A 44,172-nucleotide genomic window follows, 5' to 3' on the forward strand; every position below is an offset into this window, starting at 1 on the left:
TGTACTCGGCCGTCACGTTGGTGACAGTCGGCTGATCGGTGGGAGGCCTCCGAGGGCGCTGTGGCGTCGTCGAGTGTTGTAGTGCTCGAGCCAGGGGGCAAGGGCGGCGGTACGTTCGGCGTTGCTGGTGAAGACCTGCCGGTAGGCCCACTCGGTCTGCAGGGTGCGGTTCAGGCGCTCCACCTTGCCGTTCTGCCAGGGGCAGTGCGGCCGGATGAAGACCTGCTTCGCCCCGAGGTCCGCAGCGACGGCACGCAACGACCACCGGTAGGCCCACGCGTTGTCCGTCATGATGCGCTCGATCCTGGTGATGCCGTGCTCGGCGAAGTAAGCCGCGGCGCGGCTCACGAACTCGGCGCAGGTGGGCCCCTTCTCGTCGGTCAGAACCTCGGAGTACGCGAGGCGGGAGTGGTCGTCGACCATCGAGTGCACGTAGTCGAAGCCCACTGGTGTGTCCCGGTGCCGCTCGGCGGCGTCGCGGCCCAGAGCACGCCAGCCGCCGCCGTCGGGGATCCGGCCGAGCTTCTTGACGTCAACGTGGACCAGCTCGCCGGGCCGGTCGCGTTCGTAGCGGACCGCGGTCGTCTTGCTCGACCGGATCACCTGCCCGGTCAACGGGTCCAGGTCGCGCAGCAGTGGCATCCCGCGTCGGCGCAGCACGCGGGTGATCGTGCGCGCCGGCACCCCGAGGTCGGCCCCGAGCACGTCTGGGCCCGACCGATGGTGTGTGCGTGCGGCACAGATCGCTTCTTCGACCGCCCACGGAGTGCGGGTGGGGCTCGACCGCGGCCGCGACGACCGGTCCACCAGCCCGATCGACCCTTCGGTGCGCCACCTGCGCACCCAGCGGTAGGCGGTCTGCCGGGAGATCCCCAGCTCGTGGGCGACATGGGCGACCGGGCGCCCCTGGTGCACAACGCGATCGATCAGGAGTTGGCGGCCGTTGTGGTTGAGCTTGGCGTTAGCGTGAGGCACGAGAACCTCCGGGTGGGAGTGGGCCTTCGACAAGCCACAGCCCAACCGGAGGTTCTCCTCACGTCAACGGCCAACCACGTCACCAACGTCCTGGCCGAGTACACCTAGTCGCCGGCGATGACCTTCGCCTTGGCCTCGGCGTACTCGACGTCGTCGAGGTGCCCGTCGTGGTGCAGCCGGCTCAGCCGCTCCAGGCGGCTCGTCACGTCCTCGACGGGAGGCTCCGGGACCACGAAGGACGCCGTGGCCTGAGCCTGACGTGTCCGCTGGAACGCCTCGGTGCCGTCCTTGGCGGCCGTCACCGCGCCCTTGCCCGCCTCGACGGCACCCTTGGCCAGCGCCACGGTGGTCTCCCCGACGACGACCACCGCCGTGGCGCTCGTCGACGTCAGCGAGCTCTTCCGCTCCTCGCTCACCGGCAGCCGGCCGATGCCCGCCGCCATCGCGCGCTGCAGGTCCTTCGCCATGCCGAGGCGCCGGAGGCGCTCGTCGATGGGTGCCTTGGGATCAGTGCGGTCGTCCGTGGTCACAGGTACCTCCGTGCTCGTCGGAGCGGCGATTCTCCCCCGTCGGTCGGACGACCGCCACCGTCGGCATCACCTGCCCACGAGCCAGCCGTGCAGCCAGCGGTCGAACCCGTCGTCGGTGACCTCTCCCTGGAGCAGGGCGAGCTCGACGACCGCTCCCGTCGTCACGTCCGTGCGGACCACCCGCTGCCGCCCTGCCTTGCCGTGACCGACGTAGCAGCCGTTGAGGTCGGTGACGACGGCGCCCCCGCCGAAGTGCACGCCGTACGCGTGGTCGAACGGCCCCCACTGGCCGGTGAGCGGGGTGACCGCCCCGTCGGCGAGCACGGCGGGGTCGCCGCCGACGTTGCACGGGGCCTCCTGCGTGAGGATCCCGACGCCCACGCGCCCGTCCCCGAGCAGTGTCGCGTCGACGACCGTGTGCTCGGACGTCCCGACCTGGCGCGGCGGCGACGACGGCTTCGTCGCGTCGATCCCCAGGAGGTCGGCCGGGACCCCGCAGGAGAGCAGCAGCTCGTGCGGGCCGGACCAGCCGCCGACGGTGCAGGCACGGTCCGCGGGCGCCGACGTCACCGGCTCGCGGGCGCCGGAGCGCAGGTCGACCAGCAGCAGCGCCCCGTCGGGCGTGGTTGTCGAGACCCACGTCCCGTCCGGGCTCACGGAGGTCTCCTCCCGGGAGTCGCCGATCGGGCCGAGGTCGCGCTGCGTGCCGTCCGCCGCCCGCACCAGGAGATGGGCCTCGGGAGCACCCTCGAGGGGGGTCGTGAACCCCTCCGGGTAGTCGCTGTCCGCCCACAGGCGCAGCGAGGACCACACCGTCGACTCGTCGCGCCCCGCGCCGATCCACGAGGCGGAGGTGGGGACGTCGGGCCAGGGGGTGAGGTCGCCCGTGCGCAGGTCGAGGAGACCGACGGTGGGTTGCGAGTTCTTCACCGAGGCGTCCGAGGTGGTCGCGACGACCAGCGGCTGGCCGGCGGTCCACGAGTAGGTCCCGACCCCGACCCGGTCGCTCACGATCTCGAGCAGGGGGTGCCGCTCGCCGGTGGGGGAGACCAGCACGAGCCACGTGCGGTAGTCGTCGTCCGTGGCCTTGTACGGGTCGACGCCGGCCCGCACCTGGAAGTCGTTGGCGAGCATCCACCCGGCGGTGGCGGACTCGATCAGGCCGGCGGGCACGGGCAACGGCGTGGCCACGTGGACGGCGGGCACCGCGGGGGCGACAGCGGTGGGTGTCGGGGTGCTGCTCGCGGTCGGCAGGATGGTGCTGGCCGGGGCCGGGGGGCTCGTCGGGTGCGTGGTGAGCCACGCGGTCGCACCGAGCACGCCGACCAGGGCGACGCCGGCCACCGACTCGGCCGAGTGCCGGACGGCGCGGCGCCGGCGCACGCGCCGCAGGGTCCCGGTCAGGGCGTCGGGCGGCGGTGCCGCGTCGGTCCGGGCGCGGGCCACGGCCGTCTCCGTGGCGGCCAGCAGCTGTCCGAGGTCGGTCATGACCGGTCCCCCTTCGTCGTCGGGCGCCCGTCGACGAGCTGCACGGTCGGTCGTTCGTGGTCGTCGGACCCGGGGTCCGTGGTGGTGCCGAGCCAGCGCTGCAGCGCGGCGGCGGCGTCCGAGGTGTAGCGCTTGACGCTGCCCTGGCTGAGTCCGAGCTGTTCGGCGGTCTGCGCCACCGACAGGTCCTCGACGTGCCGCAGCACGACGCACGCGCGCTGCCGTGGGGTCAGCCGCGCGAGGGCCGCCAGGACGTCGACCTCCAGCCCGGGCAGCGTCGTCTCGACCGGCAGCCCCGGCCGGCCCGCGACCCGGTCGGTCGCGCTCCGCTCGCTGGCCGCGCTGCGCGCCCGGTCGATGGAGCGCGTCGCGATGGCCCGGCGCACGTACGTCTCCGCCTGGGCCAGGGAGGTGAACCTGGCCCGGCTGGAGAACGTGGCGACGAGCGCGTCCTGGACCAGGTCCTCCGCGTCGGACGGCGTGGCGGCCAGGAGCGTGGCTCGCGCCAGCAGCGTCGACCACCGCTCCTGGACCAGCTGTTCGAGGAGGCCCTCCCACCGCGCGCTCATCGGCCCCCTGCCCGCGTCTGTCGTGTGCTCACACCAGAAGAACGGAGCCTGGCAGAGATCGGTTGGTGTGCCCGGACGGGCGCTGGACGAACCGCGCTGGATGGTAGTGTCCCGTGAGGACGACTTGACCATTACATGACCTTCGTTGATGACCATTGAGGACGCGGGCGAACCGCCCTCTGCGCCGAGCTGGACGTGAAGGACGACGATGACCGACGCAGCCCCCCTGCAGCCCCCCGCACCGCAGTCGGTGTTCGCCCTGGAGGCGCCCGCCCCGGTCGCGCCCGTGGCCACGACGGCCGCCCCGGCGATGGCCCCGCAGATCCCCGAGGCCGCCCTGCCGGGGCTGGACGCGAAGGTCAACGCCTACGTCGACGGGCTGAGGGCGGCGCAGATCGGCTCCCCGGAGATGGCCGGCAAGGCCGACGACATCCGCCTCATGGGCGACGCCGACATCCGCGCCGCCGCCGACACGTCCAACCGCCTGCTCCAGATGCCGGTCAAGGAGCTGCGCGAGGGCGGCGTGTCCGGCACGTCGCAGGTGAGCAAGTCGCTGCTGGACCTGCGCAAGACGGTCGAGAGCCTGGACCCCAGCGAGGCCACGATCGGCAAGAAGCTGCTCGGGATCATCCCGTTCGGGGACTCGATCACCGACTACTTCCGCCGCTACGAGAGCTCGCAGAAGCAGATCGACGCCATCGTCCGCGCGCTCTACAACGGGCAGGACGAGCTGCGCAAGGACAACGCCGCGCTCAACCTGGAGAAGCAGCACCTCTGGGACACGATGGCCCGCCTGCACCAGTACATCTACGTCGCGGAGTCGCTGGACACGCGCCTGTCGACGACGGTCGCCGAGCTGGATGCGACGGACCCCGCGCGGGCCAAGGCGCTGCGCGAGGACGTCCTGTTCTACGTGCGCCAGAAGCACCAGGACCTGCTCACGCAGCTGGCCGTCTCGATCCAGGGCTACCTCGCGATCGACATCATCATCAAGAACAACATCGAGCTCATCAAGGGCGTCGACCGGGCCACCACCACCACCGTCGCCGCGCTGCGCACCGCGGTCATCGTGGCCCAGGCGCTGAACAACCAGCGGCTCGTCCTCGACCAGATCACCGCCCTGAACACCACGACGACCGGCCTCATCGCGTCGACGGCCAAGATGCTCAAGGAGCAGTCGGCGGGGATCCAGGAGCAGGCCGCGCAGGCCACCGTCGGCCTGCCGCAGCTGCAGCAGGCGTTCTCGGACATCTACGCGACCATGGACTCGATCGACACGTTCAAGGTCAAGGCGCTCGACTCGATGGCGACCACCATCGGCGTGCTCGAGACCGAGACGACGAAGGCACGCACCTACCTCGACCGGGTCAAGCGCGCGGACACCACGGACGTGGCCAGCGGGTCGCTCGACCTCGGCACGAGCTGAGCGGCCTGGGTGAGCAGAGGCTCGGGTAGGCGCCACAGATGAGCTGGATCGCACGCCTGCTGGGGCGGCGTGAGGAGCCCGAGGTCCCGCCGGCACCTCCCGCGCCGACGACTGCCGAGATCCTCGCGTCCGCGCACCAGGTCGAGCAGCAGATCGCGGGCAGGGTGCCCGCCGCGGTGACCGCGCGCGTCCTGCGCATCACCCGGACCGTCGACGACATGGCGCCACGCCTGGACCGGCTCGGTGCGGGCAGCCAGCAGGCGCACACCGTCGTCGCGACCGCCACCAGCTACCTGCCCGAGGCCGTCGGTGGCTACCTGCGGCTGCCGCGGGACTTCGCCGACCGCCGGGTGGTGTCCAAGGGGAAGACGTCGCTGATGGTGCTGTGCGACCAGCTCGACCTGCTCGGGGTCACGCTGGACAAGATCTCCGACGCCGTCTCCCGCGAGGACGCCAACGCCCTCGTGGCGCACGGCGCGTTCCTCGCCGAGAAGTTCGGCGGCTCGTCCCTCGCGCTGGCCCCCGAGGCCGGCCTCGACACCCCGCAGGTGGAACGACCGTGACAGCGCCCCCGACCCTGACCGCAGCGCTTGACGCCCTCGCGACGGTCGGTGCCGCCGCCGGGCTGGAGGACGCCGCCGTCCGCGACGAGGGCGCACGGCTCGCGGCCGCCGTCGCGGAGTCGGTCCCCGGGGCGGCCACCGGGTGGCTCGCGGCCGTCGGTGCACCCGACGCGACGTTCGGGGCGTTCTTCGCGGCCGCGTCCAGCGCGCGCCGCTGGCGCTCGGCGCCCACCGACCTGCTGACCGGGCTCGTCGGCACCCCGCACGCCGAGCCGTACGCGGTGGCGCTCGCGGACGTGGTCTCCGCGGCGTGCGACCTCGGGCCGGCGCCGATCGACGTGATCGCGCGCGCCTCCGCGACCGCCGCCGTCCAGCGTGCCGCGGTCCACGGCACGGTCGCGACGACGTCCACCGAGCCGCCGTCCGCGTTCGACCTGCCTCGCGTCGACCCCGCGGCGTTCGACCTGTCCGCGCTCGCCCTGCCGCCGCTGCCCGGGACGGGGGACGCGGGTCTGGTGCCCGTCCACGGGGGCGCTGCCGCCACGACGTCCCAGCCCGAGGCGACTCCGGGGACCGAGGAGAAGCCCGCCAGGACGCTGGAGGAGCTCCTCGCCGAGCTCGACGCGCTCGTCGGCCTGAACCGCGTGAAGGCCGAGATCCGGCAGCAGACGCAGCTGCTGCGGGTCGAGCGCCTGCGCACCGAGGCCGGGCTGACCGCGCCGACCCTGACCCGGCACCTCGTGTTCCTGGGCAACCCGGGGACCGGCAAGACGACGGTCGCGCGCCTGGTCGCGGGGATCTACCGCGCCCTCGGGCTGCTCAGCAAGGGGCACCTGGTCGAGGTCGACCGGTCCGAGCTCGTCGCCGGGTACCTGGGGCAGACGGCCGTCAAGACGTCCGAGGTGGTCGCGACCGCGCTGGGCGGCGTCCTGTTCGTCGACGAGGCCTACGGGCTGGCCGAGGACCAGTACGGCGCGGAGGCCGTGAACACGCTGGTCAAGGACATGGAGGACCACCGCGACGACCTCGTGGTGATCGTCGCGGGCTACCCCGGGCCGATGGCGACGTTCCTGGCCACCAACCCCGGGCTGGAGAGCCGGTTCTCGACGACCGTCGAGTTCGACGACTACACGGACACCGAGCTGCGCGAGATCTTCGCCCGCGCCGCCACCAAGGCCGACTTCGAGCCGACCCCGGAGTGCCTGGCGCGGTTCGAGGAGCTGGCCTCGCTGCAGATCCGTGACGAGGGCTTCGGCAACGGCCGCTACGCCCGCAACGTGCTGGACCAGGCGATCACCAGGCACGCCTGGCGGCTGCGGGACGTTGAGCAACCGACGGTGGACCAGCTGCGGCTGATCCTCCCGGAGGACCTGGTCCCGGAGGCCGACGAGCCCGAGGGGGCCGACGACCCCGAACGGGCCGACGAACCTGAGCAGGCAGCCGAACCTGGGCAGGTTGCCGAGCCCGAGCGGGCCGACGAACCCGAGCAGGCTGCCGAGCCCGACCACATCGAGGAGTCCGCGTGACGCAGACCATCGCCCCGCCGCCGGCGCCGCCGTCCCCGGCGCGCCGCGCCTGGACGCCCAACGCGCTGACCCGGTCGCCGGAACGCCTGCGCATCGCGGGGGTCGTCGCCGTGATCGCCGCCGCCGTGGTGGGCATCGTCGGCCTGAACGCCGGCCTCGCGCAGTCGCAGGCGCTGTCCGACGCCGACGCGGACACGGCCCAGCTGGTCGGCATCCAGGACGTCCGCAACGACCTGGTGGTCGCCGACGCCACCGCGACGAACGCGTTCCTCGTCGGCGGCCTGGAGCCGGCGGAGCAGCGTGCCCGGTACGACGAGGCCGTCGCGTCCGCCGCGAACGGGCTCGCGCGGCTGGCGGGCTCCAACGCCGCCGACGCCGAGCTGCTGGGTGAGGCGACCGCTGGGCTGACGACGTACACCGGGCTGGTCGAGCAGGCGCGCGCCAACAACCGGCAGGGCTTCCCCGTGGGCGCCGCCTACCTCGACCAGGCGTCCGCGGTCCTGCGCAGCGACGTGATCCCGCACCTCGACGAGCTGGTGCAGGTCAACAGCGACCGGGTGGACGCGTCGTTCGACTCCGTCGGCTCGGTGCCGTGGCTGCTGACGCTGTGCATCCTCGCGCTCGCCGTGCTGGTCGTCGTGCAGGTGTGGCTGGCCAAGCGCACGCACCGCCGGCTGAACGCCGGTCTGTTCTGGGCGACGGTCCTCGCGCTCGGCGCGGGCGTCGCGGGAGCCTTCGTGCTGGGAACCACGGCGCAGCGCGCGACGGACGTCCGCAACGGCCCGTACGACGAGACGGTGTCGGTGTCCAGCGCGTACTCGCTGGCCAACAACGCGAAGTCGATGGAGTCGTTCACGCTGATCAAGCGCGGTTCCGGTGCGGCGTACGAGGAGCAGTTCGTCGCCGAGACGACCGAGGCGGCGGACCTGCTGGCCCGGGGGACCGTCGACCCTGCGCTCGCGTCCCTGTTCGACGACTGGCTCGCGGCGCACGCCGAGATCCGGGCGCTCGACGACGGCGGCGACTGGGACGGCGCGGTCGCCCTCGCGATCAGCGACGAGCCGGGTGCGCCCAACGACGTGTTCGAGACGTTCTCGACGGCCGCGGAGAGCAGCCTCGACGCGAGCGCGCAGCAGACGAACACGGGCCTGTCCGGCGCCGGCGGAGCCGTGGTGCGGGTCGGCTGGCTGATGCTCGTCGTCGGGCTGCTGGCGGCGGTCCTGTCCTGGCGAGGGATCTCGAAGCGAGTGGAGGAGTACCGGTGACCACGACACGTTCCCGCACCGCCGTCGGGGCGGCGATCGCCTCGCTCGCCCTGCTCGCCGGCTGCGCGGGAGCACCTGCTGCCGCCCCGGCGGCCCAGCAGCAGGCGGCGGCCTCCGTCGCGCTGCCCGCCGCGACGGTGTGCGACGACGCCAACGAGTCCACGATGTCCTACGCGCCGGGACCCGGCGGAGCGAGCGTGGACGCCATCCGGGCGCGCGGCGCCCTGCACGTCGGCGTCTCGGCCGACACCCTGCTGATGGGCTCGCGCAACCCGCTGTCCGGGCAGATCGAGGGCTTCGACATCGACATGCTGAAGGCCGTGTCCGCCGCGATCTTCGGTGATGCGAGACCCCTGCAGATCCGCGTGATCACGTCGGCCCAGCGGCTGGAGGTGCTGGAGAACCACGAGGTCGACCTGGTGGCCCGCACGTTCACCATGAACTGCGAGCGCTGGGAGACCATCGCGTTCTCCGCGGAGTACCTGACCGCCGGTCAGAAGGTCCTGGTCACGCGCGACTCGGAGGCGACGAGCATCGAGGACCTCGAAGCCCTCGGCGACCAGCGCGTCTGCGCCCCGGAGGGGACCACGACCCTGGAGCGGCTCCAGGAGACGTACCCCGGGGTCGAGGCCGTCAGCGCGCCGACGCACACCGGGTGCCTGGTCCTCTTCCAGCAGGGCAAGGTCGAGGCCATCACGGGCGACGACACGATCCTGGCCGGCTTCGTGGCGCAGGACCCGTACGCGAAGGTCGTCGGTGAGCCGTTCAGCGCCGAGCCGTACGGCATCGGTGCCGCCGCGGACCAGGTCGACCTGGTGCAGCTCGTCAACGGCGTGCTCGACCAGGCGAAGGCGGACGGCTCCTGGGCGGCCTCCTACTCGACGTGGCTCGGCGACCTCGGCGCTGCCCCCGTCCCGCCGGTGTCGGTGTACGGGCGGGTCGGCAGCCCGTGAGCGGACCCGACGCGCCCGAGGCGCCCGGCAGGCTCGGGGAGCCCATCCCCGCGCCCCAGCTGCTCCGGTACCTCAGCGGGCTCGAGGCGTGGCTGGCGCACCGCCGCGCGGAGCTGGACCGCCTGGACCAGGCCGCGCAGGCGTCGCCCGCCTCCGAGAGCTACACCGACGACGTCCTGCTCGCCCTGACCATGTGGCAGGCGATCCGGTCCCGCACGGACGAGCTGGTCGCCGTGTGGGACTCGGGCCGGGCCGACGCGGTGGGCCGGGAGAAGATGTCGCAGCTGGTCTGGGGGCGGCTGGACTCGGGTCTGGGTGCGGCGCTGGTGTCCCTGGTCGAGGCCGTGACGCTGTGCGACGCGATGATCTCCCAGGTCCGGGCGCGCCTGTCGTTCGACCCGGACACGGCCGACCAGGCCGCGCGGCTGCGTGGTCTGCGCGCCGGGCTGGTCCGGGCCGAGGACCTCGCGGGCCTCGACACGGCTGCGCGCGAGCTCGTCGCGACCCTGCGCACGCGGGAGCAGAAGCTGGTCGCGCAGGCGGCCCGCGGCGCCGACATCTCGGGACCGCTCGCGGAGCTCGAGGCGCGCGCGGCGCTCGCGGAGCGCGACCTCATCGTGCAGGTGTCCCAGCGGCGCACGCTGGAGAAGGGCCGCACCGACGCGCGCGCCGCGATGGCGGCCCTGGAGCTGCGGGAGCCGACGCTGCACCAGCTGGCGGACCGGTGCCGTCGCGAGATCGCGCACCCGCCCAGGCTCGCCGTGCCGGACGTGTCCCGGCTGGGCGAGGTGCCGGAGACACGGACGGAGCTCGACGCGTTCGTGGACCGGCTCGCGGCGGTCGGGCGGGCGTTCGACGCCGTGGCCGACGCCTACAGCGCCCCCCTGCGCGAGCGGGCGGAGCTGCGCTACCGGCTCGAGGGCGCGCGCGCCGCGGCCGACGCGAACGGCCGCAGCTCCTCCCCGACGGTCCGGTCCGGGTACGACGAGGCCCGCGCCGTCGTCGCCGCGACACCCTGTGACATCACCCTGACCCGCTTCCTCGTGGAGCAGTACGAGTACCTCACCCGAGACCTGCCCACGGTGGGTCAGGAGGGACGACGATGATCGCCTGCACGGAACCGGGCTGCACCGGCACCTACGAGGACGGCTACTGCAACGTCTGCGGCTCGCCGCAGGCCGCCGGCGCCGGGGGAGCCGCGCCCGCGTCCGCGACGTCGCTGCTGGGCACCGGGGTCGCGCAGGCGAGCCCCGACCGCTCCGCGGCCGCCGCCGACCCCGACACCGAACGGTCCACCCGCACGGGCCGGACCAGCTCCAGCCGGCTGGCGACCGCCGCGCTCGGGTCCGCCCGCACCGCAGCGACCGGAGGCTCGCGGCCCACCCGTCGCGTCGGCACGTCCTCGACCCGGCTGCGCGGCGCGCGGCTCGGCGCCGGTCTGACGACCGTGCCGGCCGCCCCGGTCCAGGACCCGCTGCAGGCGGTCATGGCCGTCGCCGAGGTGCCCGAGCGCAAGCGCTTCTGCCCGGCGTGCGGCGCCGAGGTCGGCCGCTCGCGCGACGGGGTGCCCGGCCGGACCGCCGGCTTCTGCCCCAAGTGCGGCAACCACTTCGACTTCACGCCCGCGCTGAACCCGGGTGACGTGGTCGGCGGCCAGTACGAGGTCGTCGGCTGCCTGGCGCACGGTGGTCTGGGCTGGATCTACCTGGCGCGCGACCGCAACGTGTCGGGGCGCTGGGTGGTGCTCAAGGGCCTGCTGAACTCGGGGGACCCGGACGCGTACGCGGCGGCGATCTCCGAGCGCCAGTTCCTGGCCGAGGTCGAGCACCCGTTGATCGTCGAGATCTACAACTTCGCCATGCACGAGGGCGCCGGCTACACCGTCATGGAGTTCGTCGGCGGACGGTCGCTCAAGCAGATCCTGCAGGACCGCCGGGACGCCGCCGCGGGCGTGAACACCCCGCTGCCGGTGGACCAGGCGCTCGCGTTCGTCCTGGAGATCCTGCCCGCGTTCGCGTACCTGCACGACGTCGGGCTGCTGTTCTGCGACTTCAAGCCGGACAACGTGATCCAGCAGGGTGACGCCGTCAAGCTCATCGACCTCGGCGGCGTGCGCCGGATCGACGACCTGGACTCGGCGATCTTCGGCACCGTCGGCTACCAGGCGCCCGAGGTCGCGGAGGTCGGGCCGTCCGTGGCGTCCGACATCTACACGATCGGCCGCACCCTGGCGACGCTGGTGCTCGACTTCCGCGGCAACACGAGCACCTACGTGGCGTCCCTGCCCTCGGTCGCGGACACCCCGGTGTTCCAGACGTACGACTCGTTCTACCGGCTGCTGGCCAAGGCGTGCGCGCTCGACCCGTCGGACCGGTTCGCCACGGTCGACGAGCTCCGCGCGCAGGTCCTCGGTGTCCTGCGCGAGGTCGTCGCCACCGATCGGGGTCCGGGCAGCCCCGCGCTGCACTCGGCCGCCTCCGTCCTGTTCGAGGCGCCGACGTCCGACGAGGCCGGTCACCCGCTGGCCTGGGACCAGCTGCCCGCGCTCAAGGTCGACGCGAGCGACCCGGCGGCGAGCTGGCTGGCGGGCGTCAACGTGAGCGACCCGCAGCAGCGCATCGCCGCCCTGGCCGACGCGCCGCAGGAGACGGTCGAGGTCCGGCTGCGCCGGACCACCGCGGCGATCGAGGCGGGCGAGCAGCAGCTGGTCGACCAGACGATCGCCCAGATCCTCGAGGACGACCCGTGGGAGTGGCGTGCCGCCTGGCTGGGCGGGCTCGCCCAGCTGAGCACCGGCGACCCCGTCGCGGCCCGTGCCTCGTTCAACGCGGTCTACGGCCAGGTGCCCGGCGAGCTGGCGCCGAAGCTCGCGCTGGCCACGTCCTGCGAGCTGAGCGGCGAGCCGGACATCGCAGAGTCGCTCTACATCATCTGCGCGCGCTCCGACGCCAACTACACGGCTCCGGCCGCGTTCGGGCTGGCCCGCATCCGCCGCGCGCGGGGGGACCTGAAGGGTGCGCTCGCGGCGCTCGACCTGGTGACCGCCACCCGCAGCTCCTACGTCGACGCCCGGATGATGCGGGCGCAGATCCTGGCGACGTCGAGCGGGGACCTGACGGCGCTGTCCGACGCGCTGGCCAGCGTGCAGACCGTCTCGATCGAGCCGCGGGTGCGCGCCGCGCTGCGGGTCGACGTGCTCGGGTCGGCGCTCGCGGCGGTGCTGAAGGCCGGTCCGCGCAACGTCGAGGTGGGCGGCGTGCCCGCCAAGGAGCCGGAGCTGCGCGACGCCCTCGAGGCGGCGCTGCGGGAGTCGGCCGTGCTGAACGACAGCCACGACGAGCGCATCGCGCTGGTCGACCAGGCCAACGCGGTCCGTCGGTKGACCACGTGGTGACCTGTGCCGCGTGCGGCACGATCGCTGAGGACGGCTCGAGGTTCTGCGAGCAGTGCGGCGCGCCCCTCGGCGCCGTCGACCCGGCACCGGCGGTCGCCGAGATCGTCCCGGACCAGCCCGCGACGGCTCCGGTCTGCCGCGCGTGCGGCGGCACCATCGCCGACGACGGGTACTGCGAGAGCTGCGGCGAGAAGGCCGTCAGCGAGCGTGACCACTGGAGCGAGCTCCCGTCCGCGCTGGTCGGCGGTGTCAGCGACCGCGGCCGGCGCAAGTCCCGCAACGAGGACGCGATGGCGCTCGGGGTCAGCGGTCCCACGGCCGTCCTCGTCGTCTGCGACGGGGTGTCGAACGTGCCGGACTCCGACATCGCGAGCCTCACCTCGGCGCGCGCCGCACGGGACGTCCTGGTCACGGGCCCGGCGGGCAGCACCGTCGGCGCGTGGTCGGCCCTCCTGGTCACCGCCGCGGCCGCGGCCGACCAGGCCATCACCGACGCCGTCGGGGACACGACCGGGCGAGTCGAGCCGCCGTCGTGCACGTTCGTCGCCGCCGTCGTCGACGGACCGACGGTCGTCGCGGGCTGGCTCGGGGACTCGCGGGTGTACTGGCTGCCGGACGAGGGGGCGGCCCTGCAGGTCAGCGTCGACGACTCCGCGGCGAACGAGATGATCGCGCGCGGCATGTCGCGCGCGAAGGCCGAGGCGTCGCGCGAGGGGCACGCCATCACGCGGTGGCTCGGTCCCGACGCCGAGACCGTGGTGCCCGGCACCGGCACGACCCGGGCTCAGGGGCCGGGCTGGGTGCTCGCGTGCTCCGACGGCCTCTGGAACTACTGCTCCGAGGCCGCCGACGTCGCGGACCTGCTGCACCGCACCGTCGCGCAGGTCGGGACGAGCCCCGACGTCATCGCCGCCGAGCTCGTCCGCTGGGCGAACGAGCAGGGCGGGCACGACAACATCACCGCGGCGCTGGCCCGCGTCGCGGCACCCGTCGATACTGTCCACACCGACGAGGCCGTACTGGCCGACGCGGCACCGCCCGCACGCTGATCGAGGAGCCACAGTGGCCGACTTCCGTACCGAGGTGTTCCAGAACGAGTTCCTCTCCGACGGCGCCACGGACGTGCACGCGATCGTCACGGTGACCAGCTCCGGGGCGGGCACGGCCGCCACGAGCAGCGGCGGCGTCGCGGAGATCGTCATCATCGACACGTCCGGCTCGATGAGCGGACCGAACATCGACGCCGCCAAGTACGCGGCGCAGGTGGCCGTCGACCAGATCGCCGACGGCACCTGGTTCGCGGTCATCGGCGGCAGCCACGTGGCCAACCGCGCCTTCCCGTACCCGAACGCGCCCGTCGCGATCGTGCAGATGGAGCCGGGCGCCCGCGAGGAGGCCAAGCGCGCCATCTCGTACATGCGCCCGTCGGGCGGGACCGCGATGAGCACGTGGCTGCGGCTGGCCGACGCGATCTTCGCCGAGGTGCCGCAGGTCGCGCAGAAGCACGCGATCCTGCTGACCGACGGCCGCAACGAGTCGGAGCCGCGCGCCGAGCTCTCGAGCGCKATCTACGACGTGACCGGGCACTTCCAGTGCGACGCGCGCGGCGTCGGCTCCAGCTGGGAGGTCGCCGAGCTGCGCGAGATYGCCACCGCGCTGCTGGGCACCGTCGACCTGATCCGCAACCCGGCGGACATCGCGGCGGACTTCAAGGCGCTGGTCAACGAGTCCATGTCGAAGGGCGTGGCCGACGCGGAGCTGCGGGTGTGGGCGCCGCAGGGTGCGCAGGTCCTGTTCGTCCGCCGGGTCGCCCCGACCGTCGAGGACCTCACCGCGCGGCGCACCGAGGTGAACGCCCTGACCGGTGCGTACCCGACCGGGGCGTGGGGCGACGAGTCCCGCGACTACCACGTGGCGGTCCGGGTGGCGTCGAAGCCTGTGGGCTCCGAGCAGCTGGCGGCGCGCGTGCAGATCGCGGTCGGCGGTGACGTGCTGGCCTCCGGGCTGGTCAAGGCGCGCTGGTCCGACGACAGCTCGCTGACCGCGCGCATCAACCCCGAGGTCGCGCACTACACGGGCCAGGCCGAGCTGGCGTCGGTCATCCAGGAGGGGCTGGCCGCGAAGGCGTCCGGCGACGAGGCCACCGCGACCGTGAAGCTGGGCCGCGCGGTCCAGCTGGCCGCCGAGACGGGCAACGAGGAGGCCACCTCCCGCCTGCGGCGCGTGGTCGAGATCGACGACGAGGAACAGGGCACCGTGCGGCTCAAGCGCAACACCGACAAGCTCGACGAGATGGCGCTCGACACGGCCTCGACCAAGACCACCCGGGTCCGCCGGTGAGCACCGTCACCTGCCCCAACGGCCACCCGTCCACCTCCACCGACTACTGCGACGTCTGCGGCTCGCCCATCGAGGCGGCCGTCGTGGTCGAGGCCCCGGCACCCGCTGCCTCGGCGGGGACGGCGACGACGTGCCCGCACTGCGGGGCGCCCGCCTCCTCGCTCGCCCTGTTCTGCGAGGTGTGCGGCTACGACTTCACGACGGGCACCGCTCCAGCGCCGMTGACCCCGCCGGCGCCGATCGCCCGGCCCGCCCCGGCCACGCCGCCCGCGGGCGACGACGGGCCTGCGCCCCTCTCGGCACCCGTGCCCGTGGCCACCCCCGCGCCGCAGTCCGGCTCCGGCACGACGGACCCCTCCTCCGCGGCCCTCCCGACCCCCGCCCCGGACGGCGAGGACTCCTGGGTCGCCGAGATCTGGGTCGACCCCGACTGGTACGCGGTGCAGAAGGCCGAGGACCCGATGCCGTCGGCCGGCCTGCCCGGGCTGGTGCCGCTGCGAGAGCGCAGCGTGCTCGTCGGGCGCCCGTCGGCGTCCCGGAACATCCACCCCGCGGTCGACTGCGGCTCGGACTCGGGCGTCTCCCGCCGGCACTGCCAGCTGAACACCGACGGTCAGCGCTGGTGGGTGGAGGACCTGCAGTCCGCCAACGGCACGTACGTCAGCCGCGCGGGCGACCCGCTGCCGACCACCCCGATCCCCGCCGGCCAGCGCCGGGAGATCGAGGACGGCGACCGGCTCTACCTCGGGGCGTGGACGCGCATCGTGATCCGGACGGCACTCCCCGGGGAGGTCTGAGCAGGCCTGCTCAGGCTCGCGCGGCCCGGCGGTGGTCCGCAGCGACGGCGCGGGCCGCGACGAGGGCGAGCAGGAGACCGATGGTCAGCGCGCTCGCGTGGCCGGCGTCGGTGAACGTGCGGTTGATCGCGCCGGGCAGCAGCCAGTAGACCGCCGTCGCGCCCAGGTACCACCAGCGCCAGCGCGGTGGCACGGCGAGCACCAGGAACCCCATCGCCGCGGCCATCACGTAGCTCACGCCGACGTCGGTCGTCGAGGCGACGCTCTCGTCGACGAACCCGTGGAAGATCCCGGTGGCCAGCCCGGCGGCGACCACGAGCCCGGCGCCGACGTGACCGGCCAGCCCGACGACCAGCGACGCGAGCCGGCCCACGAACCGCTGCAGGTACGCCAGCACCACCAGCAGCTGCACGACGAGCGCGAGACCCCAGATGCTCTCGACGACGAACGCGCTGCCCAGCATCGACAGGACCGGCTCGGCGCGCAGGTTGTCCAGGTTGCCGCTGACCCGGGCGAGGATCTCGGCGGTGCGCTCCTCGGGCTGGAGCATGACCAGCAGGGTCACCACGGTCACCGTGGCGCAGTACGCGATGGCGAGGTCGGCGTGCGCGACGGTGCGGCCGACGTCCCGCAGCACGGCCCGCGCGACAGGTCCGACGGCGCCGCCGCTGCCTCGTCCGCTCGGTGCGGGCCGCCCGTCGGTCATGCGGTCACGCTACCGGCGTGCCCGGCAGGCCGACGCGTGCGGGTCGGCACGGAGCCGGTGACGCCGGATCAGGGCCGAAGGTCCCGGGTGGTGCTCTCGAGCACCTGGTAACTTCCGAAGGACACCAGGTCCGCGCGACGACGCCGGACCGAGCTCGGGGGGTCTCATGGTGGAGCAGGCCGACAGCAGGACCGCCGTGCGGGTGCTGGTCGTCTCGACGATCGGGTTCCTGGTCAACTTCTGGGCGTGGGCGCTGATCAGCCCGCTCGGTGGCTCCTACGGCAAGGCGCTCGGTCTGACCGGGGTCCAGCAGTCGGTGCTGGTCGCGGTGCCGGTGATCGTGGGGTCGTTGGGCCGGATCCCCGTGGGCGCCCTGACGGACCGGATCGGTGCCCGGAAGATGTTCCCCGCGGTGACGCTGCTGACCATCCTGCCGGTGCTGTTCATCGGGTTCGTGGCGGACACCTACCCGGCGATGCTGGTGGGCGGGTTCTTCCTCGGGCTCGGCGGCACGACGTTCGCCATCGGGGTGCCGGCCGTGAACGCGTGGTTCGCGCCAGAGCGACGGGGGACGGCGCTCGGCATCTTCGGGCTCGGCATGGGCGGCACCGCGATCTCCGCCTTCACCACCGTGTGGATCACGGACACGTACGGTGCCGAGGCGCCGTTCGTGCTGGTCGCGTGCGTGCTGGCGGTGTACGCGGTGGTCGCCGCGTTGCTGCTGCGGGACAAGCCGGGCCGACCGGCACCGCAGGGCTCGTTCCTGGCCCGGACGTGGGCGACGGCACGCATCCCCGCGACGGGCCAGCTCTCGCTGCTGTACGCGCTGGGCTTCGGCGGCTTCGTGGCGTTCAGCGTGTACCTGCCGACGTACCTGGTGAACGCCTACGACCTGTCGGCGAGCGACGCCGCAGCCCGCACCGCCGGGTTCGTCGTGCTCGCCGTCGTGATGCGACCGGTCGGCGGGACGCTGTCCGACCGGGTCGGCCCGGTCCCGGTGCTCATGGTGTCGTTCGTCGCAGCGGCGGTCCTGGCGCTGGTCGCCGCGCTCGAGCTCCCCCTCGTCCCCGGCGCGACGATCGCGTTCCTCGGCCTGGCCGCGGCGCTCGGCGCGTCCTCCGGGGCGGTGTTCGCCCTGGTCGCGCAGGTTGCGCCCGCGGACAAGGTCGGCGCGGTGACCGGCATCGTCGGCGCCGCCGGCGGCCTGGGCGGCTTCTTCCCGCCGCTCGTCATGGGGGCGGTCTACGACCAGGTGGGCGACTACAGCCTCGGGTACGTCCTGCTCGCCGTGAGCGCGTTCGGCGTCGCCTGGTTCACCTGGGGTCCGGTCCGCCGGGCCGCCAGAGCACGTGCCGCCGAGGTCACCACCGCCTGAGGAGCCGACATGACGATCGAGCAGGGACGCCGGCCTGGCCTGGACGAGGGGGTCGTCGAGGCGCTGCTGCGGACGCGGCGGTTCCTGCGGAAGAACGAGGTGTCGGCGGACCTGCGCACGCTGCACCAGATCGGCGGTCGGGACGCGGACACGTTCTACCGGGACCGCTGGAGCCACGACAAGGTGGTGCGGTCCACGCACGGCGTGAACTGCACGGGGTCCTGCTCGTGGAAGGTGTTCGTCAAGGACGGCATCATCACGTGGGAGGCGCAGCAGACGGACTACCCGTCGACGGGCCCGGACCGGCCGGAGTACGAGCCCCGCGGCTGTCCTCGGGGCGCCGCGTTCTCCTGGTACACGTACTCGCCGACGCGCGTCCGGTACCCGTACGTCCGCGGCGTCCTGCTGGAGATGTTCCGTGAGGCGAAGGCGCGGCTGGGCGACCCCGTGCTGGCGTGGGCGGACGTGGTCGGCGACCCGGTGCGGGCGGCGCGGTACAAGGCGGCGCGCGGCAAGGGTGGGCTGGTGCGCGCGTCGTGGGCCGAGGCGGTCGAGATGGTCGCCGCCGCGCACGTGCACACGATCAAGGAGCACGGCCCGGACCGGATCGCGGGTTTCTCACCGATCCCGGCGATGTCGATGGTGTCGCACGGGGTCGGTGCCCGGTTCTACGCCCTGCTGGGCGCGCCGATGCTGTCGTTCTACGACTGGTACGCGGACCTGCCGGTCGCGTCCCCGCAGGTGTTCGGGGACCAGACGGACGTGCCGGAGTCGGGGGACTGGTGGGACGCCGGGTACCTGGTCATGTGGGGCTCGAACGTGCCGGTGACGCGGACGCCGGACGCGCACTGGATGGTCGAGGCGCGGTACCGGGGGCAGAAGGTCGTCGCGGTGTCGCCCGACTACGCGGACAACGTGAAGTTCGCGGACGAGTGGCTGGCGCCGGCCCCGGGCACCGACGGCGCCCTCGCGATGGCGATGGGGCACGTGATCCTGCGGGAGTTCTTCGTGCAGCGGACCACGCCGTACTTCGACCGGTACGTGAAGCAGTACACGGACCTGCCGTTCCTGGTCGCGCTGGAGCCGGACCAGGAAGGGCAGGCCGGGTTCGTCCCCGGCAAGTTCGTCACCGCCGCCGACCTGGGGGAGACGTCGGAGAACGCGCAGTTCAAGACGGTCCTGCTCGACGAGACGACGGGGGAGCCGGTGGTCCCCAACGGCTCGCTGGGGTTCCGGTTCGGGGCCGAGGGCGAGGGCCGCTGGAACCTCGACCTCGCGTCGGTGTCCCCGCAGCTCAGCGCCGCGGGCGACGGTTCCGGGACGGCGGCCGTCACGCTCCCGCGGTTCGACGCGGTCGACGGGTCCGCGGGGAGCGTCGTGCGCGGGGTCCCGACGCGGCAGGTGGCGGGCCGCACCGTCACCACCGTGTTCGACCTCCTGCTCGCCCAGTACGGCGTCGGCCGCGACGGGCTGCCGGGGACCTGGCCCACGGGGTACGACGACGCGTCCTCGCCGTGCACGCCCGCCTGGCAGGAGACGATCACCGGGGTGCCCGCCCGCAAGGCCGAGAAGATCGGCCGGGAGTTCGCCGCGAACGCCGAGGAGTCGACGGGCCGGTCGATGATCCTCATGGGCGCCGGCACCAACCACTGGTTCCACGCGGACACGATCTACCGTGCGTTCCTCACGCTCACCACGCTGTGCGGGACGCAGGGCGTCAACGGTGGCGGGTGGGCGCACTACGTGGGCCAGGAGAAGGTCCGCCCGATCACGGGGTACGGGCTGTACGCCAACGCGCTCGACTGGTCCAGGCCGCCGCGCAACATGATCCAGACCGCGTACTGGTACCTGCACACCGACCAGTTCCGGTACGACCACTTCGGGGCCGACGCGCTCGCGGCGAACAAGGCGGGAGGCCTGTGGGCGGGGATGACGACCGCCGACGTGCTCGCCCAGTCCGCCCGCCTCGGCTGGATGCCGAGCTACCCCACGTTCGACCGCAACCCGCTCACGCTCGCCGACGACGTCGCAGCCTCGGGCGCCCCCGCGGGCGAGTACGTGCCCGCGGCGCTGCAGGACGGGTCGCTGCGGTTCGCCGGCGAGGACCCCGACGCCCCCGAGAACTTCCCGCGCGTGCTGACCATCTGGCGGTCCAACCTGCTGGGCAGCTCCGCCAAGGGCAACGAGTACTTCCTCGAGCACCTGCTGGGCACCGACTCGTCTCTGCGCGCGCAGGAGGCACCACCCGAGCACCGGCCCCGCGACGTGGTCTGGAGGGACGAGGCGCCTCGCGGGAAGCTCGACCTGCTGCTGACGCTCGACTTCCGGATGACCTCGACGACGGTGTTCAGCGACGTGGTCCTGCCGGCGGCCACMTGGTACGAGAAGTACGACCTGAGCAGCACGGACATGCACCCGTTCGTGCACTCGTTCAACCCGGCCATCGCGCCCCCGTGGCAGACCCGCACCGACTTCGACGCGTTCCACGAGATCGCGAAGGCGTTCAGCGCGCAGGCCGCGACGCACCTCGGCGTCCGGCAGGACCTCGTCGCGGTGCCGCTCACCCACGACACCCCCGACGCGATGGCGACCCCGTCGGGGATCGTGCGCGACTGGAAGGCGGGCGAGTGCGACCCGGTGCCGGGCGTGACGATGCCGAAGCTGGTCGTCGTCGAACGGGACTACCCGGCGGTCGCGGACAAGCTCGGCGCGCTCGGGCCGCTGGCCTCGTCGCTGGGCGCGACCACCAAGGGCATCACGTTCGACCTGACGAAGCCCATCGACTACCTCGGCCACAAGAACGGGCTGGTCCGTGGGGGTGCGGGCGACGGGCGGCCGTCGCTGCAGCGGGACGTGCACGTCTGCGAGGCGATCCTCGCGCTCTCCGGCACCACCAACGGGCACCTGGCCACCGAGGGGTTCCACACGTTGGAGAAGCGCACAGGGCGGAAGCTGGCGGACCTCGCGGCCGAGCACGAGGGCAAGCAGGTCACGTTCGCGGACACCCAGGCGGCGCCGACCCCGGTCATCACGTCGCCCGAGTGGTCCGGCTCGGAGTCCGGGGGCCGGCGGTACTCGCCGTTCACCATCAACGTCGAACGCCTCAAGCCGTGGCACACCCTGACCGGCCGGCAGCACTTCTACCTCGACCACGACTGGATGACCGAGCTCGGGGAGAACCTGCCGGTGTTCCGGCCACCCCTGAACATGGCGGCGCTGTTCGGGGAGCCGCAGATCGGGTCGAACGGGGAGCTCGGGATCGCCGTGCGGTACCTGACCCCGCACAACAAGTGGTCGATCCACTCCGAGTACCAGGACAACCTCCTGATGCTCAGCCTGTCGCGCGGTGGTCCGGGCATCTGGATGAGCCAGCAGGACGCCGACACGATCGGCGTCGCGGACAACGACTGGATCGAGGCGGTCAACCGCAACGGCGTCGTCGTCGCCCGCGCCATCGTCAGCCACCGGATGCCCGTCGGCACGGTCTACATGCACCACGCCCAGGACCGGCTCATCGACGTCCCCCGCTCGGAGACGTCCGGGAAGCGCGGCGGCATCCACAACTCGCTGACCCGCATCCTCATGAAACCCAGCCACCTCATCGGTGGCTACGCCCAGCTGACCTTCGCGTTCAACTACCTCGGCCCGACGGGCAACCAGCGGGACGAGGTCACCGTGATCCGCCGACGCTCGCAGGAGGTGCAGTACTGATGCGGATCATGGCGCAGATGTCGATGGTGATGAACCTCGACAAGTGCATCGGGTGCCACACCTGCTCGGTCACCTGCAAGCAGGCGTGGACCAACCGGGCCGGCACGGAGTACGTCTGGTTCAACAACGTGGAGACGCGACCCGGGCAGGGGTACCCGCGCACCTACCAGGACCAGGAGCGCTGGCAGGGCGGCTGGACGCTGAACAAGCGTGGCCGGCTCAAGCTCAAGGCGGGCGGCCGGCTGAAGAACCTGGCGACGATCTTCGTCAGCCCGAAGATGCCGTCGCTCGACGACTACTACGAGCCGTGGACGTACGACTACGAGACGCTGACCACGGCGCCGCTGCAGGAGCACACCCCGGTGGCTCGTCCGCGCTCCCTGATCAGCGGCGAACCGATGCAGATCGGCTGGAGCGCCAACTGGGACGACGACCTGGGCGGCAGCGCCGCGACGGCGGTGAGCGACCCGATCCTGGCCAGGGTCTCCACGAAGATCACGCTCGAGTTCGAGCAGACGTTCATGTTCTACCTGCCGCGCATCTGCGAGCACTGCCTCAACCCGTCCTGCGCCGCGTCGTGCCCGTCGGGGGCCATCTACAAGCGGGCCGAGGACGGGATCGTGCTGGTCGACCAGGACCAGTGCAAGGGCTGGCGCAAGTGCGTCACCGGCTGCCCGTACAAGAAGGTCTACTTCAACCACCGCACCGGCAAGGCCGAGAAGTGCACGTTCTGCTTCCCGCGCATCGAGGTGGGCCTGCCGACGGTCTGCTCCGAGACGTGCGTCGGCCGGCTGCGCTACCTGGGCCTCGTCCTCTACGACGCCGACAAGGTGCTGGCGGCCGCGTCCGTCACGGACGAGCACGACCTGCTGGAGGCCCAGCGCGGGGTGTTCTGCGACCCGCACGACCCCGCCGTGGTGCGGGAGGCCGAGCGGGCGGGCATCCCGCGGGACTGGATCGAGGCCGCGCAGCGGTCCCCGATCTGGTCCCTGATCAGCACGTACAAGGTGGCGCTGCCGCTGCACCCGGAGTACCGGACCATGCCGATGGTCTGGTACATCCCGCCGCTGTCGCCCGTGGTGGACGCGGTCGCGGAGACCGGCGAGGACGCCGAGGGCAAGGGCAACCTGTTCGCCGCCATCGACCAGCTCCGCATCCCGGTCGAGTACCTGGCCGAGCTGTTCACGGCGGGGGACACCGTCCCGGTCACGGGCGTGCTCAAGAAGCTCGCCGCGATGCGGTCCTACATGCGGGACATCTCGATGGGTCGCGACGCCGACCCGTCGATCCCCGCAGCCGTCGGCATGACCGAGCAGGAGATGCTCGACATGTACCGGCTGCTGGCCATCGCCAAGTACGACGAGCGGTACGTGATCCCGCCCGCGCACGCGGAGGCCGCCCACGGCCTGGAGGAGATCGCCACCGAGTGCAGCCTCGACTACGAGGGTGGGCCGGGCATGGGCGGCTCGGGACCGTTCGGCGAGGGGTCGGGGTCGAACACCCCGCTGGCGGTGGAGAACTTCCTGGCGCTGAAGGACCGGCAGACCGCCGACGAGGTCACGCCCACCGGTGGCCAGGGCGGGCGCGTGAACCTGCTCAACTGGGACGGCAAGGGCGCCCCACCACCCGGTCTGTTCCCCGAGCGGAAGGACCCGTCATGACGCGCGACGACGCCCGCACCCGGGCGCTGACGCACCGGGTCGCGGCCCTCCTCCTGGAGTACCCCACCGCGGAGCTGGTCGCCCGGGTGCCCGAGCTGCGTGCCGTCGTCGGGACCCGCGCGTTCGACCCCCTGCTCGACCACCTGACGACGACCCCGCTCACGTCGCTGACCGCGCAGTACGTCGACACCTTCGACCTGCGACGCAAGATCTGCCTGTACCTGACCTACTACGCGTACGGCGACACCCGGGAGCGGGGGATGGCGCTGCTCGCGTTCAAGCGGGCGTACCGGGCGGCGGGCCTGGAGGTCAGCGCCGAGGAGCTGCCCGACCACCTGTGCGTCGTGCTGGAGTTCAGCGCGACCGCGGACGTCGAGGCGGGCACCCGGCTGCTGCTGGAGCACCGCGCCGGGCTGGAGCTGCTCCGGCTCGCCCTGGTCGACCGCGGCTCCCCGTGGGCCGCTGCGCTGACCGCCGTCTGCTCGACGCTCCCGCCGCTGCGTGGCGACGAGCGCGAGGCGGTGGCACGGCTGGCCGCGGAAGGTCCTCCGGGGGAGCAGGTGGGCCTCGAGCCCTACGGCGCGATGGCGGCGGCGCCACGATGAGCGGGGTGCTGCTCTGGGTGGTCATCCCCTACGTGTGCCTGGCGTTCTTCGTGCTCGGGCACGTGTGGCGGTACCGCTACGACAAGTTCGGCTGGACCACGCGCTCGTCGCAGCTCTACGAGAGCCGGCTGCTGCGGTGGGGGAGCCCGCTGTTCCACTTCGGCATCCTGGCGGTGTTCCTCGGGCACGTGATGGGTCTGGGCATCCCGGAGAGCTGGACGTCGGCGGTCGGGATCTCCGAGGAGCTGTACCACGTCATGGCGGTGACGATCGGGGCCGTCGCGGGGTTCTGCACCCTCGTCGGGCTCACGCTCCTCATCTACCGGCGGCGCACGGTCGGCCCGGTGTTCAGCGCGACCACGCGGATGGACAAGGTCATGTACCTGTTCCTCGCGCTGGTGATCGTGCTCGGGGTGTGGAACACGGTGGCGGGCTCGGTGCTCAACCTCAACGGCGACTACGACTACCGGACCGGGGTGTCCGAGTGGTTCCGTGGCATCTTCCTGTTCCAGCCGAAGCCCGAGCTGATGGTCGACGCGCCGTTCGGGTTCCAGGCGCACGCGATGGTCGCGATGCTGCTGTTCGCGCTGTGGCCGTTCACGCGGCTCGTGCACGTGCTGAGCGTGCCGATCTTCTACCTGTGGCGCCCGTACGTGGTGTACCGCAGCCGGTCCGACCGCACGGGAAGCCGGGCGGCCCGCCCGGGCTGGAGCCCGTCGGACGACAGGGTCCGTCGCTAGCGGTCTACCCGCGCGGCGGGTGCAGGCGGTTCGTCGCCTCGGCCAGCAGGCGCTCGAGCACGGCGTGCCGGTCGAGGGCCCGTAGCAGCGCGTCGTCGTCGTGCCCGTGGCGGGCGTCRTCGACGGCGTGGTGCGCCTGGCTGGTGGCGGACGCGAGCCGGAACCAGGAAGCTCCGGCGACCTCCCGGCGGACCTGGGCCTCGGTCTCCGGTGCGATGCGGTGGTGCTGATCGACGACGGTCATGTCCTCGACCTCCTTCGTGCTGTTCGTTCCGTCCCATGCTGCTCGTCGCCACCCACAAGCCGGTGGCGACACGCGAGTGCGCTACTCACCAAGAGCGCGCGAACGTCGTCCACGTACATTCCGCGGCGCCCGAGAATGCGTCGCCGACCCCTGTGTCCTCGGCATTTTCTGAGCCATTCCTGAGGCTTTTCGTCGACTTCGTGGTAGCGCGTCCACGCAGGTCACAGACTGCGCTTTCCGTCGGGTCTGTACCGCGGAAGAGGGCCGGGGTTCATCGAGCGGACCCGTTGACTTCACCCTGTGACGGTTGTTAGCGTCGCTGTGAACCATTAGTACACACTCCTTACATATTCGACGCTCCGACGATGGACAGGGGACCCGCACGATGGCTTTCCGACACTCCCGCACGACTCCGACGGGCCGACGACGTCCCGTCCTGGTCACCACGGCCCTCGCCGCGGTGATCACGCTGCTCACCGCGCTGGTCGTGACCCAGCCCGCGTACGCAGCAGGTTCGATCGGTGCGACCTTCACCTCGGCCGGCGACTGGGGCACCGGCCACCAGGTCAACGTCAAGGTGACCAACTCGGGGTCCGCCCCTGTGAACGGCTGGACCCTCGAGTTMGACCTGCCCGCCGGGGCCACCCTCAGCAGCTCGTGGGACGCCGACGTCACCCGGGCCGGGAACCACTACACGGCGAAGAACAAGAGCTGGGCCGGCCCGCTGGCGCCCGGCGCATCGTTCACCTGGGGCTACGTGGCGACGGGGCCGTTCAAGACCCCGACCACGTGCAGCATCAACGGCGTGGCCTGTACCGGTGGCACCCCCACCAGCACGCCGACCCCGACGACCACCCCGACCCCGACGACCACGCCGACCCCGACGACGACACCCACCCCGACGCCCACGCCGACCACCACCACGCCGCCCGGGGGCAAGAAGCTCGTCGGCTACTTCGCCGAGTGGGGCGTGTACGGCCGCAACTACCACGTGAAGAACATCCAGACGAGCGGGTCCGCGTCGAAGCTGACCCACATCCTCTACGCGTTCGGCAACACCACCGGTGGCCAGTGCTCGATCGGTGACTCCTACGCGGCCTACGACAAGGCGTACACCGCAGCCGACTCCGTCGACGGGGTCGCCGACACGTGGGACCAGCCGCTGCGCGGCAACTTCAACCAGCTCAAGAAGCTCAAGGCCCTGAACCCCGGCCTCAAGGTGATCTGGTCGTTCGGTGGCTGGACCTGGTCGTCCGGCTTCACGCAGGCGGCGGCCAACCCGACCGCGTTCGCCGACTCCTGCTACAACCTGCTCAACGACTCCCGCTGGGCCGGTCTCTTCGACGGCATCGACATCGACTGGGAGTACCCGAACGCGTGCGGCCTGTCGTGCGACTCGAGCGGTCCCGCGTCGTTCAACAACGTCATCACGGCGCTGCGCAACAAGTTCGGCAGCAGCAAGCTCATCACGGCGGCCATCACGGCCGACGGCAGCAACGGCGGCAAGATCGACGCCGCCGACTATGCCGCCGGAGCGCAGAAGCTCGACTGGATCATGCCGATGTCCTACGACTACTTCGGGGCGTTCAACCCGACCGGTCCGACGGCACCGCACTCCCCGCTGACCTCCTACTCGGGCATCCCGCAGGCGGGGTTCAACACCGAGGCGGCCGTCAACAAGCTCATCGGCAAGGGGATCCCCGCCAACAAGATCCTGCTCGGCGTCGGCTTCTACGGCCGCGGCTGGACCGGGGTCACGCAGACGGCACCCGGCGGATCGGCGACGGGCGCCGCACCCGGCACGTACGAGGCCGGCATCGAGGACTACAAGGTGCTGAAGAACAAGTGCCCGGTCACGGGCACGGTCGGCGGCACCGCGTACGCCAAGTGCGGGTCGGAGTGGTGGGGCTACGACACGCCCAGCACGCTGGCCGGCAAGACGTCGTGGGCCAAGACCAAGGGTCTGGGCGGCGCCTTCTTCTGGGAGCTGTCCGGTGACACCTCGAACGGCGAGCTGATCAGCRCGCTGTCCAACGGCCTGAAGTAGGCCCGCACGCTGACGCCCGGCCGCCGGTCCTCTCCCCGGCGGCCGGGCGTCACGTCGTTTTCACCCGATCTGTCCCGATTCTCCGGCCGTAAACTGGACGATCGGGCATCGCTCCCCGACGCCCGCGCGACAACAAGGGGGGTCGTGCGATGAGACGTGCATTCTGGTCGGTCGTGCTGCTGGTGAGCGCGTTCCTGATCGTCCCGGTGTCGCCTGCCACGGCGGCGCCCTACTGCGGGATCGTGTGGGGGTCGCTCGAGAAGTCGGCGCCCGGTCTCTCGCAGGCACCGGTGGTGGACGTCCGCACCGGTCAGCACTCCTGCTACGACCGGCTCGTGATCGACGTCGCCGGCGACGTGGGCGGGTACACGGTGGCGTACGTGCCCTACGTCGTCCAGGACGGGTCGGGTGCGCAGATCCCGACGCGCGGCGGCGCGGCCCTGCAGATCACCGTGAACGACCCGTCGTACGACTCGGCCTACAACCCGACCTACAGCCCGGCCGACCCGCTCGAGCTGCGGGACGTGACGGGCTACCGCACCTTCCGCCAGGTCGTGTCCGCCGGGTCGTTCGAGGGCTACACGAGCGTCGGGCTCGGCGTCCGGGCGCGGCTGCCGTTCCGCGTGTTCACGCTCGACGGCCCGGGCACGTCATCGCGTCTGGTGGTGGACGTCGCGCACCGCTGGTGACCCGGCGGGCAGCGTCAGCAGGTCCCGCACGACCGCCGCGGTGGCCTCCGGGGGGATGCCGTGGTCGGCGCCCCCGGGGACCACGACGTGCCGGGCGTGCGGCAGCAGCGCGGCCAGCGCCGCGGCGGACTCCGGCAGACCCGGCCACGTCTGCGCGCCGGTGACGACCACAGTCGGCACGTCGACGGCGCGCATGGCCGGGGTGGGCACCCCGAGCACCGAGGTGATCGTCGCGTCGTAGACCGTGCTCTGCGCCATCGCGACCAGCGACGGCCAGCCCGGCGACGCGCGGAACTGCTCCACCAGGGGAGCGGGGATGCCGACGCCCTCCGTCTGGAACAGCGCGACGGCGTCGTCCGGCCGCCCGTCGGCGATCAGCGCCGTCAGCCGTCCCGGCAGGTCGGCGGGCCGCGCGGGAAGGGTGCCGAGCGCGAACGRCGCCTCGTAGAGCGCGAGGTGCGTGACCCGGACGCCCGCCGCGGCGGCCGCGAGGGCCAGGTTGCCGCCGGAGGAGAACCCGAACACCGCCGCGCTGCCGCCCGCGACGTCGATCACGGCAGCGAGGTCCTCGAGCTCTCGCTCGATGGCGTACGGCCGCGTGTCGCCGCTGCGGCCGCGGGCACGGCGGTCGTAGGTGACCACCGTGTGGTCGTGCTCCAGCAGCGCAGCGAGGTCCGCGCACGTGGTGTGGTCGTTGAACGCGCCCGTCGCGAACACGACGGCCGGGCCGGTCCCGGCGCGCACGTAGGCGATCGTGGTGCCGTCGGCGGAGGTGAGGGTCTGCATGAGGGCTCCTTCGTGGTGATGTCACGAGGGGGACGAAGAGCCGAGCCGTCGATGGACACCTCGCGCGATGCTGTCCATCGTGGCGCTCGCCGCTCGTCCAGGGGGAGGACCACCCACCGACAGTCAGGAGCCGTCATGCAGTACCTGTTGCTCATCAGTGCCGACGAGGAGGCCGCGGTGACGCGGATGCGCGAGGGGGCGTTCGCCTCGTTCGACACGTGGATCACCGACCTGGAGGAGCGCGGGGTGCTGCGCGCGCACGTCGGGCTGCACGAGAGCGCGACCGCGACGACCGTGCGGCTGCGTGACGGTGAGGTCCTGCTCACCGACGGCCCGTTCGCCGAGGGCAGGGAGCAGGTCGGCGGGCTCGCCGTCGTGGACTGCGCCGACCTCGACGAGGCGGTCGCGATCGCGGCGGCGCACCCCGCGGCGGCGTTCGGGCAGGTGGAGGTCAGGCCGGTGCGGGTCTCGTGACCGACGACGTGGAGCGGGTGCTGGCGGACACGTTCGCCCAGGACTGGGGGCGCCTCGTCGCCACCCTGATCCGGCTGACGGGCGACTGGGACCTGGCCGAGGAGAGCACCCAGGACGCGTTCGCGGCCGCCCTGCGCACCTGGCGTCGCGACGGCATCCCCGACGTGCCGCGCGCGTGGCTCACCACGACGGCGCGCAACCGGGCCGTCGACCGGATCCGGCGCGAGCGCGTCGGCGCCGAGAAGGTGCGCTCCCTCGTCGTGCCGCGCGACGAGCCGGACCTGGACGCGCTGGACAGCGGTATCGCGGACGACCGCCTCCGCCTGCTCTTCACGTGCTGCCACCCGGCACTGTCCCTGTCGTCCCGCGTCGAGCTGGCGCTGCGGACCCTGTGCGGCCTGACGACGGCCGAGATCGCGCGCCTGTTCGGGGTCCCCGAGCCGACGATGGCCAAGCGGCTGGTGCGGACCAAGCACAAGATCGCCGTCGCCGGGATCCGCTACCAGGTGCCGTCGGCGGCCCGGCTGCCCGAGCGCACGCCGGCCGTGCTCGCGGTGCTCTACCTGATGTTCACCGAGGGCTACGCGGCGACCGCGGGCCCGCACCTGGTGCGGGTGGACCTCTGCCACGAGGCGGTCGACCTGGCGCGCGTGCTGACAGGGCTGGTGCCGGACGACCCGGAGGCCGCGGGCATGCTCGCGCTGATGCTGCTCCAGCACGCCCGGACCCCCGCCCGCACGGACGCCGACGGCGTCCTCGTCCCGCTCGAGGAGCAGGACCGCACCCGGTGGGACCACGCCGCGATCGAGGCCGGCCTGGCCGAGCTGCGCCGGGCGGTCCGTCGCGAGCGGATCGGCCCGTACCAGCTCCAGGCACTGGTCGCGGCCTGCCACGCGACCGCACCGACCGCCGCGGACACGGACTGGGTCCGGATCGCCGGCCTCTATGACGAGCTCGTGACCGTGCTGCCGTCCGCGGCCGCCCAGGTGAACCGGGCGGTCGCGATCGGCATGGCGCACGGACCGCAGGCCGGTCTCGACGCCCTGGGCACGACCCCGGACCACCCGCTGCGACCCGCGGCCCGTGCGGACCTGCTGCGTCGGCTCGGGCGCACCGACGAGGCCGCGTCCGCGTACCGGGAGGCGCTGACGCGGACGGCCAACCAGGCGGAGCGCGCCTACCTCGAGGGCAGGTTGCGCGTCTGAGGCCTACTGTCRCGGGATGGGACCGGTGCGTCGCATGCAGCAGGTGGAGGTGGTCGACGATGACCATCCGGTCGCCGCTGCGGACGAGCCGCCGGGCCGGGGACGGTTCCGTCGCTGGTGGGCCCTGCTGCTGGTCGTCGTCCTCGCGCTCGTCGGGACCCAGCTCGTCCTGGCGGCACGGGACCGTGCCGTCTCCGCCCGGTTCGGACAGCTCCCCGGGGTGCTCGCCCCGGTCGAGGCGGACGTCGCCGCGCTCTGGCGGGTCGCCGAGCCCGACCAGGAGGTGCTGACCGACGGCGTCGAGGTCGAGGGGGCCCTCGTGGGGGTGCGCACGGGTCCGGACGGGAAGCAGAGCGTCGTGGCGCTCGACCCGCGCACCGGGGCCGGCCGGTGGACCACGCCGCTGAGCGACCCGGACGCCGTGCTGGCGCAGCGCGGCGCGCGGGCGTCGCTGACGTCGTGCGTGCGGGTGCCCGACGCGCAGCCGGACGACACCCAGCACCTCGTCGCGTGCCTCGTGTCCGACGCTCTGGTGGCCATCGGGATCCGCGGACGGCTGACGGTCACCCGGCCACCCACGGCGTCCCGCGTCGTCGTGGTCGACGCCGCCGACGGCCGGGTGGTCGCCGACCGGACAGCACCRCCCGCGCTCGCGTTCGCGGTGCTGCCCGGGCTCGTCGCCGTCGGCGTCCCCGGTCACGACGGCCACGCCGAGGTCACCGCGCAGGACCTGCTCACCGGGGAGGTCCGCTGGCACCACAGCTCGCCGCGGCCCGCCCTCGACCCGGTCGGCGACGTCTCCGGCTTCGAGCTCCTCGCGCTGGGCGACCTGGTGGCCGTGGTCGAGGTGGGCTCGAACGTGACGCTGCTCGCCGCCGACGGCACGGTGGCCCGGGAGCGGGAGCGGTACGACCGGCTCTCCCGCGACGAGGCCACCACCCGGGTGGAGGTGCTGTCGGGCTACCTGGCGTTCCGGCCCGTCACGACGATCGTGCGGCCGGGCCAGGACGACGTCCGGGTCCCCGGCCGGCTGGTCCACCGGGCCGTCGACGACGGCAGCCTGACGGAGGTCGAGCTGATCGAGGGCTCCCGCGTGCAGGCCGTGGACGTGACCAGCGGCGACGTCGTGTGGCAGGCGGACCGGCACACGAGCGGTCCCGTCCTCGTCGTGCGGGGGCTGGTGTACTGCACGAGCGGCGGCAGCCCCGGGGAGCTCGTGGCGTACGACGGCCGGACCGGTTCCGTCGTCTGGGCGGCGAACGTCGGCACGTACGACCAGCTGGCGCGCCTGATGACCGACGGCCGGGTCCTGCTGGTCGGGCTCACCCCGCAGGAGGGTGCCGGCGAGGGGACGCTCGTCGCCTTCGCGCTCGCGGACGGGCAGCGGCTGTGGCACGTGCCGCTGCCCGACGGGCTCGATGCGGCGTGGGCTCAGGGACACGTCCTGGTCGCCGGAGACGGAGCGGACCCCGCGCCCGCGGTCGTCCTGGGCCGCCCATGACTCTCACCCGCTCCGCGCGCGCCACGTCGCGCCGTGCGATGCAGCACGTCGAGCTCGACGAGACGGGGGTGCCCGCGCCAGCCCCCGAGCCCGCCGCCCCCGGCCGACGCGCGTGGCCCTGGGTGGTCGGCACCGCAGCCGTCCTCGCCGCCGGGCTCGCGCTCACGCAGGGGGTGCTCGACGCACGGGAGCGGGCGGCGACCGAGCGCCTCGCCGCGACGCCCGGGGTCGTGCGACCCGTCGGGGCCGACGTCGGGGTGCTGTGGCGGCCCGACCCGGCGGCGTCGGCGGTGATCGTGCAGGGCATCGACGTCGACGGCGCCGTCCTCGGGCTGGCCGTCGCCGACGACGGCGCGCAGGCGTTCGTGTCCCTGGACCAGCGCACCGGCCGGCAGCGGTTCAGCACGCAGCTGCTGGGGCCGGACCCCGACCGCGCGCGGTCGCTCGACCGGACCGCGGCCGGCACGTGCGTCGCGGTGCCGGTCGACGACGGACCGCCCGGCCGGGCCGCGTGCCTGGTCAGCGACGGCTTCGTGCAGTACGGCGACGAGGGGGTCGAGACCCGCAAGGCTGCGACGACCACCCGGGTGGTCGTCCTGGACACCCGCGACGGGCACGTCGTCGCCGACACGTCCGCGCCCGGTGCGACGGCACTCGCGGCGCTGCGCGGGCTGGCCGTCGTGGCGGTCCCCGCGGGGGACGGGCGCACGGAGGTGACCGGTCGGGACCTGCTCACCGGCGAGGTCCGCTGGCGGTTCAGCCCGCCGCAGCCCGGTGCGGACCGCCGTGCGTTCGCGGGCGAGGTGCGGCTGGTGGCCGTCGACGGCCTGGTCGGCGTCACGATCCCCGGCTGGACCGCCACGGTGCTCTCGTCGTCGGGCGAGGTGCTGCGCGCCAGCCGGCCGGGGGACGCCGACCACCTGCTCGACCCCGTCGCCGGACGCCTCGTCCTGCTCTCGACCACCGGGTCGGGCGCCCCGCTCTCCACGCTCGTCGAGCGTGGCCGGACGGACGTCGACCTGCCGGGCGACGTCCTCCCGTTCACGGTCGACGACGGGAGCGTGCCGGACCTCGTCCTGACGTCCGGCGGGAACCTGCGCGGCTGGGACGCGGCCACCGGCGAGGCGCGCTGGAGGTCGGACGTCGTGGCGTCTGTGAACGCCCTCCTCCTGGACGGACGGGTGTACGTGAGCACCCGCGGCGGGGTGGCCGCGCTCGACGGTCGCACCGGAGACCTGCTCTGGCGGGCGAGCTCGGGGGGGAGCACCGTGCCCGGGTTCCTCGCCACGGACGGACGCCAGCTGGTCACCACCGAGCAGCCCGTCGGCGGGGGGAACATCAGCAACCTCGCGGCCTTCGCCCTGGCGGACGGCCGCACCCTCTGGCGGGTCTCGTTCCCCGACAACCTGTGGTCCAGCGTCGCCGTCGGGCACCTGCTGATCGGGTGGGGCCGCGACGGCCGGCTGGTGGTGCTCGGGTAGCCGGCCGTCCGGGGTTCCCCGTCAGTGGGAGTGGGTGGCGCCGGCCACGCCGGTGAGCTCGTTCGGGGTCACCGTCAGCTCGACGCTCTTCCAGACCTCGCCGGTGGCGGGGTCGACCACGTGCAGGCGGCGCTGCTCGGGATCCGTCACGTACGCCATCCCGTCGAGCATGCGCAGGGTCGGCCGGGGCTGCTGCCAGTCCTCGGGCTCCGTCCACGGCTCGACCACCGGGGCGGACCGGACGAGCTGTCCCGTGACCGGGTCGATGACGTGCAGCGCGCCGTCGGTGCCCAGGACGAGGGCCGAGCCGTCCGCGCCCCTGCCGAGGGACCGGAACGAGTAGCTGGCAGGCAGGTCGACCAGCCGGAGCGTGCCGGCCACGGTGTCGACGAGGGAGACCCGGGTCGGCCGTTCGAGGTCGGCGTCGGGGTCGGACTTGTAGTCGCCGAGCACGACGCTCGACGCCTCGGTGCCCGCCTGGTTGCCGATGCGGCCGTACGCGTCCGGGGACGTGACCTTGGTGGTCGTGCCGGCACGGTGGACCAGGACGCCGTCCTGGCAGCCGACGACGACGGCCTCGTCCGCGGCGACCGCCTCGCCGTGCACCCCGGGGCACGCGTCCGAGCGGCCGGTCTCGGTGCCGTCGGCATCGAGGACCCGGATGCCCGTCCGGGCGTCCTCGGTGCCCTCGCTGACCACGACGGTGCCGTCCTCGAGCTCGACGGCGACGCCGTGGTGCGCGGTCGGGGTCGTGAAGGTGCGGGCGCCGTCCGGGCCGTCGGCGACGTGCGCGCTGTCGACCACCGTGACCGTGCCGGTGCCGTCGTCGAAGAGGGCCGTGCGCCCGCCGTGGGGCACCACGTGGCCGGGCTTCTCGGCGGGGAACGTCGTGCCCGTGAGCTCGGGGTCGGCCGCGTAGTAGTGCGCGTGGTCCCCGTGGGCCTCCGCCCAGACACCGGCGTCGAGGACGGTGAAGCCCTGCTCCGTCGAGACCAGCACGTGCCGGCCGTCGCCGGCCTCGTTGACGCGGGTGAATCCGTCGAGGGGGAGGTCCGCGAGCGTCTCGAGCGTGCTCGCGTCGAGCACCTGGAGCCCTCCGTCGTAGGTGAGGACGAGACGCGCCTCCAGGGTGGCTGTCTCCCGGGCGTCGGAGTCGTCCGCGGGCGCGGCGGCGGGGGCGCCCGCGCAGGCGGCGAGCAGGGTCAGGGGCAGGGCGAGCGTGGCCAGGGCTGTTCTCGTGGTGGACATGACGGGGACGGTAACAGCGAATGAGAACGAATATCAATAGTTGCCACGGCGACGGGGTGACGTCGGAGGAGGGGGCCGCTGTCGGGCTGACCAGGCAGGTAAGGTCCGCCCATGGCGCGGGGAAGCGACATGCAGGAGGTCGAGCTGCTCGACGGTGACGACGTCGTCGCGGAGCAGCCGGGGACGCCTGCGCGGAACCGGCGGGGACTGTGGTGGACCGCCGCCGGGGTCGCGGCCGTGGCTCTGTCGCTCGCCGGGACGCAGCTGGTCCTCGACGCCCGGGAGGACGCGGCGGTCGCCCGGCTCGCCGCCGTCCCCGGAGTCTTCCCCCCGATCGACGACGAGCTCGAGGCGGTGCGCTCCCTCACCGAGGCCGAGGCCGCCAGCTTCTGGTCCGGGGTCGAGCTCGGCGGTGCGCGGACGGCCAGCGTCGTGGTCGCGCCGGACGGGTCGCAGTCCGTCGCCGCCGTCGACCACCGCACCGGGGAGACGATCTGGTCGACCCCGCTGATGGGTCCGGACGCGGAGCGTGCGGCGTCGACGGAGAACGCCTACGGCGGCGGGTGCCAGGGCGACGCCGCGTGGGGCGAGCCCTCGACGCTCGCGGTGTGCGTCGCCACCGACGGGTTCGTGCGCTACGGGGACGACGGGACGCAGGAGCCGTTCCCCGCGACCAGCAGCCGCGTGGTCGTCCTCGACGTCCACGACGGGCACGTGATCACGGAGTGGGCTGTCGAGGACGGCGCGCAGGTCACCCTCCTCGACGGCCTCGCCGTCGTCGGCGTCCGCGACGCGGAGCACGTGGTGGTCGTCGCGCACGACGTGCTGACCGGCGACGAGCAGTGGCGCTACGAGGAGCCCGTCGATGACCGTGCGGTCACATCGCGCGAGGGTTACTGGGGACTGTTCGTCGCCGGGGACACGGTCGCGCTGTACGACGGCGCCGGGCTGGTCCTCCTGTCGCCGACCGGGTCCCTGGTCCGCGACGACCTGCGGACCGCGAGCGGCGACGCCAGCTTCGGCACCGATCCGGTCACGGGGACGTTCACGATCACCACCTACGGGGAGGGTGGTGCGCGCACCACGACCCTGCTGGCGCCCGACGGCGACCCCGCGGGCGACGTCGTGCTCCGGGGCGACCGGCTGCAGGTGTCCGTCGACGACGGCAGCCTGCCGGGCGTGGCGCTGACGATGCTCAGCCACGCGTACGCCTGGGACCGGCGGACCGGCGAGGAGCTCTGGGAGGCCGACGTCCAGCCGGGCTACAACGCCCTCGTCATCCGGGGACGCATCTACCTGACGACGTCGACCGAGGTCGTCGCGCTCGACGGGGACACCGGCGAGGTCGTCTGGCGGACGGACCTGCCGGAGTCCGGCCAGGGTCAGCTCGCCACGGACGGACGCGACCTGCTGCTGCTGTCCGCGGCGTACGACGACAGCGACGAGGGCGGGGTGACCGGGTACGACCTCATGAGCGGCCACGAGACGCGGTACGTCCCGTATCCGGCGGGCGTGTCCGACCTCCAGCTGCTCCACGGGCTGCTCGTCGGCTGGTCGTACGCGACCGAGGAGATCGCGTTCGTCGAGTGACCTGCCCTCCCGCCCGGCACACCGGTGTCGCTACGCTCCCCGGGTGGTCGTCTCCGACGTCGGCCGGCGTCGCGGCGCACCCCCTGCTGTGGCTCCGTTCGCGACGCTCTGGGTCTGCGCCGCCGCGGGCGTGCTGCTCGCGGTGCTCCTCGCCCTGTCCGGGCGCTACGGGCCGCACCGCGACGAGCTCTACTTCGTGGCCGCCGGCCGGCATCTCGCCTGGGGCTACCCGGACCAGCCACCGCTGACACCGCTGGTCGCGCGCGTGACGGACCTGCTGGCGCCGGGTTCCGTCGTCGCGCTGCACGTGCCCAGCGCTCTCGCTGCGGCGGCGGTCGTCGTGCTGGCCGCCCTGACCGCCCGGGAGCTGGGCGGGCGGACGGGGGCGCAGGTGCTCACGGCCGTCGCGACGGGCACCGGCGTGGTCGTGGTGACCCTCGGGCACATCCTGTCGACGACCACGGTCGACACCCTGTTCTGGGTCGCCATCGTCTACGTGGTGCTGCGGACCCTGTCCCGGGACGCTCCGCGCGGGTGGCTGCTGGTGGGGCTGCTCGGCGGTCTCGGGCTGCTGGACAAGCACCTGGTCGCGTTCCTGCTCGCGGCGATCGTGGTCGGCGTCGCGCTGACCCCGCAKACCCGGCACCACCTGCGCTCGCCGTGGGCCTGGGCGGGGGTCGGTGTGGCGGTGCTGCTCTGGCTGCCGAACCTCGTGTGGCAGGCGACGCACGGGTGGCCGCAGCTGGAGCTCGCCGCCGACATCCGCGACGAGTACTCCGGCGTCGGTCCACGCCTGGAGTTCGTCGGCCTCCTGCTGGTCCAGTTCAGCCCGGTCGCCGCGGCGCTCTGGATCTACGGGCTCGTGCGGCTGCTGCGGGTGCCGGCGCTGGTGCGCGCGAAGCCCCTGGCCTGGGCGTTCCTCGTGCTGGTGGTCGTGTTCCTGGTGACCGGCGGCAAGGCGTACTACGTCGTCGGCGCCGTGCCGGTGCTGCTGGCGGCGGGTGCGTGCGGGCTGGAGGAGCGGCGGTCCCGACGAGGGCTGGTCGCGGCCGGCGTCGTGCTCGCGCTGAGCGCGTTCGTCGCGTGGCCCGCCGCGCTCCCGCTGCTGCCCGAGCGGACGTTCGGGGCCTCGGTGTTCCCGGAGCTCAACGACGACCAGGCGGAGATGGTCGGCTGGCCCGCGCTCGTCGACGCCGTGGACCAGGCGGTCGCGGACAGTGGCGCCGCGCTCGTCGTCACGGCGAACTACGGCGAGGCGGGGGCGCTGGAGTGGTACGGGTCCGACGTGCCCGTGTTCAGCGGGCACAACGGGTACGCGGCGTGGGGGCCACCGTCCGCGGACCTGACCGGACCTGTGGTGCTCGTCGGGTACGAGGGAGCGCCGGGCTGGGCCGTCGGGTGCCGCGACGTGGGGCGCGTCGACAACGGGGTCGACGTGGACAACGAGGAGCAGGGCGGGGTCGTGCAGGTGTGCGACGGGCCGCGCGGGTCCTGGGCCGGGGTGTGGGACGAGGTGCGCCGGCTCGACGCGTGACGCGGCTCGTCGCCGCCGGCGGTGCGTTGGTCCGAACGGGGGAGCCGTCCCGGCTTCCTGCTGCCGGCGTCGCACGGCAGGGTCATCTTCCGACACTCTCTTGCGCACTTGCACGTAAGTTCTTGCTTTATCCGATTCGATCTTGTCTACCAGTTTGTCCAGAACGTACGGTGTGTCCCGTCCACGCGGCACCGTGCTCCCTGTCGGCCCGGTCCCGTCCCGGCTGCGCAAGGAGGCGCTCCGTGAGGAACACAGTCAGCTGGTCACGCCGTCGAGCGGCACGCACCCTCGCCCTCGTGCTCGCCGCCGCCACCGCCGTCGTCGGCACGAGCAGCGCGGCGTCGGCCCACGGGCGTCCCCCCGCCCCGGCACCCACCCCGGTCACGCGCGCCGCTCTCGACCCCGCGCTGGTCGCCGGTCGCGGTGCGGCCGTCGGCTTCCTCGAGCAGGAGGCGGAGAAGGCGGTCACCACGGGCACGGTCATCGGCCCCGACCGGACGGCGTACACGCTGCCGGCGGAGGCGTCGGGACGCTCGGCCGTGCAGCTGGCGCCCGGGCAGTACGTCGAGTTCACGCTGCCGAAGGCGGCGAACGCACTGACCGTGCGCTACTCGATCCCGGACTCGGCGACCGGTGGCGGCATCACCGCCCCGCTCGACGTCACCGTCAACGGCTCCGGGAAGCGGACCATGACGCTGACGTCGCAGTACTCGTGGCTCTACAACCAGTACCCGTTCAGCAACGACCCGAACGCCGGGCTGCTGCACCCCGACTGGTGGATCACCGAGKGCGGGTGCGTCCCCGCGGCGACGACGCCCACGCCGACGATCACGACACCGTTCCGGCCCATGCACTTCTACGACGAGCAGCGGCTGCTGCTCGGCAAGACCTATAAGGCCGGCTCCACCGTGCGCCTCACGGCACCGGCCGGGACGAACGCCGCGTGGACGGTCATCGACCTCCTCGACTCCGAGCAGGTCGGCCTGCCGCACGTCCGGCTCAAGGCCGCGAACGTGCTGCTGTTCGGCGCCGACCCGTTCGGCAAGAAGGACTCGGCGAACGCGTTCGACAAGGCAGTCGCGTACGCGCAGAAGAAGGACCTGCCCGTCTACGTCMCGCCGGGCGTCTACCAGGTGAACCGCCACATCGTCGTCGACGACGTGACGATCGAGGGCGCCGGCAGCTGGTACACGACCATCCGCGGCAAGGAGGTCGCCCTGTCGACCTCCGCACCCGACGGCTCCGTGCACACCGGCGTCGGGTTCTACGGGAAGTCCGCGGCCGAGGGCGGCAGCCGCAACGTGCACCTGTCCGGGTTCGCCATCCAGGGTGACGTGCGCGAACGCATCGACACCGACCAGGTCAACGGCATCGGCGGCGCCCTGAGCGACTCCACCATCGACGGGCTGTACATCCAGCACACCAAGGTCGGCGTGTGGGTGGACGGCCCGATGGACAACCTCGTGGTCAAGAACAGCTTCTTCGTCGACCAGATCGCCGACGGGCTGAACTTCCACACCGGCGTCACGAACTCCGTCGCGTCGAACAACTTCGTGCGCAACACCGGGGACGACGGGCTCGCCATGTGGGCGGAGACGACCACGAACTCGGGCAACCGGTTTGAGAACAACACCGTCCAGACGCCCACCCTGGCCAACGGGATCGCGATCTACGGCGGTCACGACACCACGCTCGTCGGCAACCTCGTGGCCGACCCGATCCGCGAGGGGTCCGGCATCCAGGTCGGGTCCCGGTTCGGCGCCGAGCCGTTCACCGGGAGCCTCTGGATCACCGACAACACGACCGTCCGCGCCGGCACCTACGAGCTCAACTGGAACATCGGGCTCGGCGCGATCTGGTTCTACGCGCTCCAGGGCGACATCGAGGCCGACATCCAGGTGGTCGGCGACCACTTCCTCGACAACACCTACAACGCGATCATGGTCGTCGCCGACTGGCCCGTGAAGGACCTCTACTCGGTCACGAACGTGCACTTCAAGGATGTCCGCGTGGACGGCACCGGGACCTCGGTGCTCAGCGCGCGGGCCGCCGGGTCCGCCACGTTCGAGAACGTGGACGCGCGCAACGTCGGTGCCGTCGGCATCAACAACTGCGGGTCGTTCAACTTCCCGCCCACAGGGTCCGAGTGGTCGTCCGTCGACCTCGGCGGCAACGACGGCGGCGGCACCACGGGCCCGTGGTTCGGGGCGTGGCAGCTGCCGAACACGATCACCTGCGACGACCGGCCGCCCGTCGTGGCGCCGCCGGCTCCGTCTCCCTGGTAGCAGGACCACCGCGGGCTGCGGTGAGGAAGGGGCGGCGTCCCGGCTGGATACCGGGGCGCCGCCCGTCCGGCGTGCGACGGCGGGTGGCTACGGGTGCCGGCTACGGCGCGACCACGGCCCAGCCGTGCGGCGCGACGTCGGCCCGGTCGCGGCTGGCGTCGTCGCACGCGAGGACGTCACCGCCCGGGCGCGCGAGCGGCTCGTCGCCCAGGTTCAGCGCCACCAGCAGGGCGTCGTCCCCGTCGCGCACCTCGTAGACGAACGTGGTGTTGGTGAGCGTGACCTGCGTGGTGCGTGCCCGGTGCAGCCACGGGTGGCGGCGGCGCAGCCCGATGAGGTCCTGGTGGAGCCGCAGCACCGGGTTCTCGACGAGACCGGGACCGTCCACCGCGAGCTCCGGGCGCACGGCGTCGTCGCCGCCCTCCCGCTCCTCCTTGACGCCCGTGAACCCGAGCTCGTCGCCCGCGTAGACCGTGGGGGTGCCGCCCACCGTGCACAGCACCACGACCGCGTGCGCGCGGTGGCGCGCGTCGGCGATGGTGCTCGCGATGCGCGTGGTGTCGTGGTTGCCGACGAACGTCTGCGGCGCGAACGTGTCCAKGAACTCGTCGTGCCGCGTCAGCGACCAGGCCAGCTCCCACAGGTTGGCGTCGCTGATCGAGCTCCAGATCGCCTTCCACAGCTCGTACTGGGTGACCGAGTCGACCGTCGCCTCCTGCACGAACGCGGGGTAGTCGCCGTGGATGACCTCCGCGACGAACCACGCGTCCGGGTGCTCGGCGCGCACGCGGGGGAGGACCTGCGCCCAGAACGTCGTCGGCACCGCGTACGCCGCGTCCAGCCGCCACCCGTCCGCGCCGCGGCCCAGCCAGTGGGTCATCACGCGCGTCACGTAGTCGGCCACGCTCGGGTGCGCGTGGTCCAGGGTGACCAGCGCGCCGTGCCCCTCGAAGCCGACGAACCCGCCGTCCTCGTCGCGCAGCAGCCAGACGTCGTCGTCGGAGCGGCCCTCGAGCGCGTCGACGGACCGGCGCGCGATCGCCGAGTCCCGGCCGACGTGGTTGAAGACCCCGTCGAGCAGCACCTTCAGGCCGCGACCGTGCGCCTCCGCGACGAGGGCGTCGAAGTCGTCGTCGTCACCGAGCCGGGGGTCGATGCGCAGGTGGTCGACGGTGTCGTACCCGTGCGTGGTCGACGCGAACACGGGACCGAGCAGGACGCCCGACGCGCCGAGCGCGACGACGTGGTCCAACCACGCGACCAGGCGTCGCAGGCGGTGCTCGTCGCGGTGGGCACCTGGGTCGTCGGGGTACGCCCCGACGGCTCCCAGCGGGTAGACGTGCCACCAGATCGCGTGGCGGACCCAGTCGGGCTCGGTCATCTGCTCCCTCGTCCCCGTCGTGTCCGTCGAGCGTAGGCCGTGCCGGTGGCGACCGCCGAGCCCGCGCCCCGTCGTCCGGCGCGGGAGCCGCGGATAGGGTCTGCCCATCGCCGCCGGACCCGCCCCGCGGCGCTCGGACAGGCTGGAGGACCGGTGGCCGTCGCTCGTTCCGTCGTGCTGTACGGCGCCGCCGCGGTCCTGGAGCTCTGCGGCGCGTGGCTGATCTGGCACGGCGTGCAGGAGCACCGCGGCTGGGCCTGGATCGGGGCCGGTGTCGTCGCCCTCGGCGTGTACGGCTTCGTCGCCACCCTGCAGCCCGACGCGCACGTCCGCCGCATCCTCGCCGCGTACCTCGGGGTGTTCGCCCTCGGGGCGCTGGCGTGGGCGCTGCTTCCCGACGGCTTCGTGCCCGGCCGCTGGGTCGTCGTCGTCGCGCTGGCCTGCATGGTCGGCGCCGCGCTGGTCATGTACGGCCCGCGGCAGTCCGGCAGCCGGCGCGCGTCGGCAGGGCGGCGCAGCCGGGCCCGCCCCCGGCGGTGACCTCAGGCGCTCTCGTCCGGGGGGCCCAGGTGCGGGTAGCGGCGCCGCAGCACCGGAGGTGCCGCCCACCACCACGACTCCGCGAGGTGTGCCTGCAGGGTCTGCGCGTCCACGACGTCCATCGCGATGAGCACCAGGTTGGTGCCCGCGTGATGGTCGGTGGTCGAGTACAGCTCCGGCTCCTGCTCGACCAGCGCCAGCCGCTCGCCGTCGTCCTCGACCCGGACGGTGAGCCTGTCCTCGTCCCACATGCGCGCCACCAGGTTCCGGTGGAACCACGCCGGCTGACCCCAGCTCTGCCGCTCCGTCACCTCGGGCAGCGCGAGTGCCGACCGCCGGGCGTCGTCCAGGTCCATCGGCCCATCCTGTCGGTGACCACCCACAGGGCGTGACGTCGCCCAGGTCCGCGTCCTCCCCGACCCGCAGATTCACCCGGTCCGGGGGTCGGAGCACGCCCGGTCGTCCGTCGCTGACGTGCACGGACGCAGATCGGGTCGAGGGTCGCGCGAACCGGTACTCGTACACTTGTTCGATGGTCCGGGAGATCGACTGGTCGAAGTGGCAGCGGACGCCGCGCGGCTGGGTGCGCGTGCCTCCGCGCGGCTGCCCGGCCGGTCACCGGTGGACCACCAGCGGGCCCGGCCGGCCGTCGGAGCGGTTCGTCACGTGCGGGTGCACCGTCGACCGGCACCACACGCTCTGGGTGTGCCCGACGTGCGGGATGCACTGCGCGGAGGGCTGCACGGACACGGAGCTGTGGGCGGGCACGACGGTGTCGTCGGGGATCGTCGGCAGCCGCCGCGGCCTGGTGTGAGGACGTACGCGGGATAGTGGAGGGATGGGGCGTCGGTGGGGCAGCGTCGTGGTGGCCGTCGCTCTGCTCTGCACGTCCTGCGCGTCGTCGCAGGCGAGCCGGGCCCCGACCGCCGCGCCGTCCGCGCCGTCGCCGTCCTCGAGCCCGGCGCCGGTGACCGCCCCGGCGGTCGCCGACGTGCCGGACGCGCCGGTGGTCGTGCTGCCGCCGCCCGACTTCACGTCCACCGTCTCCGAGATCACCCCCGAGCTGGCCGCCCGGATGGAGCCGTCGTGGCGCCCGGGGTGCCCGGTCCCGCTGGAGGACCTGCGCTACGTGACGGTCACCCACCGCGACTTCGACGGGGAGAAGGTCCAGGGCGAGCTGGTGGTGCACGCCGACGCGGCGGAGGCCGTGGTCGCGGTGTTCCGCGCGTTGTTCGAGGCGGGCTACCCGGTCCGGTCGATGCGCCTGGTCGACGACTTCGGTGCCAGCGACGACGAGTCGATGGACGCGGACAACACGTCGGCCTTCAACTGCCGGGCCATCACGGGCGGCACGGGCTGGTCGGAGCACGCGTACGGGCGGGCGATCGACGTCAACCCGGTGGAGAACCCGTACGTGTCGGGCTCGTCGGTGGGGCCCCGCGCGGGCCGGGCCTACGTGAACCGTCCCGACCGGCCGGGCGTGATCCATGCCGACGACGAGGTGGTCCGTGCGTTCGCGGCGGTCGGGTGGCTCTGGGGTGGCGACTGGGACTCGCCGGTGGACTACCAGCACTTCTCGCCGTCGGGACGGTGAGTCACCCCAGCCGCGCGTCGACCTCCGCCATGCGCCGCTCGGCGACCAGCCGGACCGTGTCGGCACTCAGCGGGGCGTCGGCGCCGAACTGCAGGGTCGCGCCGGAGAGCTTCCCCTCGTCGAGCACCCCCGCCAGCTCCTTCGCCAGCGGTGGGCTCATGAGGTGCAGGCTGCAGTGCGTCCTCGCGACGGACAGGGCCACGAGCCCGGTCCCGCGGTACCTGATGGTCGGCACCTGGTAGGAGATGACCTGCTCGGCGTCGGGGACGACGTCGAGCAGCCGGTCGCGCACCAGGCGCAGGGCCGCGCCCTGCTCGGGCGGGACGGCGTCGAGGTACTCCTCGACGGTGGTGGCCGGGTAACCCTCGCGCGCCATGGTTCCTCCAGGTCGACGGCGGACTCCCTGACGGTAGTGCGCAGGGTAGGGCGACCGCACGGGGAGTGCGAGCCCAGGAGCAGTCTGGACACCCGAGGTCTCGCCCAGCGGACCCCGAGTTGCATCGACGGCGCGGACCTGAGCACGGTGGAGACGTCCGATCGAGCCGCCCGCAAGGGTGGCGCCACCGGCAACCGAGAGGAGAGCCTCGTGCTCACCCTGACCGACACCGCCCGTACCGCCGTCCACACGCTCACCACGAAGGCCGGCCTGCCCGACGAGACCGGAGGCCTGCGGATCGCGCAGCAGGAGGCCGGCGGCTTCGCGCTCGCGCTCGTCCCGGAGCCGTTCCCCGGCGACGACGTCGTGACCGACGGGTCGACCCGCGTGTACGTCGACCCCGAGGCGTCCGTGACCCTGGCGGACCAGCGCCTGGACGTCGAGCCTGCGGCCGACGGCACGATGTTCACGCTCGGCCCGCAGCAGTAACGCCTGGCACCGTTAGGACCCCAGCTGTCCGAGCGCGAGCCGGGGCACGACCGGCCCGCTCGGGCTGACGACGACGGCGAGGAC

The 44,172-nt window shown here is 73.1% G+C and carries 39 protein-coding genes; 28 read left to right on the forward strand and 11 right to left on the reverse strand.

Annotated elements, in window-relative coordinates:
* Positions 1-12: 12 nt before the first annotated feature.
* The 4 genes from ACXJKF_RS19205 to ACXJKF_RS19220 form a co-directional block, all read right to left on the reverse strand.
* Complete coding sequence (locus tag ACXJKF_RS19205) at positions 13-975, reverse strand: IS481 family transposase (RefSeq protein WP_456789327.1); 963 nt, start codon at positions 973-975, stop codon at positions 13-15.
* A 104-nt stretch (positions 976-1,079) separates the two neighbouring features.
* Positions 1,080-1,505 (reverse strand): hypothetical protein, encoded by a 426-nt coding sequence (locus ACXJKF_RS19210; protein WP_456789328.1) that lies wholly within the window; start codon positions 1,503-1,505, stop codon positions 1,080-1,082.
* A 66-nt stretch (positions 1,506-1,571) separates the two neighbouring features.
* Entirely contained in the window at positions 1,572-2,993 is a 1,422-nt protein-coding gene (locus tag ACXJKF_RS19215) for a hypothetical protein (protein WP_456789329.1), read from the reverse strand.
* The gene (locus ACXJKF_RS19220) at positions 2,990-3,562 is read right to left on the reverse strand and encodes a sigma-70 family RNA polymerase sigma factor (protein ID WP_456789330.1); all 573 of its coding nucleotides are present in this window, start codon (positions 3,560-3,562) and stop codon (positions 2,990-2,992) included. Before ACXJKF_RS19220 ends, ACXJKF_RS19215 begins: the two co-directional genes overlap by 4 nt.
* 208 nt (positions 3,563-3,770) lie before the next feature.
* Here ACXJKF_RS19220 and ACXJKF_RS19225 point away from each other — a divergent pair, with 208 nt between their 5' ends.
* From ACXJKF_RS19225 to ACXJKF_RS19270, 10 genes are read left to right on the forward strand one after another with little or no spacing between them, the layout of a single operon-like run.
* Positions 3,771-4,988, forward strand: a complete 1,218-nt coding sequence (locus ACXJKF_RS19225) for a toxic anion resistance protein (RefSeq protein ID WP_456789331.1) — start codon at positions 3,771-3,773, stop codon at positions 4,986-4,988.
* Between the two features lie 38 nt (positions 4,989-5,026).
* Entirely contained in the window at positions 5,027-5,551 is a 525-nt protein-coding gene (locus tag ACXJKF_RS19230) for a hypothetical protein (RefSeq protein ID WP_456789332.1), read from the forward strand.
* Positions 5,548-7,077 carry an AAA family ATPase gene (locus ACXJKF_RS19235; protein WP_456789333.1) on the forward strand — a complete coding sequence of 510 codons (1,530 nt, stop codon included), beginning with the start codon at positions 5,548-5,550 and terminating at the stop codon, positions 7,075-7,077. Before ACXJKF_RS19230 ends, ACXJKF_RS19235 begins: the two co-directional genes overlap by 4 nt.
* Positions 7,074-8,342, forward strand: coding sequence for a hypothetical protein (locus tag ACXJKF_RS19240; protein ID WP_456789334.1), 1,269 nt, complete (start codon positions 7,074-7,076; stop codon positions 8,340-8,342). Before ACXJKF_RS19235 ends, ACXJKF_RS19240 begins: the two co-directional genes overlap by 4 nt.
* Complete coding sequence (locus tag ACXJKF_RS19245) at positions 8,339-9,295, forward strand: glutamate ABC transporter substrate-binding protein (RefSeq protein WP_456789335.1); 957 nt, start codon at positions 8,339-8,341, stop codon at positions 9,293-9,295. Before ACXJKF_RS19240 ends, ACXJKF_RS19245 begins: the two co-directional genes overlap by 4 nt.
* Positions 9,292-10,401, forward strand: coding sequence for a hypothetical protein (locus ACXJKF_RS19250; protein WP_456789336.1), 1,110 nt, complete (start codon positions 9,292-9,294; stop codon positions 10,399-10,401). The genes ACXJKF_RS19245 and ACXJKF_RS19250 overlap by 4 nt, the downstream gene beginning before the upstream one ends.
* Positions 10,398-12,689, forward strand: coding sequence for a tetratricopeptide repeat protein (locus ACXJKF_RS19255; protein WP_456789337.1), 2,292 nt, complete (start codon positions 10,398-10,400; stop codon positions 12,687-12,689). The genes ACXJKF_RS19250 and ACXJKF_RS19255 overlap by 4 nt, the downstream gene beginning before the upstream one ends.
* On the forward strand, positions 12,683-13,738 hold the full coding sequence (locus tag ACXJKF_RS19260; protein WP_456789338.1) for a PP2C family serine/threonine-protein phosphatase: 1,056 nt from the start codon (positions 12,683-12,685) through the stop codon (positions 13,736-13,738). The genes ACXJKF_RS19255 and ACXJKF_RS19260 overlap by 7 nt, the downstream gene beginning before the upstream one ends.
* Positions 13,739-13,751: 13 nt before the next feature.
* A complete protein-coding gene (locus ACXJKF_RS19265) occupies positions 13,752-15,029 on the forward strand; it encodes a vWA domain-containing protein (protein ID WP_456789339.1) in 1,278 nt (425 codons plus the stop codon).
* A complete protein-coding gene (locus tag ACXJKF_RS19270) occupies positions 15,026-15,826 on the forward strand; it encodes an FHA domain-containing protein (RefSeq protein WP_456789340.1) in 801 nt (266 codons plus the stop codon). The genes ACXJKF_RS19265 and ACXJKF_RS19270 overlap by 4 nt, the downstream gene beginning before the upstream one ends.
* Positions 15,827-15,836: 10 nt before the next feature.
* On the opposite strand, the gene ACXJKF_RS19275 is transcribed toward ACXJKF_RS19270, so the two are convergent.
* Positions 15,837-16,532 (reverse strand): rhomboid-like protein, encoded by a 696-nt coding sequence (locus tag ACXJKF_RS19275; protein ID WP_456789341.1) that lies wholly within the window; start codon positions 16,530-16,532, stop codon positions 15,837-15,839.
* Between the two features lie 166 nt (positions 16,533-16,698).
* On the opposite strand from ACXJKF_RS19275, the gene ACXJKF_RS19280 reads away from it, so the two are divergent.
* Genes ACXJKF_RS19280 through narI form a run of 5 tightly spaced genes read left to right on the forward strand, consistent with a single transcriptional unit; the run spans position 16,699 to position 24,624 of the window.
* Entirely contained in the window at positions 16,699-17,907 is a 1,209-nt protein-coding gene (locus ACXJKF_RS19280) for an MFS transporter (RefSeq protein ID WP_456789342.1), read from the forward strand.
* A gap of 9 nt (positions 17,908-17,916) precedes the next feature.
* Entirely contained in the window at positions 17,917-21,618 is a 3,702-nt protein-coding gene (locus tag ACXJKF_RS19285; RefSeq protein ID WP_456789343.1) for a nitrate reductase subunit alpha, read from the forward strand.
* Positions 21,618-23,279, forward strand: a complete 1,662-nt coding sequence (narH, locus tag ACXJKF_RS19290; RefSeq protein ID WP_456789344.1) for a nitrate reductase subunit beta — start codon at positions 21,618-21,620, stop codon at positions 23,277-23,279. The genes ACXJKF_RS19285 and narH overlap by 1 nt, the downstream gene beginning before the upstream one ends.
* On the forward strand, positions 23,276-23,884 hold the full coding sequence (narJ, locus tag ACXJKF_RS19295; protein WP_456789345.1) for a nitrate reductase molybdenum cofactor assembly chaperone: 609 nt from the start codon (positions 23,276-23,278) through the stop codon (positions 23,882-23,884). Before narH ends, narJ begins: the two co-directional genes overlap by 4 nt.
* The gene (gene narI, locus ACXJKF_RS19300) at positions 23,881-24,624 is read left to right on the forward strand and encodes a respiratory nitrate reductase subunit gamma (RefSeq protein ID WP_456789346.1); all 744 of its coding nucleotides are present in this window, start codon (positions 23,881-23,883) and stop codon (positions 24,622-24,624) included. The genes narJ and narI overlap by 4 nt, the downstream gene beginning before the upstream one ends.
* Before the next feature lie 4 nt (positions 24,625-24,628).
* Here the strand turns inward: narI and ACXJKF_RS19305 are convergent, their stop codons facing one another.
* On the reverse strand, positions 24,629-24,868 hold the full coding sequence (locus ACXJKF_RS19305) for a hypothetical protein (RefSeq protein WP_456789347.1): 240 nt from the start codon (positions 24,866-24,868) through the stop codon (positions 24,629-24,631).
* A 385-nt stretch (positions 24,869-25,253) separates the two neighbouring features.
* Here ACXJKF_RS19305 and ACXJKF_RS19310 point away from each other — a divergent pair, with 385 nt between their 5' ends.
* Both ACXJKF_RS19310 and ACXJKF_RS19315 read left to right on the forward strand, forming a co-directional pair.
* A complete protein-coding gene (locus ACXJKF_RS19310; RefSeq protein WP_456789348.1) occupies positions 25,254-26,915 on the forward strand; it encodes a glycosyl hydrolase family 18 protein in 1,662 nt (553 codons plus the stop codon).
* Between the two features lie 149 nt (positions 26,916-27,064).
* Positions 27,065-27,604, forward strand: a complete 540-nt coding sequence (locus ACXJKF_RS19315) for an AMIN-like domain-containing (lipo)protein (protein WP_456789349.1) — start codon at positions 27,065-27,067, stop codon at positions 27,602-27,604.
* On the opposite strand, the gene ACXJKF_RS19320 is transcribed toward ACXJKF_RS19315, so the two are convergent.
* The gene (locus ACXJKF_RS19320) at positions 27,566-28,390 is read right to left on the reverse strand and encodes an alpha/beta fold hydrolase (protein WP_456789350.1); all 825 of its coding nucleotides are present in this window, start codon (positions 28,388-28,390) and stop codon (positions 27,566-27,568) included. The two genes, ACXJKF_RS19315 and ACXJKF_RS19320, sit on opposite strands and share 39 nt — an antisense overlap.
* 135 nt (positions 28,391-28,525) lie before the next feature.
* Here ACXJKF_RS19320 and ACXJKF_RS19325 point away from each other — a divergent pair, with 135 nt between their 5' ends.
* The 4 genes from ACXJKF_RS19325 to ACXJKF_RS19340 are packed head-to-tail and all read left to right on the forward strand — an operon-like array spanning position 28,526 to position 33,051.
* Entirely contained in the window at positions 28,526-28,864 is a 339-nt protein-coding gene (locus tag ACXJKF_RS19325) for a YciI family protein (RefSeq protein ID WP_456789351.1), read from the forward strand.
* Positions 28,861-30,069: an RNA polymerase sigma factor gene (locus ACXJKF_RS19330; protein WP_456789352.1), complete on the forward strand. Its 1,209-nt coding sequence runs from the start codon at positions 28,861-28,863 to the stop codon at positions 30,067-30,069. The genes ACXJKF_RS19325 and ACXJKF_RS19330 overlap by 4 nt, the downstream gene beginning before the upstream one ends.
* 34 nt (positions 30,070-30,103) lie before the next feature.
* Entirely contained in the window at positions 30,104-31,570 is a 1,467-nt protein-coding gene (locus ACXJKF_RS19335; protein WP_456789353.1) for an outer membrane protein assembly factor BamB family protein, read from the forward strand.
* Positions 31,567-33,051: an outer membrane protein assembly factor BamB family protein gene (locus ACXJKF_RS19340; RefSeq protein WP_456789354.1), complete on the forward strand. Its 1,485-nt coding sequence runs from the start codon at positions 31,567-31,569 to the stop codon at positions 33,049-33,051. The genes ACXJKF_RS19335 and ACXJKF_RS19340 overlap by 4 nt, the downstream gene beginning before the upstream one ends.
* Positions 33,052-33,072: 21 nt before the next feature.
* Here the strand turns inward: ACXJKF_RS19340 and aztD are convergent, their stop codons facing one another.
* Entirely contained in the window at positions 33,073-34,299 is a 1,227-nt protein-coding gene (gene aztD, locus ACXJKF_RS19345) for a zinc metallochaperone AztD (protein WP_456789355.1), read from the reverse strand.
* A gap of 111 nt (positions 34,300-34,410) precedes the next feature.
* Between aztD and ACXJKF_RS19350 the strand changes: the two genes are divergently transcribed.
* The 3 genes from ACXJKF_RS19350 (at position 34,411) to ACXJKF_RS19360 (ending at position 39,708) form a co-directional block, all read left to right on the forward strand.
* Positions 34,411-35,889, forward strand: a complete 1,479-nt coding sequence (locus ACXJKF_RS19350; protein ID WP_456789356.1) for an outer membrane protein assembly factor BamB family protein — start codon at positions 34,411-34,413, stop codon at positions 35,887-35,889.
* Between the two features lie 43 nt (positions 35,890-35,932).
* On the forward strand, positions 35,933-37,423 hold the full coding sequence (locus ACXJKF_RS19355; RefSeq protein WP_456789357.1) for a glycosyltransferase family 39 protein: 1,491 nt from the start codon (positions 35,933-35,935) through the stop codon (positions 37,421-37,423).
* A gap of 242 nt (positions 37,424-37,665) precedes the next feature.
* Positions 37,666-39,708, forward strand: coding sequence for a glycosyl hydrolase family 28-related protein (locus ACXJKF_RS19360; protein WP_456789358.1), 2,043 nt, complete (start codon positions 37,666-37,668; stop codon positions 39,706-39,708).
* Between the two features lie 100 nt (positions 39,709-39,808).
* On the opposite strand, the gene ACXJKF_RS19365 is transcribed toward ACXJKF_RS19360, so the two are convergent.
* Complete coding sequence (locus ACXJKF_RS19365) at positions 39,809-41,089, reverse strand: alpha-amylase family glycosyl hydrolase (RefSeq protein ID WP_456789359.1); 1,281 nt, start codon at positions 41,087-41,089, stop codon at positions 39,809-39,811.
* Positions 41,090-41,242: 153 nt separating this feature from the next.
* Between ACXJKF_RS19365 and ACXJKF_RS19370 the strand changes: the two genes are divergently transcribed.
* Entirely contained in the window at positions 41,243-41,629 is a 387-nt protein-coding gene (locus ACXJKF_RS19370) for a YnfA family protein (protein WP_456789360.1), read from the forward strand.
* Positions 41,630-41,631: 2 nt separating this feature from the next.
* On the opposite strand, the gene ACXJKF_RS19375 is transcribed toward ACXJKF_RS19370, so the two are convergent.
* Positions 41,632-41,985: an MmcQ/YjbR family DNA-binding protein gene (locus ACXJKF_RS19375; protein WP_456789361.1), complete on the reverse strand. Its 354-nt coding sequence runs from the start codon at positions 41,983-41,985 to the stop codon at positions 41,632-41,634.
* Positions 41,986-42,161: 176 nt separating this feature from the next.
* On the opposite strand from ACXJKF_RS19375, the gene ACXJKF_RS19380 reads away from it, so the two are divergent.
* Together ACXJKF_RS19380 and ACXJKF_RS19385 are read left to right on the forward strand one after the other, a co-directional pair.
* Positions 42,162-42,443, forward strand: a complete 282-nt coding sequence (locus ACXJKF_RS19380) for a hypothetical protein (protein WP_456789362.1) — start codon at positions 42,162-42,164, stop codon at positions 42,441-42,443.
* Between the two features lie 24 nt (positions 42,444-42,467).
* Positions 42,468-43,223 (forward strand): M15 family metallopeptidase, encoded by a 756-nt coding sequence (locus tag ACXJKF_RS19385; RefSeq protein ID WP_456789363.1) that lies wholly within the window; start codon positions 42,468-42,470, stop codon positions 43,221-43,223.
* A gap of 1 nt (position 43,224) precedes the next feature.
* On the opposite strand, the gene ACXJKF_RS19390 is transcribed toward ACXJKF_RS19385, so the two are convergent.
* Entirely contained in the window at positions 43,225-43,599 is a 375-nt protein-coding gene (locus ACXJKF_RS19390) for an iron chaperone (protein ID WP_456789364.1), read from the reverse strand.
* A gap of 210 nt (positions 43,600-43,809) precedes the next feature.
* Here ACXJKF_RS19390 and ACXJKF_RS19395 point away from each other — a divergent pair, with 210 nt between their 5' ends.
* Positions 43,810-44,088, forward strand: coding sequence for an iron-sulfur cluster assembly accessory protein (locus ACXJKF_RS19395; protein ID WP_055915503.1), 279 nt, complete (start codon positions 43,810-43,812; stop codon positions 44,086-44,088).
* Positions 44,089-44,172: the final 84 nt, after the last annotated feature.

The organism is Cellulomonas sp. P5_C5 (genome assembly GCF_054049655.1).

Bases quoted from the DNA above. Each gene is read 5' to 3' on its own strand.
- ACXJKF_RS19225 (WP_456789331.1), top strand. From the start codon at position 3,771: ATGACCGACGCAGCCCCCCTGCAGCCCCCCGCACCGCAGTCGGTGTTC.
- ACXJKF_RS19340 (WP_456789354.1), top strand. From the start codon at position 31,567: ATGACTCTCACCCGCTCCGCGCGCGCCACGTCGCGCCGTGCGATGCAG.
- ACXJKF_RS19390 (WP_456789364.1), bottom strand. From the start codon at position 43,599: ATGGCGCGCGAGGGTTACCCGGCCACCACCGTCGAGGAGTACCTCGAC.
- narI (WP_456789346.1), top strand. From the start codon at position 23,881: ATGAGCGGGGTGCTGCTCTGGGTGGTCATCCCCTACGTGTGCCTGGCG.
- ACXJKF_RS19275 (WP_456789341.1), bottom strand. From the start codon at position 16,532: ATGACCGACGGGCGGCCCGCACCGAGCGGACGAGGCAGCGGCGGCGCC.
- ACXJKF_RS19325 (WP_456789351.1), top strand. From the start codon at position 28,526: ATGCAGTACCTGTTGCTCATCAGTGCCGACGAGGAGGCCGCGGTGACG.
- ACXJKF_RS19315 (WP_456789349.1), top strand. From the start codon at position 27,065: ATGAGACGTGCATTCTGGTCGGTCGTGCTGCTGGTGAGCGCGTTCCTG.
- ACXJKF_RS19215 (WP_456789329.1), bottom strand. From the start codon at position 2,993: ATGACCGACCTCGGACAGCTGCTGGCCGCCACGGAGACGGCCGTGGCC.
- ACXJKF_RS19230 (WP_456789332.1), top strand. From the start codon at position 5,027: ATGAGCTGGATCGCACGCCTGCTGGGGCGGCGTGAGGAGCCCGAGGTC.
- aztD (WP_456789355.1), bottom strand. From the start codon at position 34,299: ATGTCCACCACGAGAACAGCCCTGGCCACGCTCGCCCTGCCCCTGACC.
- ACXJKF_RS19380 (WP_456789362.1), top strand. From the start codon at position 42,162: ATGGTCCGGGAGATCGACTGGTCGAAGTGGCAGCGGACGCCGCGCGGC.
- ACXJKF_RS19385 (WP_456789363.1), top strand. From the start codon at position 42,468: ATGGGGCGTCGGTGGGGCAGCGTCGTGGTGGCCGTCGCTCTGCTCTGC.
- ACXJKF_RS19220 (WP_456789330.1), bottom strand. From the start codon at position 3,562: ATGAGCGCGCGGTGGGAGGGCCTCCTCGAACAGCTGGTCCAGGAGCGG.
- narH (WP_456789344.1), top strand. From the start codon at position 21,618: ATGCGGATCATGGCGCAGATGTCGATGGTGATGAACCTCGACAAGTGC.
- ACXJKF_RS19280 (WP_456789342.1), top strand. From the start codon at position 16,699: ATGGTGGAGCAGGCCGACAGCAGGACCGCCGTGCGGGTGCTGGTCGTC.
- ACXJKF_RS19350 (WP_456789356.1), top strand. From the start codon at position 34,411: ATGGCGCGGGGAAGCGACATGCAGGAGGTCGAGCTGCTCGACGGTGAC.
- ACXJKF_RS19375 (WP_456789361.1), bottom strand. From the start codon at position 41,985: ATGGACCTGGACGACGCCCGGCGGTCGGCACTCGCGCTGCCCGAGGTG.
- narJ (WP_456789345.1), top strand. From the start codon at position 23,276: ATGACGCGCGACGACGCCCGCACCCGGGCGCTGACGCACCGGGTCGCG.